This window comes from Marichromatium gracile (assembly GCF_004343155.1).
GTDB lineage: Bacteria > Pseudomonadota > Gammaproteobacteria > Chromatiales > Chromatiaceae > Marichromatium > Marichromatium gracile.
This window is the reverse complement of record NZ_SMDC01000008.1, coordinates 1-57671: the sequence shown is the minus strand read 5'-3', so window position 1 is coordinate 57671 and position 57671 is coordinate 1. Positions and strand designations below refer to the sequence as shown.

Annotated in this window: 43 protein-coding genes (1 of these 43 running past the window's edge); 12 read left to right on the top strand and 31 right to left on the bottom strand. The window is 69.0% G+C overall.

All coding sequences use genetic code 11. From position 1 onward, the window contains the following. The 5 genes from EDC29_RS11950 to rpoE form a co-directional block, all read right to left on the bottom strand. On the bottom strand, window positions 1–127 hold the start of the coding sequence (locus EDC29_RS11950; RefSeq protein WP_123141032.1) for a DegQ family serine endoprotease. It extends 1295 nt beyond the left edge of the window; 127 of the gene's 1422 nt are visible here — the first part of the coding sequence; it begins with the start codon at window positions 125–127; the stop codon falls past the left edge of the window. 87 nt (window positions 128–214) lie between these two features. Further along, window positions 215–685, bottom strand: a complete 471-nt coding sequence (locus EDC29_RS11945) for a SoxR reducing system RseC family protein (protein WP_123141033.1) — start codon at window positions 683–685, stop codon at window positions 215–217. A gap of 3 nt (window positions 686–688) precedes the next feature. Next, window positions 689–1564 (bottom strand): MucB/RseB C-terminal domain-containing protein, encoded by an 876-nt coding sequence (locus tag EDC29_RS11940; RefSeq protein WP_223806149.1) that lies wholly within the window; start codon window positions 1562–1564, stop codon window positions 689–691. 82 nt (window positions 1565–1646) lie between these two features. Then, window positions 1647–2207: a sigma-E factor negative regulatory protein gene (locus EDC29_RS11935; RefSeq protein ID WP_165913505.1), complete on the bottom strand. Its 561-nt coding sequence runs from the start codon at window positions 2205–2207 to the stop codon at window positions 1647–1649. A gap of 132 nt (window positions 2208–2339) precedes the next feature. Beyond that, window positions 2340–2918 (bottom strand): RNA polymerase sigma factor RpoE, encoded by a 579-nt coding sequence (gene rpoE, locus EDC29_RS11930; RefSeq protein WP_062274792.1) that lies wholly within the window; start codon window positions 2916–2918, stop codon window positions 2340–2342. A gap of 356 nt (window positions 2919–3274) precedes the next feature. Here rpoE and nadB point away from each other — a divergent pair, with 356 nt between their 5' ends. The 3 genes from nadB (at window position 3275) to EDC29_RS11915 (ending at window position 12321) form a co-directional block, all read left to right on the top strand. Continuing rightward, complete coding sequence (gene nadB / locus EDC29_RS11925; RefSeq protein WP_123141036.1) at window positions 3275–4903, top strand: L-aspartate oxidase; 1629 nt, start codon at window positions 3275–3277, stop codon at window positions 4901–4903. Window positions 4904–5210: 307 nt separating this feature from the next. After that, the gene (locus tag EDC29_RS11920) at window positions 5211–9413 is read left to right on the top strand and encodes a response regulator (protein ID WP_165913504.1); all 4203 of its coding nucleotides are present in this window, start codon (window positions 5211–5213) and stop codon (window positions 9411–9413) included. After that, the gene (locus EDC29_RS11915) at window positions 9403–12321 is read left to right on the top strand and encodes a hybrid sensor histidine kinase/response regulator (protein ID WP_132230014.1); all 2919 of its coding nucleotides are present in this window, start codon (window positions 9403–9405) and stop codon (window positions 12319–12321) included. Before EDC29_RS11920 ends, EDC29_RS11915 begins: the two co-directional genes overlap by 11 nt. Here EDC29_RS11915 and EDC29_RS11910 read toward each other — a convergent pair. The 11 genes from EDC29_RS11910 to EDC29_RS11860 form a co-directional block, all read right to left on the bottom strand. After that, window positions 12318–14903, bottom strand: a complete 2586-nt coding sequence (locus EDC29_RS11910) for an EAL domain-containing protein (protein ID WP_132230013.1) — start codon at window positions 14901–14903, stop codon at window positions 12318–12320. The two genes, EDC29_RS11915 and EDC29_RS11910, sit on opposite strands and share 4 nt — an antisense overlap. 264 nt (window positions 14904–15167) lie before the next feature. Beyond that, on the bottom strand, window positions 15168–16880 hold the full coding sequence (locus EDC29_RS11905; RefSeq protein WP_132230012.1) for a fused response regulator/phosphatase: 1713 nt from the start codon (window positions 16878–16880) through the stop codon (window positions 15168–15170). A gap of 19 nt (window positions 16881–16899) precedes the next feature. Then, entirely contained in the window at window positions 16900–17205 is a 306-nt protein-coding gene (locus EDC29_RS11900; protein WP_123143157.1) for an STAS domain-containing protein, read from the bottom strand. An 81-nt stretch (window positions 17206–17286) separates the two neighbouring features. Further along, window positions 17287–18363 (bottom strand): protein-glutamate methylesterase/protein-glutamine glutaminase, encoded by a 1077-nt coding sequence (locus EDC29_RS11895; protein WP_132230011.1) that lies wholly within the window; start codon window positions 18361–18363, stop codon window positions 17287–17289. A 22-nt stretch (window positions 18364–18385) separates the two neighbouring features. Further along, the gene (locus EDC29_RS11890; RefSeq protein ID WP_132230010.1) at window positions 18386–19582 is read right to left on the bottom strand and encodes a methyl-accepting chemotaxis protein; all 1197 of its coding nucleotides are present in this window, start codon (window positions 19580–19582) and stop codon (window positions 18386–18388) included. A gap of 88 nt (window positions 19583–19670) precedes the next feature. Next, complete coding sequence (gene cheD / locus EDC29_RS11885) at window positions 19671–20282, bottom strand: chemoreceptor glutamine deamidase CheD (protein ID WP_123141044.1); 612 nt, start codon at window positions 20280–20282, stop codon at window positions 19671–19673. A 2-nt stretch (window positions 20283–20284) separates the two neighbouring features. Further along, window positions 20285–21127 (bottom strand): CheR family methyltransferase, encoded by an 843-nt coding sequence (locus tag EDC29_RS11880; protein WP_123142808.1) that lies wholly within the window; start codon window positions 21125–21127, stop codon window positions 20285–20287. Between the two features lie 145 nt (window positions 21128–21272). After that, on the bottom strand, window positions 21273–23513 hold the full coding sequence (locus EDC29_RS11875; protein WP_123141046.1) for a methyl-accepting chemotaxis protein: 2241 nt from the start codon (window positions 23511–23513) through the stop codon (window positions 21273–21275). Window positions 23514–23570: 57 nt separating this feature from the next. Next, a complete protein-coding gene (locus EDC29_RS11870; RefSeq protein ID WP_123141047.1) occupies window positions 23571–24074 on the bottom strand; it encodes a chemotaxis protein CheW in 504 nt (167 codons plus the stop codon). Between the two features lie 47 nt (window positions 24075–24121). Beyond that, complete coding sequence (locus EDC29_RS11865) at window positions 24122–26296, bottom strand: chemotaxis protein CheW (RefSeq protein ID WP_132230009.1); 2175 nt, start codon at window positions 26294–26296, stop codon at window positions 24122–24124. A gap of 35 nt (window positions 26297–26331) precedes the next feature. Continuing rightward, entirely contained in the window at window positions 26332–26697 is a 366-nt protein-coding gene (locus EDC29_RS11860; protein ID WP_062274831.1) for a response regulator, read from the bottom strand. A gap of 555 nt (window positions 26698–27252) precedes the next feature. Between EDC29_RS11860 and EDC29_RS11855 the strand changes: the two genes are divergently transcribed. After that, window positions 27253–27813, top strand: coding sequence for an Lcl C-terminal domain-containing protein (locus tag EDC29_RS11855; RefSeq protein WP_123141049.1), 561 nt, complete (start codon window positions 27253–27255; stop codon window positions 27811–27813). Window positions 27814–27826: 13 nt separating this feature from the next. On the opposite strand, the gene EDC29_RS11850 is transcribed toward EDC29_RS11855, so the two are convergent. Next, on the bottom strand, window positions 27827–29755 hold the full coding sequence (locus EDC29_RS11850; RefSeq protein ID WP_123142811.1) for a methyl-accepting chemotaxis protein: 1929 nt from the start codon (window positions 29753–29755) through the stop codon (window positions 27827–27829). Between the two features lie 498 nt (window positions 29756–30253). Beyond that, a complete protein-coding gene (locus EDC29_RS11845; RefSeq protein WP_062274840.1) occupies window positions 30254–30589 on the bottom strand; it encodes a hypothetical protein in 336 nt (111 codons plus the stop codon). Window positions 30590–31112: 523 nt separating this feature from the next. Between EDC29_RS11845 and EDC29_RS11840 the strand changes: the two genes are divergently transcribed. Both EDC29_RS11840 and EDC29_RS11835 read left to right on the top strand, forming a co-directional pair. Then, window positions 31113–32393 (top strand): dicarboxylate/amino acid:cation symporter, encoded by a 1281-nt coding sequence (locus tag EDC29_RS11840; protein ID WP_132230008.1) that lies wholly within the window; start codon window positions 31113–31115, stop codon window positions 32391–32393. A gap of 91 nt (window positions 32394–32484) precedes the next feature. Continuing rightward, window positions 32485–35928, top strand: a complete 3444-nt coding sequence (locus tag EDC29_RS11835; protein WP_223806110.1) for a sulfite exporter TauE/SafE family protein — start codon at window positions 32485–32487, stop codon at window positions 35926–35928. A gap of 7 nt (window positions 35929–35935) precedes the next feature. Here the strand turns inward: EDC29_RS11835 and EDC29_RS11830 are convergent, their stop codons facing one another. Continuing rightward, window positions 35936–37471, bottom strand: coding sequence for a GTPase family protein (locus EDC29_RS11830; RefSeq protein ID WP_123142814.1), 1536 nt, complete (start codon window positions 37469–37471; stop codon window positions 35936–35938). Further along, a complete protein-coding gene (locus EDC29_RS11825; protein WP_132230007.1) occupies window positions 37468–38700 on the bottom strand; it encodes a YcjF family protein in 1233 nt (410 codons plus the stop codon). Before EDC29_RS11825 ends, EDC29_RS11830 begins: the two co-directional genes overlap by 4 nt. Before the next feature lie 875 nt (window positions 38701–39575). Here EDC29_RS11825 and trhA point away from each other — a divergent pair. Together trhA and EDC29_RS11810 are read left to right on the top strand one after the other, a co-directional pair. Next, a complete protein-coding gene (gene trhA / locus EDC29_RS11815) occupies window positions 39576–40190 on the top strand; it encodes a PAQR family membrane homeostasis protein TrhA (RefSeq protein ID WP_123141056.1) in 615 nt (204 codons plus the stop codon). Then, window positions 40187–40420 (top strand): SlyX family protein, encoded by a 234-nt coding sequence (locus EDC29_RS11810; RefSeq protein ID WP_123141057.1) that lies wholly within the window; start codon window positions 40187–40189, stop codon window positions 40418–40420. Before trhA ends, EDC29_RS11810 begins: the two co-directional genes overlap by 4 nt. A 9-nt stretch (window positions 40421–40429) precedes the next feature. Here the strand turns inward: EDC29_RS11810 and rluB are convergent, their stop codons facing one another. From rluB to EDC29_RS11775, 7 genes are read right to left on the bottom strand one after another with little or no spacing between them, the layout of a single operon-like run. Then, the gene (gene rluB, locus EDC29_RS11805) at window positions 40430–41260 is read right to left on the bottom strand and encodes a 23S rRNA pseudouridine(2605) synthase RluB (RefSeq protein ID WP_123141058.1); all 831 of its coding nucleotides are present in this window, start codon (window positions 41258–41260) and stop codon (window positions 40430–40432) included. Next, entirely contained in the window at window positions 41250–41882 is a 633-nt protein-coding gene (gene scpB, locus EDC29_RS11800) for an SMC-Scp complex subunit ScpB (protein ID WP_005224190.1), read from the bottom strand. The genes rluB and scpB overlap by 11 nt, the downstream gene beginning before the upstream one ends. Continuing rightward, the gene (locus tag EDC29_RS11795) at window positions 41863–42762 is read right to left on the bottom strand and encodes a segregation and condensation protein A (RefSeq protein ID WP_123141060.1); all 900 of its coding nucleotides are present in this window, start codon (window positions 42760–42762) and stop codon (window positions 41863–41865) included. Before EDC29_RS11795 ends, scpB begins: the two co-directional genes overlap by 20 nt. A 44-nt stretch (window positions 42763–42806) precedes the next feature. Beyond that, the gene (locus tag EDC29_RS11790; protein WP_082806104.1) at window positions 42807–44024 is read right to left on the bottom strand and encodes a tryptophan--tRNA ligase; all 1218 of its coding nucleotides are present in this window, start codon (window positions 44022–44024) and stop codon (window positions 42807–42809) included. 17 nt (window positions 44025–44041) lie between these two features. Then, window positions 44042–44713 carry a site-2 protease family protein gene (locus EDC29_RS11785; protein WP_132230005.1) on the bottom strand — a complete coding sequence of 224 codons (672 nt, stop codon included), beginning with the start codon at window positions 44711–44713 and terminating at the stop codon, window positions 44042–44044. A 10-nt stretch (window positions 44714–44723) separates the two neighbouring features. After that, window positions 44724–45344 (bottom strand): L-threonylcarbamoyladenylate synthase, encoded by a 621-nt coding sequence (locus EDC29_RS11780; protein ID WP_123142818.1) that lies wholly within the window; start codon window positions 45342–45344, stop codon window positions 44724–44726. Window positions 45345–45354: 10 nt separating this feature from the next. Further along, the gene (locus EDC29_RS11775; protein WP_165913512.1) at window positions 45355–46227 is read right to left on the bottom strand and encodes a PHP domain-containing protein; all 873 of its coding nucleotides are present in this window, start codon (window positions 46225–46227) and stop codon (window positions 45355–45357) included. Window positions 46228–46316: 89 nt separating this feature from the next. Between EDC29_RS11775 and EDC29_RS11770 the strand changes: the two genes are divergently transcribed. Together EDC29_RS11770 and EDC29_RS11765 are read left to right on the top strand one after the other, a co-directional pair. Further along, entirely contained in the window at window positions 46317–47060 is a 744-nt protein-coding gene (locus EDC29_RS11770; RefSeq protein ID WP_123142820.1) for a hypothetical protein, read from the top strand. A gap of 96 nt (window positions 47061–47156) precedes the next feature. After that, on the top strand, window positions 47157–47972 hold the full coding sequence (locus EDC29_RS11765) for a DUF3050 domain-containing protein (protein WP_132230003.1): 816 nt from the start codon (window positions 47157–47159) through the stop codon (window positions 47970–47972). Here EDC29_RS11765 and EDC29_RS11760 read toward each other — a convergent pair. After that, entirely contained in the window at window positions 47935–49140 is a 1206-nt protein-coding gene (locus tag EDC29_RS11760) for an ammonium transporter (protein ID WP_123142831.1), read from the bottom strand. The two genes, EDC29_RS11765 and EDC29_RS11760, sit on opposite strands and share 38 nt — an antisense overlap. Before the next feature lie 369 nt (window positions 49141–49509). Here EDC29_RS11760 and EDC29_RS11755 point away from each other — a divergent pair, with 369 nt between their 5' ends. Further along, complete coding sequence (locus tag EDC29_RS11755) at window positions 49510–51186, top strand: methyl-accepting chemotaxis protein (RefSeq protein ID WP_132230001.1); 1677 nt, start codon at window positions 49510–49512, stop codon at window positions 51184–51186. Here the strand turns inward: EDC29_RS11755 and EDC29_RS11750 are convergent. The 3 genes from EDC29_RS11750 to EDC29_RS11740 are packed head-to-tail and all read right to left on the bottom strand — an operon-like array spanning window position 51174 to window position 54683. After that, window positions 51174–51800: a PqiC family protein gene (locus EDC29_RS11750; protein WP_132229999.1), complete on the bottom strand. Its 627-nt coding sequence runs from the start codon at window positions 51798–51800 to the stop codon at window positions 51174–51176. The genes EDC29_RS11755 and EDC29_RS11750 overlap by 13 nt on opposite strands. After that, on the bottom strand, window positions 51797–53464 hold the full coding sequence (locus EDC29_RS11745; protein ID WP_123141068.1) for a PqiB family protein: 1668 nt from the start codon (window positions 53462–53464) through the stop codon (window positions 51797–51799). The genes EDC29_RS11750 and EDC29_RS11745 overlap by 4 nt, the downstream gene beginning before the upstream one ends. Beyond that, window positions 53439–54683 carry a paraquat-inducible protein A gene (locus EDC29_RS11740; RefSeq protein ID WP_123141069.1) on the bottom strand — a complete coding sequence of 415 codons (1245 nt, stop codon included), beginning with the start codon at window positions 54681–54683 and terminating at the stop codon, window positions 53439–53441. Before EDC29_RS11740 ends, EDC29_RS11745 begins: the two co-directional genes overlap by 26 nt. 163 nt (window positions 54684–54846) lie before the next feature. Between EDC29_RS11740 and hrpB the strand changes: the two genes are divergently transcribed. Beyond that, entirely contained in the window at window positions 54847–57366 is a 2520-nt protein-coding gene (gene hrpB, locus EDC29_RS11735) for an ATP-dependent helicase HrpB (RefSeq protein WP_165913503.1), read from the top strand. Window positions 57367–57671: the final 305 nt, after the last annotated feature.

Sequence of the window (57671 nt, the reverse complement as noted above, 5' to 3'; positions counted from 1 at the left end):
CCGAGGGGCCGTTCTCGGCAACCAGGCTGGCGAAGTCCGGCAGGGTACGCCCGACGGCCATCCCCGGCGCCAGGGCGCAGCAGAGCAAGGTGGTCAGAGCGAGCGAGAGACGGGGTTTCGAGCGCATGGTTGCTCCTCAATGATTCATCGGCGCGGCCGGGGCCGCTTGGCTGGCGGGTTCGCGGGCGCCTGGAGCGACGGGCGCAATCAGCCGTCAGGGCTCGAGCAAGGTCACCCGCAGCGGCTCGGCGCCGAGACGACGGATCACCTCCGGCTGGCGTGATGGATCCCGGGCCAGGGCACGACTGTAGCCGCGAAGCCACACCAGTGCGAGAGTAAGACCCAAACCGGCCCCGAGCAACCCCAGCGGATCGGACGCGGCGCCACCGAGTGCGTTTCCCGCCACGGCACCGAGCACCAGCCCCAGGGTCGGCGCCAGATAGGCCGCGAGCGAGAGCCGAAGCACGCCCTGAGCCGAGATCGCCAGGACCACCTCGTCGCCGACCTCGACCCCGATCCGATCACGTGCGCGGACCTCGGCGGCGCGCCGCGAGAACAGCCGCTCGAGCAACGATGTGCCACAGGCGCCACGCGCGGCACAACCGCCACAGACGCTGCGCCGCTGGGTCCGGACGCGAACGTGATCACCGTCGCGGGCGATCACCCGCCCCTGTTCTTCGATCATGGTTCAGTCCTCGGCGTGGCGGCGCACGCCCGCCACCGCCGCTTCCACGGTCGCGACCGGCACCTCGCCGACCGCGGTGATCTGATAACCGGCGCGCCAGGCCCCGGCGGCATGCACGGCACCGATGTTGGTCGCCCCCTCGAGCCCGGGGGTGGCCGTCCGTTCGACATAGATCGAGTAGGCCGAGAGCCGGTCGGTGAACAGGAAGTGCTCGAGCTCGCCGCCGTCGTCCTGTGGGATTCGGTGATGGGTCACCAGCTCGAACCCGGTGGGCTGATCGACGAACCGCCATTGCGGCGGCGGTTCGGTCACCGGCGCCTCGCGCACGCCCTGGGGCGCGGCCTCGGGCTCGGTGCCGTCGTCGGGGTGGAAGGTGACGGTGGCGAACATCAGCTGCTCGAGCGCCTGCTCGGAGCGGTCGATCAGATCGGATTTGAGCGGCAGCGCGGTCGCGCGGTCGATATGGAAGCGATAGCCGTATCTCAGCGCATCGCGCGGGATGATGCCGATCACCTCGGTATCGCGCCCGGCCACCCGCCCCCGCCCCAACCGTTCGACACGATAGTGTTCGCCGAGGCGCTCGGGGTCGATGCCGTTGGTGTCGATCAGGCCGCCACCGCCGCCGGCGCTCCGCACCGAGATGCCGTAGCCGTCACGCATGGTGCAGTTGACCCGCCGGGAGTCGCGCGAGAGCGCCCGCACCGGGCCGCTGAGCGCAACCAGACGCTCCTGGGTGTGACCGGCGGCGACACGATGGATCAGGTGCAGGGTCTCGAGCTGGTTGTCATGGAGATAGACCAGGGTGCCCTCGTAGCTGAGCGCGCGCAGCGCCTCGGACATCCGGTCGAGCAACTCGGCGACCGGCGCATCGGAGCGCATGCGCGCCTGCTCTCCCGACGCCCCGGCCAGGGGCGTGCTCAGACACAGCAGGAGCAGGCAGACCCGACCGGTCGACCGGGGACTAGCGAGGCGATTCATAACCGACGAAGGTCGCATAAGGCAGCATGCCCTTGGCCCCGCTGGCGGAGGCCGTGTCTTGATGAGTGACCAGGAACAGATCGAGCTTGTTGGCGAGATCCGGGCGATCGATGCCCCAGCGCCCGTCGCCGACGGTGACCACCGCAGGCGGCGGTGCCTGATGCTGCGCCGTGGCCGGGAAGCCGCCCTCGAGCCGGTCGCCGCCCTGGAGAAACAGCGGCGGCACCGCGAACACCGCGACGAAGGCCGCGGCGGCGGCCAGCGCCATCCCCGCTGCCGGCGCCAGCGCGCGGCGCGGCTGGAAGCGATGGCGCTGATGGAACACCAGGGCGTCGGCCACCACCTGCTCACGCACCGCATCGGCCACCCCGGCGCACGACGGATCGAGTCGCTCGCCGCGGATGGCGTGACCGATCATCTGGTAGCGCGCCCAGGTCTGGCGCAACGCGTCATCGTGCGCCAGCGTGTCGAGCAGGCGCCCGGCGCTGGCGGAGTCGAGTTCGCCGTCTTGGAGTTCGGAAAGTCGTTGTCTTAGCTCGGTCATTGGTTCACGCCTGCGCTGGGTTCTGTCGCTGTCTCGGCCTTGCACCCGAGGTTCACGCGTCATCGCGCGAGCCGAGCGCTGGGCCACCCAAGGCCCGAACGGACATGCCGCACGGGCGGTTGACGCCCATATTCAGGGCTTGAGCAACGGACGCAATCGCTTGTCGATCGCGTCACGCGCCCGAAAGATGCGCGAGCGCACGGTGCCGATCGGGCACTCCATGGCATTGGCGATCTCCTCATAGCTCATGCCCTCGAACTCCCGCAGCATAATCGCCGTGCGCAGGTCATCGGGCAGGTCGTCGAGCGCGGCCTGGACCGTGCGCGCGATCTCGTCGCCGAGCAGCTCACGCTCGGGCGTGGCGCCATCGCGCAACCGCCCGCCGCCCTCCATCTGCTCGGCCACCTCGGCCTCGACATCGCCACCCGGCGGGCGCCGCCCCTGGGCGACGAGATGATTCTTGACGGTGTTGACGGCGATCCGGTAGAGCCAGGTGTAGAAGGCGCTCTCTCCGCGAAACCCCGGCAAGGCGCGATAGGCCTTGAGGAAGGACTCCTGGGCGACATCCATCACCTCCGCCGGGTCGCGCAGATAGCGCGAGATCAGGTTGGAGATCTTCTGCTGGTACTTCAGCACCAAGAGGTCGAAGGCGCGTTTGTCACCGGCCTGGGCGCGCTCGACCAGCTCCTGATCGGCCTGACGCTCAGACATGGGTCACGACCGCCGGTCCCCCGACCATCGGCTCCGTTGGCATGGACAGCTCCCCGGTTAGGAAGTTCTTCGGACAGGGCCGCAAAAATCCGACCCCGACCGTGCGAATCAAAGCATGCAATCCTGACCGGAATCGCTCGAAGCGGCAAGTCCGTGCAACGCTCACGGCCCCATCGATCGGTCGCCGCCATCGTCACGACACGGCAGTGGCACGGCGTGCGGACTGGATTTCCCGACCCCGGCGGCATAAAAATGAAGGCTGCCCCGCGCCGCAGCGTGGAGACGACTCCGGCCCCGAGCACAACCCGAGACCGGCGTTGAACCATCCCTGTTCCCTATTGCAGCGAGTCCCGACCATGCCAGCAACCGTTCATCGTCATGACGTCCTCATCCTCGGCAGTGGTGCCGCGGGGCTCAGTCTCGCGCTGCGACTCGATCCCGATCTCTCGGTCGCGGTGGTCTCCAAGCGCGAGCTGGTCGAGGGCAGCACCCTCTACGCCCAGGGCGGCATCTCGGCGGTGCTCGACGAGCACGATTCGATCGAGTCGCACGTCCAGGACACCCTCAAGGCCGGCGCCCATCTGTGCGATCGCGAGATGGTGCGAATGGTCGTCGAGCGCGGCCCCGACAACATCCGCTGGCTGCTCGACCAGGGTGTCGAGTTCACCCGCGACGAGGCCTATCAGAGCACCGGCGGCTACCACCTCACCCGCGAGGGCGGGCACTCGCACCGGCGCGTGGTCCACGCCGCCGACGCCACCGGGCGCGCGGTGGCGACCACGCTCGAGGCGCAGGTGCGCGAGCGCGCCAACGTCTCGCTCTACGAGCAGCACATCGCCGTCGACCTGATCACCACCAAACACCTGCCGGGCAGCCGCGATCATCGCTGTCTCGGCGCCTACATCCTCGATCTCGGCAACGGCCAGGTCGAGACCTTCATGGCCCGTTTCGTGGTGCTCGCCACCGGCGGGGCCAACAAGGTCTATCTCTACACCAGCAACCCCGACGTCTCCACCGGCGACGGCATCGCCATGGCCTGGCGCGCCGGGTGTCGGGTGGCGAACATGGAGTTCATGCAGTTCCACCCGACCTGTCTCTATCACCCCGAGGCGCGTTCCTACCTGATCACCGAGGCGCTGCGTGGCGAGGGCGCACGGCTGCTGCTGCCCGACGGCGAGCGCTTCATGCCGCGCTTCGACGAGCGCGCCGAACTCGCCCCGCGCGATATCGTCGCGCGCGCCATCGACCACGAGATGAAGCGTCTCGGCGCGCCCTGCGTCTATCTCGACATCTCCCACCGCCCGGCCGAGTTCATCATCGAGCACTTCCCGACCATCCACGCCCGCTGTCTCGAACTGGGGATCGACATCACCCGCGAGCCCATCCCGGTGGTGCCGGCGGCGCACTACACCTGCGGCGGGGTGATGGTCGACAGTCACGCCCGCACCGATCTGCCCGGGCTCTATGCCAGCGGCGAGACCGCCTACACCGGGCTGCACGGGGCCAACCGCATGGCCAGCAACTCGCTGCTCGAATGCCTGGTCTACTCCGAGCGCGCTGCCGAGGACATCGCCCGCCTGGCACCCAAGGTCGAGTTCGCTCCCGACGCGCCGGAGTGGGACGAGAGCCGGGTGACCGAGCCCGACGAGGAGGTGGTGGTCACCCACAACTGGGAGGAGCTGCGCCGCTTCATGTGGGACTATGTCGGCATCGTGCGCACCACCAAGCGGCTGCGTCGCGCCAAGCGCCGCGCCGACCTGCTCGCCCACGAGGTGATCGAGTACTATGCCAACTTCCGGGTGAGCAACGACCTCATCGAGCTGCGCAACCTGCTCGAGGTCTCCGACCTGATCATCCAGTCGGCGCTGCGCCGGCGCGAGAGCCGCGGGCTGCACTACACCCTCGACTTCCCGCGCCGCGACGCCTCGCAGCGCACCCCCACCATCCTCATCCCCGACCGCTACGTGCCGCGCGCCCGTCACTGAAGGATCCGGCGGGCAACACGCCGACCACAGCCGCAAGGGGTCGACCCGAATGCGCCTCGAATCACAGCGAGGCGCACCCATCGCCCCATATAATTAGGGAGTTAAGCCCACCACCCAGCACCAGGTCGGCACCCTCGCACGCGGTATGCCGACCGCGGCGTATCCTGCCCACCGCCCGGAGTCCAGCGCGCATGTCATCCCCGCACTCAGCCGCTCCCCGCCATCGCATCCGCGCGCCGCGCGGCATGACCGATGGCGAGCGTGGCGATCGAGCAGCAAGCACGCACCGCCTCGGGTGGCGAGCGCGATGAGCTGGACGCCGCGCCCGGCCTCATCGCTGCGTCATCTGCTGCCGCTGTTCGCACTGATCCTGGTGTTGCTGATCGGCGCCTTCTCGGTGCTGCTGTGGTGGATCCAGGAACAACGACTGCGCGAGATCGTCGCCGCCGACATCGACGAGATCGCGACCGTCTTCAACGCCGTCCTCGACGACCAGAGCGACTGGCTCGACGCCCTCGCCACCTCGGTGGCGATGGACACGACCACCCGCGAGGCGCTCGCCGCGCGTGATCCCGAGCGTCTCGATCGGCGCTGGCGTGCCCTGTTCGAGCGTCTGCGCATACGCAATGGACTCACCCACTTCTACTTCATCGGCGTCGATCGGCGCACCCTGCTGCGATTGCACGCCCCCGAACGGGTCGGCGACCGGATCGACCGCTTCACCGCGCGCCAGGCCGAACGCGACGACAGCGACGCTCAAGGGCTCGAACTCGGCCCGCTCGGCACCTTCACCCTGAGGGCGATCACGCCGATCCACGATCGCGGACGCCGCATCGGCTATGTAGAGGTCGGCAAGGAGATCGAGGACATCCTCGCGGCACTGCACACCCCCACCGAGACCCGGCTGGCGGTGATCATCCGCAAGCAGCTGCTCGATCGCGCGCCCTGGGAGCAGGGCATGCGGCTGCTCGGACGCGAGGGCGACTGGGAGCGCCTGACCAACAGCGTCATCACCTACAGCTCACCGGGTGGCATCCCCGCTGGCCTGGATCACGCCATCGAGCAGATCGACCGCCCCGGTCACACGCAGCACGACCCCGGTCGCGAGCTGATGGTCGACGACACCCGCTGGCGGCTGTCGCTGCTGCCGCTGGACGATGTCGCCGGCCGACACGTCGGCGACCTGCTGCTGGCCCACGACCTCACCAGCGAGGCCAGCGCCTTCAGCCATCACATCCGTACCTGGGGACTGGTCACCATGTTGCTGCTGAGCGCGGCACTGAGCGCCAGCGGGCTGCTGGTGCGGGGGGCCAGGCGGCTGATCCGCCGCCAGCAGGCCGAACTGGTCGAGCACCAGGGACTGCTCGCCGCCACCCTGCGCTCACTCGGCGAGGGGGTGATCAGTACCGATGCCGACAAGCGCATCATCGACATCAATCAGACCGGCGAGCAGCTCACCGGCTGGATGGCCACCGAGGCACGCGGACGCCCGCTCGGCGACGTGCTGCTGCTGGTCGACCCCGAGACCCGCGACCCCATCCCGCTGCCCAGCACCGCCACGGTCGAGCGCGCCACCGAGCAGGCGCTGCTGATCACGCGCAGCGGCAACGGTCGTCCGGTGGTCACCAGCAGCGCTCCCATCCGCAACGATCAGGGCCACACCCTGGGCGCGGTGATCGTGTTCCGCGACATGAGCGAGGCACAACGCATCCGGCACGAGCTCGAACTCAGTCGCGAACGCTACATGCTGGCGATCGACTGCAGCAGCGACGGCATCTGGGACTGGGACCTGCGCAACAATCAGGTCTTCATCTCCCCGCGCTGGAAGGAGCAGATCGGCTTTGCCGATGACGAGCTCGACAACGCATTCGAGAGCTTCGAGACACGACTCCACCCCGAAGACAGGCGCCGGATCCTCAATCAGCTCGCCAACTATCTGCAGCAGCCGCAGGACTCTTACGCCCTCGAGTTCCGGCTCAGACACAAGAACGGCAGCTATCGCTGGATCCTCTCGCGCGGACGGGCGCTGTGCAACGCCCAGGGCGAGCCGTATCGAATGAGCGGCTCGCACACCGACATCAGCGCCCGCAAGGAGGCCGAGCGGACCATGGCGATGCTCTCGGCCGCGGTCGAGCACAGCGACGACCTGGTCGCCATTCGCGACCCGGAGCTGCGCGTGATCGCCGCCAACCCGGCCTTCGCCCAGGCCGTCGGCGTGGACTCCACCGGGCATCTGGTCGGGCGCACCGATGCCGAGCTGCTCGGCATCGCCCCCGACGAGGAGCCGGCGCGCTCACTCATGGCCGACGAGCGCCGCGCCCAGTTCCTCCCCGCGGGCGAGCACATCGTGCGCGAGCACGATGCCCGGCTCGCCAGCGGCGAGACCCGTACCCTGCTGACCAAGAAGTACCCGATCTACGACCACGACCAGCGACTGATCGGCACCGGCACGCTGTCGATCGATATCAGCGCCCGCAAGCGCACCGAGGATGCATTGCGCGAGACCAACGCGGCGCTCAAGGCAGCGATCGAACGCGCCAACGCCATGGCCAACCGCGCCAAGATGGCCAGCCGCGCCAAGAGCCGCTTCCTGTCGAACATGAGCCACGAGATCCGCACCCCGATGAACGGGGTCATCGGCATGCTCGGACTGCTGCGCGAGAGCCCGCTCAACGCCGATCAGCAGCGCTATCTCGAGATCGCCCAGCACAGCGGCGAGGGGCTGCTCAAGATCATCAACGACATCCTCGACTTCTCCAAGGTCGAGGCCGGCAAGCTCGAGCTCGAACGCATCGACTTCGACTTCGGCGAACTGCTCGACGACTTTGTCGCGACCATGGCGCTGCACGCCCACGAGAAGGCGTTGGAGCTGACCTGCACGGCGGCGCCGGATATCCCCACGGCGCTGCGCGGCGACCCCGGGCGTGTGTTGCAGATCCTCACCAACCTGGTCGGCAACGCGATCAAGTTCACCGAGCATGGCGAGGTCGCGGTACGCGCCACGCTGCTCGGATGCGATGCGCACCAGGTCAGAGTGCGCCTGGCGGTCCGTGACACCGGTATCGGCATCCCGCACGACAAGCGCAAGCGGCTGTTCCACGGCTTCTCCCAGGTCGATCCGTCGAACACCCGCCGCTACGGCGGCACCGGACTGGGGCTGGCGATCACCAAGCAACTGGTCGAGCTGATGGGCGGCGAGCTCGGCCTCGAGAGCACCTTCGGGCAGGGCTCGATCTTCTGGTGTGACCTGCCCCTGGCGCGCCAGCAGGGGCCGGAGGCGGAGCGCCACCCACCGCAGCCCTCGGCGCGGCTGCGCGACACACGGGTGCTGGTGGTCGACGACAACCGCCACACCCGTGAGTTGATCGCCGCACAGCTCGGCGACTGGGGGCTGGCCAGCGCCGCGGCCGGCGACGGCGACCAGGCGCTGACACAACTCCACCAGGGTGTCGCTCAGGAGCGCCCCTTCGCCATTGCACTCATCGACGTGAACATGCCGGACATGGACGGTATCGCCCTGGGCGAGGCGATCAGGGCCAAGCCGGCGCTGGCCGGAACCGCACTGGTGATGATGACCGCGCTCGGCATCGCCCGCGAGACCGAGCGCTGTACCCGTCATGCCCTCGGCCTTCAGCTGACCAAGCCGGTGCGCCAGCGCGAGTTGCTCGACACGCTGGAGCAGACACTGAGCCGCCCCGCAGATCAGCCACGCCCAGCCGCATCGCCCGCCCGCCGCGAGCGCCATCCGGCGCGACTGTTGCTTGCCGACGACAATCTCACCAACCAGCAGGTGGCACTCGGCATCCTCGGTCACCTCGGCTTCGACGCCGACTGCGTGAGCGACGGTCGCCAGGTCCTCGAGGCGCTCGCCGCGCGTCACTACGACCTGCTGCTGCTCGATGTACAGATGCCGCTGCTCGACGGACTCGAGACCACCAGGCACATTCGCGACCCGGCGCAGGGCTTGCTCAACCGCGACATCCCGATCATCGCCATGACTGCGCATGCGCTCGAAGAGGATCGGGAGCGCTGCCTGCAAGCCGGCATGAACGACTACCTGGCCAAGCCGATCGACCGCAAGGCGCTGGCCGCAGCACTCGAGCGCTGGCTGCCGCGGCAGGCGCTCGCCCCCCCCGGGGCCCCTCCGGTCCTCGACACACCGGCGCTGATGGAGGGGCTGATGGCCGACCGCGCGCTCATCCATCAGGTGATCGAGACCTTCCTCGACGACATCCCCAGACAGCTCGCCTCGCTCGGCCGGCAGCAGCAACGGCGCGATCTCGCCGCCTGCGCCCATCACGCCCAGCACATCGAGAGCGCAGCGGCCAGCCTCGGCGCCAGACAGCTGGCCGAGGCGGCCGCCGAACTCGAGACGGCCTGTCGCTGCGCCAGCGACCCCGCAACGTTCGCCGCATCGCTCGGCGCCGTCGAGACGGCCTTCACCGATCTCCGCGCAGCCCTGACCCGACTCCAAGACACCCTGCTCCAGGAGCATCATCATGTCAGTTGACCCACTTGCGCCTCGCCGTCAGGAGGTCGCGCTGCCACAGGGCCTCGACCAGGCCAGCCGGGACCCGATGCCGCCCTGGAGTCGCGAGCTCTGGACACGAACCTTCGACGCCCTGCCCGACATGATCGCGCTGATCGACCATCAGCGACGTATCCTGCGCGTCAACCGCGCCATGGCCGAACAGCTCGGCTGTACCCCCGAGTCGCTGATCGGTCGCCCCTGCTACGCGGTGGTCCACGACACCGACGCCCCGCCACACGCCTGCCCGCTCAGCCGCACCGAGCAAAGCGGCGAGAGCGCCACCGCCGAACTCTACGAGCCGCGGCTGGGCGGTCATCTCAGCATCACCACCACGCCGCTACACGACGCCGACGGCGAGCTGGTCGGCTATGTCCATGTCGCCCACAACGTCACCGATCGTCAGCTGGTGCGCGAGCAGCTCTATCTCCGCCTCGAGTGGCAGCGGCTGATCATGGACCTGTCGATGCGCTTTCTCACCACCCCGAGCGAGCAGCTCGAGGGGGCGATCCACGACGCCCTGGCCAAGGTCGGCACCTTCATCGGTGCCGATCGCGCCTGTCTCCATGAGCGCGCCCCGGGGGGCGACGAGCCAAGGCGCATCGCCGCCTGGTGCAACCTCGAAGAACGCTCCGCGACACCGACCATGCGCTGGCTCTCCTGGTCGATGATCGAGCCGCTGCTCTGCCAGCGTCACGACGGACCGCGCTTCCTGTTCACCACCCGCGAGGGCCTCGCCGCCGACGACCCGTTGCGCGCACAGCTCCAGGGCCACGGCATCCACACCCTGTTGCTGCTGCCGCTGCGCGACACCCGGGGCTGTCATGGGTTCATCGCCTTCTGCACGGCGCAACCCGACAAGCACTGGGCCGAGGCCGAGATCGACCTGCTGATCCTGCTCACCGAGCTGTTGCTCAACGCGCTGCGGCGCAAGAAACGCGAGGATGACCTGCGTCAGGCCCGCCTCCAGGCCGAGCAGGCCGCTCGCGTCAAGAGCGCCTTCCTGGCCAACATGAGCCACGAGATCCGCACCCCACTCAACGGCATCATGGGCATGAGCGACCTGCTGCTCGACACCCCGCTGACCTTCGAGCAGAAGCGCTATACCGAGATCCTGCGCGCCAGCGGCGAGAGCCTGCTGTCGCTGATCAACGGCGTGCTCGACCTGTCGAAGATCGAGGCCGGCAAGCTCGCGTTGCAGCACGAGCGCTTCGAACCGCGCCCCCTGATCGAGGACATCGCCGAGATGCTCGCCTTCCGCGCGCAGGAGAAGGGGCTGGAGCTGACCTATCACCTCGCCGAGCTCGAGCGGCACGCCTTCCGCGGCGACGCCGACCGGCTGCGCCAGGTGCTCATCAATCTCGTCGGCAACGCCATCAAGTTCACCGACCGCGGCGAGGTACGGATCCACGCCCGTCAGCTCGATGCCGCTGGCGCGATCCGCTTCGAGGTCGCAGACACCGGCATCGGCATCGCCGCCGAGGACCAGCAGGTCCTGTTCGAGGCCTTCACCCAGCGCGACACCTCGCACAGTCGACGTTATGGAGGTACCGGACTGGGACTGGCGATCTCGAAGCAACTGGTGGAGCTGATGGGCGGGCGCATCGGCGTCGACAGCACCCTCGGCGAGGGCGCCTGCTTCTGGTTCGAGCTACCGCTGGAGATCGACGACAGCGCACCGTCTCCGCCGTGCCCCGCGATCGGCGCGCGCCTGCTGATCGTCGACGATCATGCACCCAGTCGCCAGCTCGCCGGCGAGCTGCTCACCCGCTGCGGCTGCCGCCACAGCGCCGCCCATACCGCCGCACAGGCACTCGGTCTGCTGCGCCAGGCGCTACGCGCCGGCGACCCCTACCAGGCGGTGCTGATCGACCTCTCGCTGGCCGCCGAGAGCGACGGCTGCACGCTCGACGAACAGATCGGCGCCGACCCCCTGCTTGCCGATACCGCGCGCGCACTGATGGTGCCGCTCAGTCGTCACGACATCCCGAGCCGTCCCGACTGCCGCTTCGATCACTACTTCACCAAGCCCTTGCGCGCCGAGCACCTGCGCCAGGGACTCGAGCGGATGCTGCACGCCGACGAGACATCGCCGCCGATCCAGCCTCGCGCAGCCGTGCCGCCACGCCCGACGTCGCGCCGGATCCTGCTGGTCGAGGACAACCCCACCAATCAGGTCGTGGCCCGCGGCCTGCTCGCCAGGCTCGGTCATCCCGAGGTCGATCTCGCCCGTGACGGCCATGGCGCGCTCACGGCACTCGCCGGCGCGCACTACGACCTGGTGATCATGGACTGTCAGATGCCGGAGATGGACGGCTTCGAGACCGCCCGACGGATCCGCGACGGCGAGGCCGGGGCCGAGACCGCGCAGATCCCCATCGTGGCGATGACCGCGCTCGCCCAGGAGGGCGATCAGGCGCGCTGTCTGGCCGCCGGGATGAACGCCCATCTGCCCAAGCCGATCCAGCCGCAGACGCTCGCCGCAGTGCTCGAGGCGCAGTTCGCCGAGGCCCCGTCACCGCCCCCCGCAGCCGCCACCGAGGACGAGACGGAGGTGTTCGTCGCCGCCGAGCTGCTCGAACGGATGATGCACGATCGCGAGATCCTGCTGGAGGTCATCCCCCAGTTCCTCAGCGACCTGCCCGAACGCATCACCGAACTCGGTGCCGCACTCGATGCCGGCGACCTCAGTGAGGCGGCGTTCAAGGCGCACAGCATCAAGGGCATGGCCAGCAATCTGTCCGCCCCGGCCCTCGAGCAACAGGCGTTGAGACTCGAGCAACACGCGCGCGGCGATGCGCTGGAGCAGGCACGCGGGGCGTTCGCCGCGCTCGGCGAGGCCTTCGGCGTGCTCGCACAGACGCTCGAGACCTGGATGCAGGGACTCTAGCCCGTCGTCGAACGGGCGGCGAGCGCGGCCAGATAGCGCTCGCACTCGAGCGCAGACAGCGGTCTGGAGAAGAAGAAGCCCTGCGCCAGCCGACACCCGTTCACGCGCAGGAAGTCACGCTGGCGCGCCGTCTCCACCCCCTCGGCGAGGACATCGAGCGAGAGGCTCTCGGCCAGCGCGATGATCGCCTTGGTGATGGCCACGTCGCTGGCGTCCTCGGGCAGCTCGGAGACGAAGGAGCGGTCGATCTTGAGCTTGGTGAAGGGCAGGCGCTTGAGATAGCTCAGCGAGGAGTAGCCGGTGCCGAAGTCATCGAGCGCCACCTTGATACCGAGTGCGCGCAGCCGCTCGAGCTGGGGGATGACCTGATCGGAGGCGCGCATCATCACCGACTCGGTGACTTCGAGTTCGAGCTGCCCGGCGGCGAGTCCGCTCTCGCGCAGACTGCGCTGGATCAACTCGAGCAGCTCATGGTCGGCGAACTGCTTGGTCGAGAGATTGACGCACATCATCGTCTCCGCCGACAACAACCCGGCATCACGCCACTCGGCCATCTGCCGGCATGCCTCGGCCAGCACCCAGCGCCCGAGCGGCACGATCAATCCCGACTCCTCGGCCAGCGGGATGAACTTGCCCGGCGCCACCAGACCGAGTTCCGGGTGCTGCCAGCGCACCAGCGCCTCGAGCCCGTGCAGTCGCTCGCCATTGAGCTCGAGCTGCGGCTGGTAGTGCAGCACGAAGGACTCCTCGGCCAGCGCCTGGCGCAGACTGCCCTCGAGCAGCACCTGCTCGAAGGCGTGCGCGGTCAGCTCCTCGGTATAGAAGTCGAAGGTGCCGCCGCCCCCGGCCTTGGCGCGATAGAGCGCGGCATCGGCGTTGCGGATCAGGTCGTCGCCGCTGGCACCGTGTTCGGGGTAGCGACTGATGCCGATGCTCGCGCCGAGCACCAGATTGTGTCCCTGCAGTTCGAACGGCGTGGAGAAGGCGCCGATGATCCGCTGGGCGACGCCGATGACCTGATCGCTCCCCCGCAACCCGCGCAGGATCACGCCGAACTCGTCGCCGCCCATCCGCGCCAGGGTGTCGCCCGGCGCGAACAGCCCCCGCAACCGGTTGGCGACACGCTTGAGGATACGGTCGCCATCGCTGTGATCGAAGCTGTCGTTGATGTGCTTGAAGCGATCGAGATCGACGATCAGCACCGCCAGCTCGTCGCCCTGCACCCGGGACTGCTCGATGGCAAAGGTCAGACGCTCGGAGAACAGCGCGCGATTGGGCAGCCCGGTGAGCAGGTCATAACGGGTGAGCTGGGTATTGGCCTGATCGCTCGCCTCGAGCCTGGCGAGCAGGTGCAGTCGCTCGGTGATCTCGCGCGAGGCCTCGATGATGCCGACGATATGGCCGTCATCGTCGTAGAGCGGGCTGGCGGCGACCTCGAAGCTGCGCTCCCTGCCGTCCTTGTCGGTGCGGTGATGCACCACCTTGCACGGCGCCCTGGTGTCGAGGATGCGCTGCAGCGGACAGGGGTTGCGGGCATCGCCGCAGGGTTCATCCCTGCCCTGCCACAGCTGGTGGCATCTGAAGGCGTTCGGCGCCAGCCCGATGGTGCGCATCAGCTCACGCGCGCACTGATTCATCCGCAATACCTGGTAGTCGAGCCCGATCACCAGGATCGGTTCGTCGATCCCATCGATCACGTGCTGGAGGAAGGTCCGCTCCTCGCGCAACGCCCGGGCACGGGCCAGGGTCTGTACCGACATCCGATTGAACGCCCGCGCCAGCTCGTCGAGTTCGTCGTGCCCGTCGCAGGGCAGCGGTGCCACCTCGCGCTCCACGGCCAGGGCGTGAGCGGCATGCTCCAGCCGTGTCACCTTGTCGACCACGAAGCGCTGCAGCAGGATGCCGCCGGCGAGCAGCATCAACGGGAAGATCAGCAAGTGGTCGAGTACCGAGCTGAGCCAGGCCGCATCGGTCCGGCGCTCGACCGAGGCGCCCGGGATGCGCACGCTGAGGATGCCGCGCAGCTCGCCCGCGCGATAGCCGAATCCGCCCTGGTAGTGCTCGGCGATGGCGGGCGGGGCGGCGGCACGGTCACCGTGACAGCCGAGACAGGCCGGCTCGACCCAGATCGGCCGCGCATAGTGATAGATGCGCTGGCCATCGGCATCGTTGAGCGCGACCAGACGATCGGCGACCTCGGGCGAGCGCTCGAAGAAGCGGATCGCCTCGATCTCGTCGGCATCGGCCTGATGGGCCGGATTGCGCGCGCGCAGGCTCACGGTGCTGAAACGCAGCGCGCTCGGGACCTGTTCCTGAACCGCCTCGGCCAGACGGTCGATCGCCGGCGTGGGCAGGAAACCGGCTTGCCACGAGGGGTCGCCCGACGGGGTGAGGTAGTGGACCCGGTGGGCCGCCAGCAGCACCGTATGCAGGGTACGGGCATCGTCGCGCACCTGATCGAGCATGAACTGACGCAGCGTACGGTGGTGGTCGAACTGCAGGGCGAGAAAACCGATCAGGACCACGATACCGACCCCCAGCCACAGCTTGAACTGCAGTCGTGACAGGTGAATTCGGCTCATCTCGGTCTCTCAAGCATGGTCTTCTCGTTCTCGACACGGGACACCTTCCGCACTCGCCGCTGCGGGCGCCGAGCCGCGCCCGGCACCAAGACGCCGAGCGGCGCCGACCCCGAATGAATGGGGAACGAGTCATGCAAAGGTATGTCACATCCGGTGAGCGCGACAACCCGCCTGGGTCAGCTGAGCGGTGATTCTGCGACATCCGTCCGTCACCGCCGCCGACAGCACATCGGTGAGCGACCACGACAGGGAGGGAATGGGGCGCTACCAGCGATAGTGTGCCTCGACCCGCGAGCCGCTGGCATCGATGCTGACCGACTCGCACAGTCCGCGCACCAGGGTCAGGCCGCGTCCCCAGGGACAAGCGGCATCCGGAGCGGTGAAGTGCTCGGTATCGAGGGCGAAGCCGGTGCCGCTGTCGGCAACCGAGACCACCACCTCACCACCGCCCTCGACCGGAGTGAAACCGACCTCGACCCGCACCCAGCCGTGACAGCCCTCGGCCAGCCGCGTGGCTCGCTCGCGGTAATACTGCTCGAAGCCATCGGCGGTCCGTTTCATCCGCGACGAGAGTCCCAGTACGCCGTGCTCGAGGGCATTGGCATAGAGTTCGGCGAACACCGTCTCGAGCGCGCCCTCCTGGGCCTCGAGCCCGTCGAGCAGCCCGAGCGGACCGAGCGCGGCGCGCAACGAGGGCGGATTGCCGATCTGGCCGTCGCGCAGCTCCAGCGACCAGCGCCAGCTGCCACTGCTGCCACGTACCAGCTGGCCGTTGGAGACCGGCACGGTGGCGGCATCGAGCGGACACTCGAGCAGGGCGATGTCGTCGAGCTGTTCGGTCTGCTCGCAGTGACGATCGAGCGCCTCGATCAACGCCGGCAGCAGCGACACCCCGGGTTGCCAGCCGTGCAGCAGCTCCATCAGGCCACGCTCGATGAACATCCGCCCCTCGCGATCGAGCGCCTCGAGCAACCCGTCGCTCATCAGCAGCAGACGATCGCCGGGTGAGAGCGCCACCCGGTGGTGCTGCTCGCGCATCGGGAACTCGGCCTGGATCCCCAGCGGCAAGGCGTGCGAGGGAAGTTCGACCAGGGCCTCGTGGGTGCGCAACCAGCCGCTCGGCATGCCGCCGTTCCACCAAAACAGGGTATCGCCTGTGGCCGAGATCGAGATCAGCACCGCGGCCATGAAGCGATCGGCCGGCAACACCTGGTGGAGCTTGCGGTTGATCGCGGCGAGCACCCGGGCGTCATCGGCGCCGCGGCGGGTCATGGTATGGAAGATATCGGCCACCGGCAGGGCGCCGAAGGCGGCGGCCAGACCATGACCGGTGAAGTCGCCGAGCAGGATGCGCAGCCCGCCGTCGGGCAGGCGCTGGGTGAGCACCAGGTCGCCGTTGAACAGTGCCGCCGGGCGTTGCAGCAGCGCCAGGCGTTCGACCTCGACGTTGCGGTTGCCGACGGCATAGCTCAGCACCCGCTCGGCGAGCGCCTGCTCCTCGTGCTCGCGCTCGAGCAGTTCGGCGAGGGCGAGCTTCTGCGCCGCCAGACGCCGGTGCAGATCACGCACCCGCTCCATCGCCCGGATCCGCGACTTGAGCACCCCGAGACTGAAGGGCTTGGAGAGGAAGTCGTCGCCGCCAGCGGCGATGCAGCTGGTCATCGACTCCTCGTCGCTCAAGGCGGTGAGGAAGATCACCGGCACGAAGTCCATCCCCGAGAGCTGCTTGATTCGCGTCGTCGTCTCCAGGCCGCTGAGCCTCGGCATCATCACGTCCATGAAGACGATGTCGGGACGCTCGTCGACGAACAGCTCGAGCGCCACCTCGCCACTGAGCGCCTCGAGCGTCCTGAAGCCCTCGCGCTGCAGCATCCGCGACAACAGACGGCAGTTGGCAAGCTCGTCATCGACGATCAGCGCGGTACCGCGCTGCTCTCGTGGGCTGTCACCGACCGCGCCGGTGGTGGACACATCCATCGCTGCTGCCCCCGGCCCCTCAGTCGAAGGCGAACAGACGATCGAAGTTGGCGATCTTGAGCACTCGCATCACATCGCCCTGGGCGTTGATGATGCGGACCTGGGCACGCTCGCCGCCGGCGTGCTCGCGCAGCAGCAGCAACATCCCCAGTGCCGAGCTGTCGAGATAGCTCGCATCGCCCAGATCGACCACGAAGCGCATGGTGGTCGGCGAGAGATCGCGATAGGCATCGCGAAAGATCTTGTGCAGCGAGAAGTCGAAACGACCCTCGATGCTGATGGTGACCTCGGAGTGGGTTTCATCGACTTGGCGTTTGACAGACATGAGCTTTAGAGCACCTGGGTTGACCGCTGGCGCGCACCGGGCGGTGCCTCCAGCATGAGTGGGAAGGCGGCGCAACGACGGTCAATGTGAGCGCTCCCCCGGCGCCCTCCCCCGTGCGGCCTTGAGCAGCGCGTCGGCGATCGCGTGCAGCGGCAGCACCGCGCTCGCCGCGCCACGCTTGACCGCCTCGCCGGGCATGCCCCAGACCACGCTGGAGGCCTCATCCTGCGCGACAGTATAGACACCGAGCTCGTGCAACCGCTTGAGACCGGCGGCGCCATCGGCGCCCATGCCGGTGAGCAGCGCGGCGCAGGCATTGGTGCCGGCGGCGCGGGCGACCGAGTCGAACAGCACATCGACACTCGGGCGATGGAGGTTGACCGGCGGCTGATCGTTGATCCGGCAGACATAGCGCGCGCCATCGCGGGCGAGCTGCAGGTGGCGATCGCCAGGGGCGATATAGACGTGTCCCGGCATCATCCGATCGCCCTCGGCGGCCTCCTTGACCACCAACCCGGTCTGGCGATTCATCCGCTCGGCGAAGGCGGCGCTGAAGCCGGGCGGAATGTGCTGGACGATGGCAATCCCCGGCGCATCCGGGGGCAACCGCATCAGCACCTCGTGGATCGCCTCGGTGCCGCCGGTCGAGGCGCCGATCGCGATGATCCGGTCGGTGGTGCGGTAATGGCGCAGCACCGGCGGCCGCGGCGGCGCGGCCGCCCCCGTCGCGCCCGGCCCGGGCCGGGCGCGCACGCGCACCCGGGCGGCCACCCGGATCTTGGCGATCAGCTCGTCGGCATAGTTCTGCAGCCGCCCGCTCAGATCGAGCGCGGGCTTGCACACGAAGTCGACGGCGCCGAGCTCGAGCGCCTGGAGGGTGACCTCGGCGCCGCGCTCGGTCAGCGACGAGACCATCACCACCGGCATCGGGTGCAACCGCATGAGATTGCGCAGGAAGGTCAGGCCGTCCATGCGCGGCATCTCGACATCGAGCGTCAGCACATCGGGATCGAGCGCCTTGATGCGCTCGCGCGCGACATAGGGGTCCTGCGCGGTCCCCACCACATCGATGTCGGGGGCGGCCTCGAGCAGCTCGGAGAGCAGCTTGCGCACCAGCGCCGAATCATCGATTACCAGGACACGAATCGGTCTACCCACGAAGAAGCTCCCGTCTCAGCGTTCAGAACAGCTCGATCTCGCCTTCATCCATCGACTGCTGGGTGACCGAGCGATGCGCGGTCTGCTCGAGCTCGCCACGCAGCTGCTCGAGCCGCACGCGCGCCGCGGCCAGCTCGTCCCCGGAACTCGAGGGTTCGATCAGCGGCAACTGGCGCAGCTCGGCGGCGAAACGCTCCATGAAGTCGATGCGCACCTGGGCGCGCATCATCACCTGATGAGCGATGTCCTGGAACTGCAGCAGTCGCACCGCATCGGCGACACTGACCTGGATGCGATCGACGATCGCGGTGAGCTGCTCGAGCCCGGCGGAGACGTTCTGGTTCAGCAGCTGCACCTGCTCGATCATGTCGTCCATCGCGCCCTTGGCGGTGATCGAGGCGTTCATGTCCTGCGAGGCCATGCGCGCGACGATGGCATGGGTATCGGCGAAGAACCCCTGGGTCTGCTCGACCTGACCACGGATCTGCTCGGTGAAGGCCGCCGAATCCATCGACAGCTTGCGCACCTCCTGCGCCACCACCGAGAAGCCGCGCCCGGACTCGCCGGCGCGGGCCGCCTCGATCGCCGCGTTGAGCGCCAGCAGATTGGTCTGACGGGCGATCTTGGTGGCGCCGTCGAGTCCGGTGAAGATGCCGTCGATCTGCGCCGAGAGATCCTCGATCTGGTGGACCACCTGGACGCTGTGCTTGCCCATGTCGATCAGCCGGGCGACGTTCTCCTCGAGCAGCCTGCTGTTCTCCTCGAGAAAGACGTTCATGTCGATGTGCGCCACCTCGCCGGCGGCATCGTCCTCGCCGCCGGACATCCCCTGCACCAGACGCATCACCAGATCCTGCTGGGTCTTGGAGGTATCCGAGAGCCCCTGGAAACTCGCCTGCAGATCGCTCGACGCCTGCTCGACCAGCCCATCGACCTGACCGATGAGCTCGCGCAGCTCGGCCATCTCGGGGACGATCAGCGCATCGATCTCGCGCACCAGCTCCCACAGCTCGCGATCGGCCCGGGCATGCTCCGGCGTCGACTCCTGCCGCGCGGGCGGCTGCCCGGGACGCAGCGTCCACCACAGCGTACCGGCCCACCCCAGCGCCAGGAGCAGCGTGCCCAGCCAGGGCGGGATCAATCCCGGCAGCAGCACCTGTTGCAGCAGCACGACCAGGCCGAGCGCGAGCGGTGGCCAATACGGCTTCAACTTCGACATATCTCCTCCATGCTTGGCCGATGCCCGCTGTCGACGTCTCACGGCGGCCGGATCGAGGGCGCGACGACAGGCGTCGTCGCGCCGGGTTTCAGGAAAACAGCTCCACTTCACCCTCCACCTTGGATTGACGCAGCCGCTGCCGGTAGGTCAGTTCGCGCTCGATGATGGTGTCGTTGTGCAGGCTGCGCAGCCGCTTGACCAAGACCTTGCCGGAGGAGGGAAAGAAATAGATCTTGCGTGGATAGTTGCCGAGCAGGTCGCGTGCGACCAAGGGTATCCCTTCGGTATCGAGATAGTCGATCACGAAGTCCGCGTTGCGCTCCCCGACCATATTGCTCTTGAACCCCGGCAACACGTTGCCCCCCCCGAAGACCTTGGCCTCGAGGTTGTGGCGCCGCGCGCCGAGCTTCAGCAGTTGGTTGATGAGCATCTCCATCGCATAGTCCCCGTAGCGCATCGAGCGCCCGAAACGCTCATCCTCCTCGCGCTTGTCATCGGGCAGCATGAAGTGATTGATCCCGCCGATCCCGCTGGCCCGGTCGCGCACGCAGGCGCCGACACAGGAGCCGAGCACGGTCACCATCAACAGGTCACGATTGGAGACATAGTACTCGCCCGGCAGAATCTTGACGGCATCCATGTCGAAATGCCGGTCGTAGTAGAGATTGGGGGCGAGGACCTCCTCGAAACCGCCATTCATGCTCACCTCGTACGTCCTGATGGTCGCGCAACGGGGATGCACACGGTCTGCCCCCGGGGGCGAAACAGATCAGCCGCGTGCAGCAAGCTCTCCGAGTGACCGACGAACAGCAACCCCTGCGGGTAGAGCAGCGGGTGGAGTCGCTGCATCAGTCGATATTGGGTCGGCTTGTCGAAATAAATCAGCACATTTCGACAGAACACCGCCGCGAAGGGGCCCTGCATCGGCCATTGGGTCTGGAGCAGATTGAACGGCCTGAAGCGCACCAGCGCGCGAACCGCCGGATTCACCCGCACCATCCCGGCGTTGGTGCCGCGCCCGCGCAGGAAGAAGCGTCTCACCAGATCGCGCGGCAGTCGCTCGACCCGCTCGGCCGAGTAAACCCCGGCCTGCGCCTGCTCGAGCACATTGGTGTCGAGATCGGTGGCGAGGATGCGCACCGGGGGCGACCAGCTGCCGAAGGTGTCGATCATGGTCATCGCCATCGAGTAGGGCTCCTCGCCGGTGGAGCAGGCCGCCGACCACAGCTTCAGCGGGCGACGCGTCTGCGCGTGCAGCGTCTGGACATGCTCGGCGAGGATCGGGAAGTGATGCGACTCGCGAAAGAACGAGGTGAGATTGGTGGTCAGCGAATTGACGAAGTGTTGCCACTCCTCGGCATCGCTCACCAGGCGCTCGAGATAGTCCTCGAACGAGCGCAGCCCGGTGGCCCGCAGGCGCCGGGTAATCCGGCTGTAGACCATGTCGGCCTTGCCGGCGTGCAGCGAGATGCCGGCATAGGTGTAGATCAGCTTCCGAATCCGCTCGAAATCATGACTGGTGAAGGGGAACTCGCGCTCGTGCATCGTCTGCGCTCACCGGCAGGCCGCGCCACGGCGCGGTCCCGTCCTTAGGACCACTCGTACCGCCAGCGCGGATGCGCCGGCGGCCCCGGGCGAACGACCCGGTCGCCGGGCGCGGCAAATGCCGCGCGACGACCTCGGGACGGACTCAGAACTCCTCCCAGTCGCCGTCGTCACCGGCAGGCGGCGCGACCATCTTCTTCTGCTTGGTCGGCGCAAGCGGGCGCTTGGCCGCCGGCCGCGCGCTCGGGACGGTGGCGACAGTACGCGGCGCCATGCCCTGCGCGACCAGCCCCTGATCGACCTTGAACACCGAGACCACCTTGGCCAGGGCACGGGCCTGCTCCTCGAGCGACTCGGCCGCGGCCGCGGCCTCCTCGACCAGCGCGGCGTTCTGCTGGGTGACGTCGTCCATCTGGGTGACCGCCTGATTGATCTGCTCGATGCCGGTCGACTGCTCGTCGGAGGCGGCGGAGATCTCGGCCATGATGTCGGTGACGCGCTTGATCGAGGTGACGATCTCATCCATGCGCTCGCCGGCCTCGTTGACCTGGGCGGTACCCGAGTCGACCTTCTCGACGCTGTCGGTGATCAGGGTCTTGATCTCCTTGGCGGCGTTGGCCGAGCGCTGGGCGAGGTTGCGCACCTCGGCGGCGACCACCGCGAAGCCGCGGCCCTGCTCGCCGGCGCGGGCGGCCTCGACCGCGGCATTGAGCGCGAGGATATTGGTCTGGAAGGCGATGCCGTCGATCACCCCGATGATGTCGGCGATCTTCTTGCTGGCCTCGGAGATCGCCGCCATGGTCTCGACCGAGGCCTGCACCACGGCGCCGCCCTTGACCGCGACCTCGGAGGAGGTCACCGAGAGCTGGTTGGCCTGACGGGCGTTGTCGGCATTCTGCTTGACCGTGCTGGTGAGCTCCTCCATCGAGCTGGCGGTCTCCTCCAGCGAGCTGGCCTGCTCCTCGGTGCGCTGGCTGAGGTCCTGGTTGCCGGTGGCGATCTCGTTGGAGGCGGTGCTGATGGTGTCGACCGACTCCTTGATGCGCAGCACCAGCTGCTGCAGATTGGCCACCGTGGTGTTGACCCCGTCCTTGGTCTCGCCGAACAGCCCGGGATAGTCCTTGTTGATGCTCTGGGTCAGATCACCCTCGGCGAGCGCCTTGGAGACCCGCATCACGTCCTTGAGCCCGACCTCGGTGGTGTCGGAGAGCTGATTGAGCATCTGCCCGATCTCACGCGCGAAGCCCTGCTTGGAGGAGAGGTCGAGGCGCACGCTGAAGTCGCCCTGGGTGGCCGCATCGACGATGCTGCGGATCTCGTTGACGACATTGGTCATCGAGGTCACCGAGCCGTTGACCCCGGCCTTGGTGCGACCGAACAGTCCCGGATAGTCGCGGGTGATCGACTGCGACAGATCGCCGGCGGCAAGCGCATCGGCCACTCGGGTAATGTCGTTGAGACCGGTCTCGGTGGTATCGGAGAGCTGGTTGATGTTGACGCCGACGTCCTTGCCGAAGCCCTGCTTGTCGGTGAGATCGATCCGCTTGGAGAAGTCACCCATGGCGGCCGCCTCGACCACCTGGGCGATCTCGCCGACCAGGCTCTTCAGCGTCTCCTGCATACGCTGCAGCGAGTACAGCAAGCTGCTGTTGTCATCGGGCTTGGTATGGATGGTCTGGGAGAGATCGCCGGCGGCGATCACCCGAACCATGGAGGCGGCGTAGTCGGGCTCGCCGCCGAGCTGGCGCATCAGCCCGCGCACGATCCAGAAGCCGACGGCAATGCCCACCACCAGCGCGATCACGCACAGCAGCAGCACCTGGGTGGTGGCCGAGTCGACGTTCTGCTGCGCATCCTCGCCGGCCGCGCGCATCAGATCGGTCTGGAAGGTGATCAGCGCCGCGATCGCGTGCAGATAGTCCTCCTGGGCGTCCTCGACCTCGGTCTCGAGCAGCGCCTTGGCCGCCTCGCGCTGACCGTCGCGCAGCAGCCCCATCAGTCGCGACTGGGCGTCGAGATAGGCCGCGCGGGTCTCGCGAGTCGCCTCCAGGCGACGCACCCCTTCCTGTGACGTGATCGTCGACTCGAGCTGATCGAGGTTCTTGGTGATCTCGCGCCCGCGCTGCTCGATCGCATCCATCTCGCGCTGCATCTTCAGCCGATCGTTGTCGATCAGGATGTTGCGTACCGAGCGGGCCACCGCATTGACACTATCGATGACGTTGTTGGCATAGACCGTTTTCGGGAACAGGTCCTGGGTGATGGTGTCGATGTTGCGATTGATGCCGTAGATCTTGCTGATGCCAATGAACCCGACCACACCCAGCAGCACCAGCACGATGCCGAAACCCAAGCCCAAGCGTGTCGCGACCTTCAAATTCCCCATGTCGGCTCTCCCGTCATGCTCTCGATTACCGACGCCACCGCGCACGCGGCGACGCGCTCACTCGGCACTCGCGCGTGCCTGATCGACCAGCCCCATCTCCTCGCTGTTCATCAGCCGCTCGATGTTGACCATGATCACCATGCGCTCCTCGAGCGTGGCCAGACCATCGATATAGGCGGTATCGAGCACGGCCCCGAACTCGGGCGCCGAACGGATCTGCTCGTGGTGCAGCGCGATGACGTCGGAGACGCCGTCGACGACCATGCCGACCACGCGCCCGGTGATGTTGAGGATGATCACCACGGTGAACTGGTTGTACTCGACCTCGCCGAGTTCGAACTTCAGGCGCATGTCGATGATCGGCACGATCACCCCGCGCATGTTGATCACGCCCTTGATGAAGTGCGGCGAGTTGGCGATCTTGGTGACGGTGTCGTAGCCGCGGATCTCCTGCACGTTGAGGATATCGATGCCATATTCCTCGTCGCCCAGGGTAAAGGTGAGATACTCGCGCGAGTCCTCGCTGTTGACGGTCGTCGAATCCTGAGAGTCTTCGTTCATCGGTTCCTCCACGGGACCCTACTCCTCCGATGCGGTGTGGATGATGGTCAGGGCGTCTTGCGACTGAGCCGGACCAGGGCGTCGACGTCGAGAATCATGGCGACCCGCCCATCGCCCATGATGGTCGCCCCGGAGATCCCCTCGACCTTGCGATAGTTGGTCTCCAGGCTCTTGATCACGACCTGGTGCTGGGCGAGCAGCTCGTCGACCTGCAGCGCGGCGCGCCCCTCGTTGGACTCGATGATCACCAGGATGGTCTCCTCGGCGGCGACCTGCTGACGGCTCAGTCCGAAGATCTGGTGCAGGGCGACGAGCGGTAGATATTCCTCGCCGACGTGCACCACCTTGCCCTTTCCGGCCAGGGTCTTGCATTGTCCCGCCTGCGGCCGGATCGACTCGCGGATCACCGTCAGCGGGAGGATGAAGGTCTCGTTGCAGACCCGCACCGACATGCCATCGAGGATCGCCAGGGTCAGCGGCAGGCGGATGGTGATGCGCGTGCCGCGCCCCGGCTCGGAGTCGATCTCGACGCGACCGTTCATCGCCTCGATGTTACGGCGCACCACATCCATCCCGACACCGCGCCCGGAGATGTCGGTGACCGCCTTCGCCGTCGAGAACCCGGGGGCGAAGATCAGCTGCCAGACCTCCTTGTCGGTGGGGTTGTCGGGGAGCGCCACGCCACGTTCGGCGGCCTTGGCGAGCAGTCGCTCGCGATCGAGCCCGGCGCCGTCGTCGCTGACCTCGACGACCACATTGCCGCCGCGATGACTGGCCGCGAGCACGATCTCGCCGGTCTCGGGCTTGCCCTGCTCGATGCGCTGCTGGGCGGTCTCGATGCCGTGATCGATGCTGTTGCGAACCAGGTGGTTGAGGGGGTCGGCAAGACGCTCGATCAGCCCCTTGTCGAGCTCGGTGTCCTCGCCGATGAGCTTCAGCGTGACCTTCTTCCCGAGTGCCGAGGCGGTGTCGCGCACCACCCGGGGGAAGCGATTGAAGACGAAGCTGATCGGCATCATGCGGATCGACATCACCGCCTGCTGCAGGTCGCGCGAGTTGCGCTCGAGGTTGGCCAGACCGTCGAAGATCCGTTCCTGGGCGACCGGATCGAGCGCGGTGGCCGACTCGGCGAGCATCGCGTGGGTGATGACCAGCTCGCCGACCAGGTTGATCAGCTGGTCGACCTTCTCGACGCTGACCCGGATCGAGGACTCGCCCTGGGGCTGGCGGCCCGGGGCCGGTTGCGGCTGGCGACGGCCACCCGCCGGTGGCCTGCTCCCCGCCCCACCCTCGGCCGCGGGCGGTGAGCGGGGCGTGGCGGGTTCCTCGACGGGGGGGGCGGCCTCGGGGGCGCCGGGCGCGGTCTCGAAGAAGCCGAACCCCTGTTGCTGCTCGTCGCGCTCGCGCTCGGCGGTCTCGGCGACCTGATCCATGCCCGGGCTGCCGCCGAACAGACCGAAACCGTCGAGCTCCTGATTGGCGCCGCGATCGCTGCCCGGCGCCCCCTCGAAGAACCCGAAGCCATCCTCCTCCTCGCCCCCGCCGGTCTGCTCCTCGCGGGTGATCTCGACCTCCTCGGGATCGCAGAGAAAATCGAAGATCTCGACGATGGCCTCACGCTCGACCTCGGTGCACAATCGCCAGGCCAGGCGATCGGACGGGACGTCGGCGGAGACATTGCGCTCGAGTTCGCCGAGTTCGGCGAGCGCCGCGGCCAGCCCGGCCTCGCGCTCATCTCCACTCGCGCCGAGCAGGTCGGCGGCAAACACCAGGCGCCAGCAGGCGCACGGATCAGCGGGGCCAGCGGGCGGCTCGGGGACGGTCTCGAGCGCGCCGCCCTGGGACAGCTGCTCGAGCCGGGCGCAGACCTCGGCGATCTGCGGATCCTCGAATTCCTCGCCACGCTGATGGGCGGCGAGCTGGGCCTTGAGCAGGTCCCCGGCCTGGAGGGTGGCGTCGATCATCTCCACCGTCGGCGCCAGCTCGTGCTTGCGCAGACGGTCGAGCAGGGTCTCGAGGATGTGCGTCACCCGGGCGACGTCGTGAAAGCCGAAGGTGCCCGCCCCGCCCTTGATCGAGTGGGCGGCCCGGAAGATGGCATTGAGCACCTCCGGATCGGGGGCCTCGATATCCAGCTCCAGCAGCAAGGTCTCCATCTCGGCCAGATGCTCGCCGGCCTCGTCGAAGAAGACCTGATAGAAACGGGTCATATCGATGGTCATGTCCGCCCCTTAATCCTTGTCGCCCGGGAGACGTGTCAGCCGATCACCTTGCGCACGACCTCCAGAAGCTTCTTCGGGTCGAAGGGCTTGACCAGCCAGCCGGTCGCACCAGCGGCCCGCCCCTGGCTCTTCATCGCATCGCCCGATTCGGTGGTCAGCATCAGGATCGGGACCGATCGATAGTTCGGCAAGGCACGCAGCTGCTTGATCAGTGTCACCCCGTCCATCCGCGGCATGTTCTGATCGGTGAAGATCAGGTCGAAGCGACTCGCGCGCGCCTTGTCGAGACCGTCTTGGCCATCGACCGCCTCGGTCACACTGTAGCCGGCCTCCTTGAGGGTGAAGGAGACCATCTGGCGGATGGAGGCGGAATCGTCCACGGTGAGAATCGTCTTAGCCATCGAGAGAATATTCCAATTCGATTGTCTCTGTGTCCCCCATCTGGGGACACGTCATACGTACAAAAGCACGCAACAACCTCTCGTCGGAATCCCGTCGCGCACGCGACGCGCCCGAGCTCAAGCCGGAACCTTGCGATGTGCTGGGTCGGCGCCCGGCATCATCTCGTGGATGCCGGACGGATGGACACCTCCGTGTGTCGAGGACAGGATCAAAGGGGACGCTCCTGCCAAGAGCCAAGGGACTGCGGGATACGCCGACGCCGGCGGCGAGCAGCGGATAGGATGAAACGAAAGGGACCCTTGAGTCGGGCCTGAGGGCGACATGGCACATGATGAAGGACGGTCTGTTCGTCAGGGCTCCTTGTTTCGCGGCACGTGCGCCAGCGCGGCGCTAACGGCCAATCCGCCTCTTTTGAAAAGAGGACCGGATCGAACACGGCGACTCGACTCAGGTCGTTCCCGTGTCCGGCGACGAATGACCGCATCCACATTCGCGCCTCCATAGTATAGTCATCACGGACGCAAGACCACCGTTCAGCCGTACCCTCTCGAACCATGACCCACAGTACCCGGCTCCTCCCTCTCGTCACGACCCTGGCCCTGACCTCGCCACTCCAGGCCCAACCGCCGCAACCCGCCGAGATCCCCGACGCCGCCGGGATCTGCCTGCCCAACCGGGCGCAGACCACGCCATCGGCCGATTTCACCCCGATCGAGGACGGCCAGGCGGTGCGCCATCAGCCCACCGGGCTCGACTGGCAGCGCTGCGCGCTCGGCCAGCGCTGGGACGGGCGCGACTGCGTCGGTCGGCCCGGCAGCTGGTCGTGGCGCGCGGCCGAGGCGCTGGCCGCCCGACGCGACGACGGCTGGCGCCTGCCGCGCGCCGATGAGCTCACCACCATCGTCGAGCGCTGTCACCCCGGACCGGCGGTCAACCCGCAGGTCTTCCCCAACACCCCGGGGATCATCTTCTGGACCAGTTCGGGGGACACCGGCGGGCTCGACCGCGCCTGGGCGGTGAGCTTCTTCGCCGGCAGCCGTTATCGCATGAGCAAGGAGCAGGAAGGCGCGATCCGGCTGGTGCGCGAGACCCCGGACGGGGCCGCCGCGCCCTGAGCCGGATCGGTGACTACAGACTGAAGCGCTTGACCAGCGCCTCCAGGCGCTGAGCGCGCTCGACCAGGGTGGCGTTGACCTGCTGACCGTGCTCCATCGCCTGGGTACTCTCCTCGGCGAGTTGGTGGATCCGCGCCATGCTCGCGCTGATGCTCTCGGTCACCTCGCGCTGCTCACGCGTGGCCGCGGCGATCTGCAGCCCCATCTCGTTGACCCCACCGACACCGGAGCGGATCTCCTCGAGCGCCACGCCGGCGCGGCCGGCCAGGGTGGCGCAGTCCTGGGCCTGGCCATTGCTGTGCTGGATCGCCTCGGCGACCTGGTGGGCGGCGCGCTGCAGCTCCTCGACGATGGCCGCGATCTCGCGGGTCGACTCCTGGGTGCGGTTGGAGAGGTTGCGGACCTCGTCGGCGACCACCGCAAAACCGCGCCCGGCCTCGCCGGCACGCGCCGCCTCGATCGCGGCGTTGAGCGCGAGCAGATTGGTCTGCTCGGCGATCGCCGCGATCGCCTCGATCACCTGCCCGATCCCGGCGCTACCGCGCTCGAGACGTTCGACCACCGGCTGCATCTCATGCATCTGCGTGGCCAGTTGGTCGATCGCGGCGGTGGTGCGGCGCACCTCCTCGCCGCCCTCGGCGGTGTGGCGTTCGGCGGCCTCGGCCGCGGCGCGGGTATCATCGGCATGCTGCGAGACCGAGCGCGCCGAGGCGGCCATCTCGGTGCTCGCCGAGGCGACATGATCGGTCTCCTGCTGCTGCTCGCGCGCCAGCGCGATGGTCTGATCACCGGCGGCGAGCAACTGCTGCGCCGATTCGTCGAGCTCGGTGGCGGTCCCTGCCACCTCCTGAATGATCCGGTGCAGCGTCTCGGTGTGGCGGTTGAGCGCGCCGAACAGGGTACCGATCTCGTCATCGCTGGTGATGTCGAGACGCAACGTCAGGTCTGCCTCCATCAGCGCGAGCTGATCGACGGCGCCCTTGATCGGACGCGCGACATAGCGCTGCACCGCCCAGGTGATGGCCCCGGCCAGCCCGAGCAGCAGCACCAGCAACATACCGTTGAGCAACCAGGCCAAGAGGGTGGTGCTCGCCACCCGCTGCTCGAGTCGCGTCCGCGGCTCGCCGATCAGGTGCACCCCGATACGGGTGCCGTTGGCATCGAGCACCGGCGTGGCGACCACGAACCAGTCCGGGGTGACCCATTCGGACTGATGCGGCAGGAGGCCATCGGCATCGATCAGGCTGCGCGCAAAGCCCAGTGCCTCGGCATTGAACCAGCGATCGTTGGCCAGCACCCAGTCGCCCACCGCGGTATTGCTGCGCAGCGCGGGCAAGGCGCGGGCACGATCGGCATCGATCAGCAGGACATACTGCAGCGCATCGGCCTGGAAGTTGCGGCTGACGCTGCCGACACCCTGGATCATCTCCAGACTGCCCAGATAGCGCTCGTCGTCGAACACCGGTGCGAAGGCATGGATGTTGACGCCGAGCTCACCGACCTCGAGCCCGGCCCACGGCTTGCGATCGGCGAGCGCGCGCACCGCCGCCGGCGCGTCCGTACCCTTCGGGGTCCAGCTGCGCGCCAGCACCCGCCCCTGGGGATCACGCAGGTTGAAACGCAGGTTGTGATACTTGGTCTCGGCGCGATAGAGCGCCGAGATCCGCGCGAGCCCGTCTGTACCCAGCGACGGATCGCTCAGGATGGCGGCAACCCGAGGATCCTGGGCCAGGGCGAACACCGCCCCCACCCCGAAATCCTGCTTGGCGCGCAACCGCTCGTCGAGCACCAGCCGCAGGGTTTCGGCACGCTCGGCCACCACGCCGTCGGTCAAGCGCTGCTTGACCCACTGCAGCGAGCCGAAGCCGATGACCAGGAACAGGGTGCCGGACAGGGCGATGATCAGGAGTAGACGTTTCTTCAGCGAGAGGGATCGGAACATCACAGGGACCTAGGAAGGGGATGGAGACTCTCGAAGACGGGTGGTCACGGGGCAACAGCGCACCACGCCGCCATACCGGACAGCGGATGCCATCTGATCGATGGCACGGAGGTCCACAAGTACGCAGCAATGCCGCGCATGGTCTCAACGCCATACACAGAGCACCCGCGCATGGGGGTGACGGCAGTGCCTGGACCTGACTGGGGGAGTCTGGAGGGGACGCGACCGATATGGGCGAGGGGGTACGACACAGCGCAATACCACATGCCTGCCGGATGTACATCGAGCAGATCGCGGCGGTCACGGGCAGACCGAGTGCACGCCGCCGTCATCCTTTATGCTCTACCGGCGCATCGTCCTTGTCGAGCAGGGGTGACGGCCTCAGTCCAGGCTATCTTAGCGACCACCGGACAGGGGCGGCAAGCGCGGTCCCACCATGGGCGCCGACATCGCCCGCCGCGTATGGCGGGCGATGTCGCGCCGGATGATGAACCCAGCTCACCAGGGGCGGTACTCGAGCCCCGGAATGGCCGCGCGGTCGAAGACCTGCGGCAGGCACTGCATCAGCTCCTCGAGCTCCTCGAGCGCCATGTGGCGGCCGTAGGAGGCCTTGGCGGCATCGATCGGCAGCTCGACCCAGTAACGCGATGCGGCGGGCTCGAAGAGGATCTGCAGCACGTTCTCGTCGGTATCGATGATCCCCAGATAGTCGTCCTCACTCTGCAGTCGCGGTAGCAGCTGCTCGCGAATCGCCCGCGCGCTCATCTCCACCGCGCTGGCCGAGGAGACGGCCTCACCCGCCCGTTCGAACAGATAAAAGACTCGGTAGTGCATGGTCGACAGTCATCGCTCCAGTGTGAACGCCGCGGATGACATATCCATCCCGCGGCCAGATGTTTCCATACGGCACCGCCACGGCCGGGACCATTGACGAAGCCATGCTATGATCCCGCACGCAGACGATCTCCCCCGGTGGCGGCCAACGGCGATCCACTGGCCATCACCGGGATGCTGATCGATTCCCGAGACGGAATCAATCGGACGCTCGCCGCCGCGTACCCGCTCGCTGGGCGCGCTCCAGGGAGCGGCTCCGCCGCGGACTCGGGCGTCCAACCCCCGAACATACCGCGACTCGCACCGTCAGTGCGCGATCGATTGTTGGGACGATGATCGACGCGCCACCGCACGGGGACTGCGAAACGACCCACCCGTCCCCTCGGGACCGCTCGCGCGCGACCGCCCGAAACGCAAGAAAAACAACGCCTGATCAAGGACCTAATCACTAGAACAGCGATCGGGATGCGGTGCCCCGCAGGTGACGCACCGGCAGGCAACCCGATCGACGCCGGAGGCATCGATGGCCTTTTTCAAACTCAAGCTCCACTGGCAGATCCTCATCGCCCTCGTCCTGGCCATCGCGGCCGGCCTGCTGGCCGGTCGCGAAGCCACCCTGCTCGGGGTCAGCGTCTATTCGATCTTCGACTTCATCGGGCAATTGTTCCTAAATGCCCTGAAGATGCTGATTGTACCCCTGGTGGTCTCCTCCATCATCGTCGGCGTCTCGGGCATCGGCGGCTCGCGCAATCTCGGGCGTCTGGGGGCCAAGACCATCGGCTACTACGTGCTCACCACCCTGCTGGCGGTGCTTGCCGGGTTGTTCGTGGTCAACCTGCTGCAACCCGGGGTGGTCGAGGGCTCGGCCCAGGAGGTCTTCGGCTTGAGCGCCGAGCGCGCCGGGTTCGAGGCGCAGTTCGCCGACAAGGACGCCGGCGACATCGTCGAGGTCTTCCTGCGCATGATCCCGACCAACGTGGTCGCCGCCGCCAGTGCCGGCCAGATGCTCGGGCTGATCTTCTTCAGCCTGCTCTACGGCTACTATCTCACCCGCATCGAAGGCGATCACGCCAAGGTCCAATCCGACTTCTGGAGCGGCATGTTCGCGATCATGATGCGGATCACCGACCTCATCATGCGCTTCGCCCCGCTCGGGGTCTTCGCCCTGGTGGCCAAGACCGTCGCCGACTCGGGGATCGAGGTCTTCGGCCCGCTGGCGCTGTTCTTCCTCACCGTGGTCGCCGCGCTCGGCATCCACTTCTTCATCACCCTGCCGCTGTTGTTGCTGCTCGCCGGCTTCAACCCGTTGCGTCACTATCAGGCGATGAGCGCCGCGCTGCTCACCGCTTTCTCCACCGCCTCTTCCTCGGCCACCCTGCCGCTGACCATGGAATCGCTGGAGAAGAACGCCGGGGTGTCCAACCGCACCACCAGCTTCGTGCTGCCGCTCGGCGCCACCGTCAACATGGACGGCACCGCGCTCTACGAGTGCGTGGCGGTCATCTTCATCGCCCAGGCCTACGGCATCGAACTCGGGCTCGCCACCCAGATCACCGTGGTACTGCTGGCGCTGACCACCTCGATCGGGGTGGCCGGGATCCCGGCGGCGAGCCTGGTGGCGATCTCGATCATCCTCGCCGCCGTCGGCCTGCCGCTCGAGGGCATCGGTCTGATCCTCGCCGTCGACCGCATCCTCGACATGATGCGCACCTCGGTGAACGTCTTCGGCGACTCCTGCGGCGCGGTGCTGATCGCCAAGAGCGAGGGCGAACAGGGCATCCTCCAGGGACCGGCGCGAGGCTGATCGGCGTCCCGGCGCGAACCATCGGAACGGCGGCCGGTCGAATCCGGCGCCGTTCCCGTCAACATTCCACCCCGAGCGCATGACCTCAACCGTGTCGCAACCCACCGACGACGACGGCACCGCCCGCGCCTTCCGCTCCCGCGTCCTCCGCCCCACCGAAGGCGTGTTCCTCTTCCACCCCCGCGCCATCGAGCGGCTGGTGGCCAAGCAGCTCGGTCCCCATGGCTACGAAGGCTCCATCCCCGAGCCGATCTATGCGCTGATGCCCTGCGCCGACTTCCTCCACGGGCTCGAGACCGAGAACCCCGAGGCGCTGGCGGTGATCGAGGGCCTCGACCTGCCCGCCGAGGTGATCCTGCTGCCGATCCCGCCCGAGCAGCGATTCGACCGTGCCGGGTTCGTGCGGCTGCTGCGCGACTACTGGGGCCGGCGCTTCGAGGCCGAGGTGGCGCGCGCCTGGCAGCTCGCCGGCGAGCAGGTGCCGACCCGCGCCACCGCCACGCTCATCGAGCTGATCGGCGCCGGCGCCTTCGCCGAGATCCGCGAGGTGCTGGGGCGCGACGGGCTGATCCCCCAGGGCATCGCCGACCCGCTCGTCTGCCGCGCCTTCGTCGCCCTGCTCGTCCGGCTCCACCGCTTCGCCCCGGGGACGCGCGGCTTCCTGTTCCCGGCGATCGCCGACTGGGCGGCGCTCGATGCCTGGCTCGCGACCCTCGATCTCGACCCCGACGGCGACCGGCTCACGGCGCTGCTCGCGCGCACCCGCCCCGATCGCGCCTGTGGCGAGGCGCCGCGCCAACTGCCACTGCCCACCGCCCTGCCCTATGGCACCGGCGACCCGGGGCTGAGGGTATGCGCCCCGCTGCCACCGCCCGCGCCGCGGACCCCGGCGACACCGGCCAGCGCGCCGCCCGCGCGCACCGCCACCTTGCACTCGGCCTGCCTGGCCGCGCTCCATCAGGGCTCGCAGCTGCCCCGACAGCGCTGGAACCAGCGCCTGCGCGACTGGCTGCTCAACGCCCTGGGTCCACTGCTCGCCGCGCTGCTCGCCCTCGGGCTGCGTCTCGAGCGGCGCACCCGCGGGCTGCCGGCGGTGCTGATGGCGCCCTACCTGATGCTGTTCCGTCATGCCATCCGCATGGCCCAGCGCGCCGAACTCAACGACCGCTATGCGCTGACCCTGTGGCAACTGGTCAACGCCGAGCGGCTGTTCCAGCGCATGGGCCAGCCCTGCGCGCCCGATGCCGAGCAGATCGCCCGGATCATCGCGCGCCGCATCGATCGCGCCCGCCAGGCACTCGGCGACCTCATCGCGGTGCGCTGGAAGCTGCCGCCGGGCGAGGCCCAGGCGCTGCGCGCGCTGATCGCCCGGCTGATCGAGGAGGACCGCCACGGTGCCAGCTGCCGCGCCGCCCGGGCACAGCTGCGGATGCTCGAGCAGGTGCTGCACGAGGGCCGCGCCACCTACTATCGACTGCGGCCCTTGCGCTGGATATTGAGCGGCGGACGCCAGCCCTTGCGCCAGATCCTCCCCTTCCAGTCGACGCTGAAGGCGTTGCACGCGCTCGACACCGGGCTGGCGAGACTCGACGGCATCGGCTGGACGGTGGCCGAGGTCGAGCGCTGCGCCGCGCCGCTGCGCACCCTCTCGGCGCGTCACAGCGAGCGATTGCAGACCCAGTTGCGCCCCCATCTCGTGCGGATCCTCGACGAGGCCGGCTTCACCCCCGACGACCACCGTCAGCGGGTCGCCGCGCACAAGCTCCTCTGCGAGCTGCTCGATGTCATCGAGCACCGCCGCCACCTGCGTTTCACCGATGTGCGCGACATCGTCGCGCGCAACACCCTGCGCCTGCCCGACCCCGGTCCTCGCGAGTTGCTCGGCGGCGATCGTCTGGCGCGCTTCGACCGCGCCGCCGCCCGCGCCCTGCCCGGCCTCTACAAGCCCGGCGAACTCTATATCAAGGGCCTGCAACAGCTCAGTGCGCCGCTCTTCGGCACCCCCGGCGGACGCCTGGCGATGCGCCACCTGCTGCTGCCCTTCGGGCTGGCCTTCCTCGGTCTCAAGACCCTCGACCTGCTCGTCGGCCTGCTCGTCCCGCCCGAGAGCCACCCCGAGCTGGCACCGCTGTGGCTGGTCGCCCTGGTGGCACTGATGGTCAACCTCGGCGTCTACACCCGCATTGGCCGGCGGTTCTTCATCGCCCTCTGGCAGGGGCTCGGCACCCTGCTGCGACTGTTGCTGTTCGACGGGGTGCGACGGCTGCTGCGCTGGCGCCCGATGGCCAACCTGCTCGCCACCCGCGCCATCCGCGCGCTCGACCACAACCTGCTGCGCCCGCTGCTCACCGGCACCCTGGCGCTGCTGCCGCTGATCGGGCTGGCCGGCCTGGTCGAGGGGCTCGCCATCGAGCCCGGCGCACCCTTGTTCGGGCTGGCCTTCACCCTCGGCATCCTGATCAACAACACCCCGCTCGGGCGGCGGCTGGTCGATCAGACGGTGAGCGCGCTCGGCGGCTTTCTGCGCCGCGTCAACCAGACCCTGGTGATCGGGCTGGTCAAGGCCCTGCTCGACTTCTTCAAGGAGTTCACCCGGCGCTTCCAGCAGGGGCTGCATCGCATCGAGGAACTGCTCAGCCACCATCTCGCCGAGTCGCTGCCCGAGCTGCTGCTCAAGTCGCTGCTGGCGCCGCTGTGGAACCTGATGCAGTCACTGATCCAGTTCTACGTCACCGTGCTGGTCGAGCCCCAGGTCAACCCGATCAAGCACTTCCCGCTGGTCACCATCGCCCACAAGCTGCTGCTACCCTTCCTGCCGGCGATCACCGGGGTGCTGGTGGCGCTCACCGAGTCGGTGCTGCCGAAGCTCATCGCCTACCCCTTCGCCACCCTCACCGTGCTGCTGCTGCCGGGGCTGGCCGGCTTCCTGGTCTGGGAGCTGAAGGAGAACTGGAAGATCTATGCCGCCAACCACCCGCGCTCGGGGCCGGCCCTGCGCCCGGGGATCGAGCCGGCGGTGATCGGCGAGCACGGCGAGAACATGCGCGCGATGCTGCGTCGGGGGATCCACAGCGGCACCCAGCCCAAGGCCTTCGACCGGCTGCGTCGGGTGCTGCGCGAGCAACTCCGCGACGAGCGCGCGGCACCCTGGCGGGTACACGAGGCCCAGCGTCGGGTGCACGGGATCGAGCGGGCGATGCAGCGTTTCTGCGAGCGCGAACTCGCCCACGCGCTACGCCTGCGCAGCGCCGAGCCCGGCTGCCGCCTGGCACAGGTCGAGACCCTGGCGCCACGGCTGGCGACCAATGCCTGCGCGCTCAGACTCGCGCTCAGACCGGCGAGGGCCCCCGCCGCCGCGGTGCAGCTCGGCATCGACATCACGCTGCGCGACGGGCGGTTGCACTACCGCGCCACCGCCACCGGCCCGCTCGCGCGGATCGAGCCGGAGTGCTGGCGTGCCATCGCCGAGGACATTGAGTTCTTCGCCGGGCGGGCCGGGGCCGAACGGGTGGAGATCCTGCTGCCGCCGGGCTGAGGCCGACTCAGTCGCGCCCGCCACCCGGCCAGCGCAACAGGATGCGCCCGGCGTTGGCGAGCTGGCGGCGCAGCAGGCGCCAATCCTCCCCGCCCTGGCGCGCGCCGCGCACCCGCAGCAGCCGCGCGCGGCTGGCGCGATCGAGCCGCCCGAGCAGGGCCGACCACAGTGCGTCATCGACGTTGTAGGCCGTCTCGGGCAGCAGCGCCACCGGGACGGCATCGGGCAGCGGCACGGCGAGATCGGTGCTCGCGTGCTCGAGCGCGGCGCGGATGTTGGCCGCCTTGGGACGAGCGGCGCTGTTGAGATCATAAGGCGGCGCCCACTCGCGCACCGGGCGCAACCGATCGATGTGCGAGAGCACCAGCAGCAGCGGCGGCGCCGGACGCTCGGGACGCGCGGCGAGATGGGCGCGCAGGGCATCGAGTCGCGCGCGTTCGGTGGCGCGATCGGGGCGGTGCGCCGGGCTCACCCACAGCAGCATGTCGGCGGTGTCGGCCGCGGCGTGCAGCGCCGCGTCGTCGAGCTGCTCCAGCCCCGGGGTGTCGAGCACCAACCCCAGCGCCAGACCGTCGCGTTCGAGACGCAGCGGGGTCGGCTCCCGGGTGGTGCCGGGCAAGGCGTCAGTGGCCAGACGCAGGCTGCCGAAGAGCGCATTGATCAGGCTCGACTTGCCGGCGTTGGCGCGCCCGAGCACCAGGATGCGCAGCGGCTCGTCGGCCTCGGACTCGCGCTCGGACCGGTCGAGGTCGCGCGCCGATTCATCGAGGCGCGGCGGCGCCGCACCCGGCGTCTCGTCGAGCGAGAGCCGACCGCTGTAGAGGGCGATGGCGTAATAGCCGACCTTGCGCACGTACTCGCGCAGCACCCAGGCATAGAGCTCGTCGCGCGCCAGCGCATAGCCGCGGCTGCGTAGCCGCGACAGCGCCTCGGCGAGCAACGCGCTGGTCGGACTGGCCACCCAGCGCCCGGCGCGATAGAGCCCGTAGAGACGCTCGGCGAAGCCCTTCCAGCGATAGAGCCGCGCCAGCATGCCGAGGGTGAGGGTGTGGCTGAAGGGGATCTGCTCGGTCACGCTGAGACGCAGGTCGTGGCTGGCGCGCTCGATCACCAACAGGGCATGCGGCAGGGTCAGCTCGAGCAGCGGCTGCTCGACCTCGGGATGGAAGTGACGGGCGACCCGCTCCAGGGTCTGCTGGCCGAGCAGCCCCAGACGCATCCCCTCGCCCAGCGGCCAGTCCTCCGGGCGCAGCTCGGCGAGCTGCTGCTCGACCACCGCCCAGGCGTCGACTCCGCCCGGGGTCCAGTCGGGGTCGGGCCCGGTGTGGGCCGCGTCCAGACAGGCGCGCTCGCGCCGCGCCGCGAGCAGCATCAGCCCGTGCCCGAGCAGCACGCAGAGCGCCCCGCCGAGCAGCCAGTAGAACACCATGCCCTGCTGATAGAGCCACCAGCCACCGGCGAGCAGCAACGCCAGCGGCGGCAGCGCCCAGAACGCCAGCGCCAGCGCGCGCCAGCGCCCCACCCAGCGCAACAGCGGATTCATCGCCGCCCCCGACCGACCAGCGCCCGTCCGCGCTCGAGCTCGGCGGCGAAGCGCGCGCGCAGCGCCCGCGCCTGGGTCTCGACGCCGTGACGACGATCGTTGAAATAGGCCCCGGCGGCCTTGCCCAGGGCATAGGTGGTGGCGCCGCTCGCGCTCGCCCCCCACAGCGCGCCGAGCGTCTGGCCGAGCCCGGGCACCAGCTTGACCAGGGCGCGCCCGGCGGCATGGGTGGCATAGGCCGCGCCCACGCCGATGCCGAGCAGGCCGAGGAATTCGCTGATCTCGCGCCGCGACCAGGGCTGGCCGTAGAGCGCAGCGAGGCTCTGCAACAGCTTGGCCTGGATCGCCGGCACCCCGACCAGATCGACCGCCGGCAACGCGCCGATCCCGGCTGCGGCCAGAGCATAGCCAACGATGTGCGGATGGGCGCTGCGCGCGAACAGGTCGCGCACCTCGGGATCGGCCCGCAGCAGCTCGGTCAGACGCAGGCTGGAGACCCCGTCGAGTGCCGACCACAGCGCCTCGATACCGTAGTCCGGTGGCGCGAAGCCGTCCTCCGGCAGGGTCAGATCGATCGCCACCCAACGCACCTCGGCCGTCCCCGGCAGCTCGCCGAGCGCGTCGCGCTGGGCGCGCAGCGCCCGGACCAGATCGTTCGGCAGGTCCATCGGCCAGGGGTCGTGGTCGAACCGATAGGGTGTCGGGTGCGGATCGGTGACCCGCGCATAGAGTTCGTGCAACCCGGTCTGGGCGACCACCACCGGCCACTCGGGGTGGCGCCGACGGACCTCACGCAACACCGCGTGCACCGCCTGCTGATCGGGATCGGCGACCTTCATCACCGCCAGCAGCAGATGCGACTGCGACTCGCAGAAGCGGATGTCCTCGGCCGGGTCGTAGTCGATCTCGCCGAGCCCGCGGGTGTCGAGGAAGCGCACCAGCGGCAGCTCGGCGGGGAAGTCGTAGAGCCGCGCGGTCCTGGTGCAGGGACGGAAGCCGTCGCCGACCTCGGCGGCGCTGCTCGCGGTGAGCGTGCGCACGATCGAGCTCTTGCCCGACTGGGTCTTGCCCACCAGCCACACCACCGGCGGCGGATGGCGCTCGCGCGCCGCGGCCAGGGTGCGCTCGAGCGCCGCCTCGTCGACCCGGGGGTCGAGCAACACCTCGCGCACACGCCGCCAGCGCGCGCGCCAGCCCTCGCCGTCCTGTTGATCCGATGACTCGGTCATGACCACCTCGTTACCGCTACCAGCTACCAGCTACCAGCTACCAGCTACCAGCTACCAGCTACCAGCTACCAGGGGGATTGAACCGCGAAGGCGCGAAGGACGCAAAGGGATTCGATGTTGCGCGGTGTCGAAGAGCGCCTACCGGAAGCTGGTGGCTCTTCCAGCTTCCAGCCACCAGCCACCAGCCACCAGCCACCAGCCACCAGCCGACAGCCGACAGCCGACAGCCGACAGCCGACAGTGGGGAGGGTTGGCGCGGATGATGGCGGCAGCGGCTGGTGTCCTGCGGCGACGGCGGGAAGAAGAACGCCCACTGGTGGCTGGGGACTAGCCACTGCTGGGGCTCTTTCAGCGTCCAGCCACCAGCCGACAGCCACCAGTGGGGAGGGTCGGCGTCGATGATGGCGGCGCGGTTGATGTCCAGCGGCGACGGCGGGAGGAAGAACGTCCACTGGGAGCTGGGAGCTGGCCACTGCTGGGGCCCTCTCCGCGTCCAGTCGCCAGTGGGGGGGGGAATGACATCCATGATGGCGGCAGCGGCTGGTGTCCTGCGGCGACGGCGGGAAGAAGAACGCCCACTGGTGGCTGGCGGCTGGACGCTGTTAGCTTTCCCTTCGCGTCCTTCGCGGCTTCGCGGTTCAATCCCTCCCGGCTGGCGGCTGGCGGCTGGCGGCTGGTAGCTAACCGCTGGCGGCTGCCCGCACGGTCTGGCATCCGCGGCCGGCTGTGTAATAATGCAGTCGCACTCAGCCACTCCCTCCTCGGCCCGTCACACTCCACGTCCAGGCGCGGCCGCGGGGGTGGTGTCGAACCATGTCTCATCGCAACGACCACGCATCTCGCGAGGTCATCAGCGCCACAGTTAAGGGTGAATCGTGTACGCAGGAGAACGCTTCAACAGCATCACACATCTGGTGGGCGCGGTGCTCGCCCTGATCGGGGTCACCGTGATGATCACCCTCGCCAGCACCGAGGGCGGCGCGGTACGGATCTCGAGCCTGACCATCTATGGGGTCACGCTGTTCCTGCTCTATCTGTTCTCGACCCTCTACCACAGCCTGCGCGGACGCGCCAAGCAGATCTTCCGCATGCTCGATCATCATGCGATCTATCTGCTGATCGCGGGGACCTATACGCCCTTCACCCTGCTCGCACTGCAGGGCAGCGTCGGTTGGTGGCTGTTCAGCGCGGTCTGGGGGCTGGCGGTGATCGGCATGATCCTCGAATCGCTGCCGCGCAAGGGCGCACGGGTGCTGCCGATCCTGATCTATCTGGCGATGGGCTGGCTGGTGGTGTTCGCGCTCGACCCGCTGATCGCGGCGCTACCGGCGGCCGGTTTCTGGTGGCTGCTCGCCGGGGGGCTCTTCTATACCGTGGGCGTGATCTTCTACGTCCTCGACGATCGCTTCCCCTGGTGCCACGGCATCTGGCACCTGTTCGTGCTCGCCGGCAGCATCAGTCACTACTTCACCATCCTGCTCTACCTATGACCGAGATCACACCCCAGGACGAGGCCATCACCGAGCTGCAGCTGCGCCTGACCTACCAGGAAGACGACCTCAAGCAGCTCAACGCGGTGGTCACCCGTCAGCAGACCGAGATCGACGCGTTGCGCGAGGAACTCGCCAAGGTCCGCGCCTGGATCAGCTCCGCGCTCAGCGCGCGCGATGATCAGACGGGCGGCGCACCCTCCGACGAGCCGCCACCGCCGCACTACTGAGCGGCGCGTTCAGCCCCGACGCCGTGGTCCGCCACCCGGACCGCGGCGCGGCGGGCGCGACGGCGCCATGCCGACGAGGGTCAGCAGACCGTTGAGTTCCTGCTCGTCGAGCGGTCGCCAGTTCCCCGGGAACAGCCGCCGACCGAGTTCGATGTTGCCGTAGCGCACCCGGATCAACCGGCTGACGGTCAACCCCGCCGCCTCCCACAGCCGCCGCACCTCGCGGTTGCGCCCCTCGTGCAACACCACGTGATACCAGCGGTTGGCGCCGCTGCCGCCGCGCGACTCGATATGGTCGAAGCGCGCCGGACCGTCCTCGAGCTCGATGCCCTGGGTGAGCTGGGCCAGCGTCTCCGGGCTCGGCTCGCCGAGGATACGCGTCGCGTACTCGCGCTCGAGCTCGCGCGAGGGGTGCATCAGCCGGTTGGCCAGCTCGCCATCGGTGGTGAACAGGATCAGCCCGGAGGTGTTGATGTCGAGCCGCCCGACGGCGATCCAGCGCCCCTGCTTGGGACGTGGCAGCCGACGGAACACCGTGGCGCGCTCCTCGGGGTCGCGCCGGGTGACCACCTCGCCCTCGGGCTTGTGGTAGACGATCACCTGGCGCTCGATGTCGCGCTGACGTTGCAGCCGCACGTCGCGGCCGTCGACGCGGATACGGTCGGCGCGGGTGGCGCGATCGCCGAGCGTGGCCAGCTCGCCGTTGACGCGCACCCGCCCGGCAGTGATCCAGCCCTCGATCTCGCGGCGCGAACCGAGACCGGCCTCGGCGAGCAGCTTCTGCAGCCGCACCGGCTCTTCCTGTGGCACCCGAGGACCCGGGCGTCGGTCATTCTTCATCGTTGTGTTGCTCCGGGACCGCACGCGCGGTCTCCTGGGACGTGGAATGGGGTTGGGGCGGCGCCTCGAGCGCCAACTCCTCGTTGAACAATAGCTCCGGTTCGCGGATCTCGGCCAAGGGCGGCAGCTCGTTGAGCGAGCGCAGCCCGAAGTAGTCGAGAAAGCGTCGGGTGGTGGCATAGAGCGCCGGCCGACCGGGGACGTCGCGATGCCCCACCACCCGCACCCACTCGCGCTCGAGCAGGGTGCGAATGATGTTGGTGCTGACCGAGACGCCGCGGATCTCCTCGATCTCGCCCCGGGTGATCGGCTGACGATAGACGATCAGCGCCAGGGTCTCGAGCAGCGCGCGCGAGTAACGCGGCGCACGCTCCTCCCACAGCCGCCCGACCCAGGGGGCGAGTTCGGCGCGCACCTGCACGCGCCAGCCGCTGGCGACCTCGACCAGGGCGATGCCGCGCTCGGCATAGTCCTCGGCAAGCTCGACCAGGACGCGATCGAGCGCCCCGCGCGCGGGGCGCTCGTGGTCCTCGAACAGCTGCAGCAGCCGCTCGCTGCTCACCGGGGCGTCGGCGGCGAACAGCGCCGCCTCGACGATCTGTTTAAGCCGCTGTGGCGTCATCGTGTTCCTGGCTCTCGTCGGCGCCGCTGTCGCGCAGCCGGACGTGGATCGGGGCGAAGGGTTCGGGCTGGACCAGCTCCAGGGTCGCGCTCTTGACCAGCTCGAGCACCGCGAGGAAGGTCACCACCGCGCCGGCGCGGCCCTCGGTGAGGTCGAACAGCTCGGTGAAGCGGCGGAAACCGCCGCCACCGAGCCGCTCGAGCACCATCGACATGCGCTCGCGCAGCGACAGCGACTCGCGCTCGACCCGGTGACTGACATAGAGATCGGCCCGCGCCAGCACCGCGCGCAGCGCGCCGATCAGCTCGTCGAGTTCGACCGGCGGCGGCAGCCGACGGATCTCGGTCGGCGGCAGCTCGGCGGCGACCGGGAAGAGGTCGCGTTCGAGTCGCGGCAGGGCGTCGATCGTCTGCGCGGCGCGCTTGAAGCGCTCGTACTCGAGCAACCGGCGCACCAGTTCGGCGCGCGGGTCGAGATCGCTCTCCTCGTCCTCGGCAGCTGCCGGGCGCGGCAGCAGCATGCGCGACTTGATCTCGGCGAGCATCGCGGCCATCAGCAGATACTCGGCGGCGAGCTCGAGGCGCAGCTCGCTCATCAGCTCGACATACTCCATGTACTGCGCGGTGATGTCGGCGATGGGGATGTCGAGGATGTCGAGGTTCTGACGCTTGATCAGATAGAGCAGCAGGTCGAGCGGTCCCTCGAAGGTCTCGAGAAAGACCTCCAGCGCATCGGGCGGGATGTAGAGATCCTGCGGCAGCGTCAAGACCGGCGTCCCCCGGATCAGGGCGAGAGGCGCGCCCGCCTCCCCGCCACCCTCAGCGGGCAGCGGGGCGGACGCGTCGCCCGTACGCACACGGGCCTCCCCGGCTCGATCCATGGACATCCGATCGACGTGCGCGCCGGCGCGTGACCGGGGGCGGCTCAGACCATCACCAGCGACATCGCGTGACGGACCTCTTCGAGGGTCTCGCGGGCGACGTCACGGGCCTTCTCGCAGCCCTCGTTGAGGATGCTGCGCACCAGCTCGGGCTGGGCGGCGAACTCCTCGGCACGGGCCTGGATCGGCTTCAATTCGGCACAGACGGCATCGATGACCGGCTGCTTGCACTCGAGGCAACCGATCCCGGCCGAACGGCAGCCCTGTTGCACCCAGTCGCACACCGCCGGGTCGGAATAGACCTGGTGGAACTGCCACACCGGGCACTTCTCCGGGTCGCCCGGATCGGTACGGCGCACCCGCGCCGGGTCGGTGGGCATGGTGCGCATCGCCTTCTCGACCTCTTCGGGACGGTCGCGCAGCGAGATGGTGTTGCCATAGGACTTGGACATCTTCTGGCCATCCAGCCCGGGCATCCGCGAGGCCTTGGTCAGCAGCGGCTGGGGCTCGGGGAGGATCTCGCGACCACCGCCCTCGAGATAGCCGAACAGCCGCTCGCGATCGGCCATGGTGATGTTGGCCTGGCCCTCGAGCAGCGCGCGCGCCACCTCCAGCGCCTCCTGATCACCCTGCTCCTGATAGGCGCGGCGGAGCTTGTCGAACAGCTTGCCGTTCTTCTTGCCCATCTTGCGCCGCGCCGCCTCGGCCTTCTCCTCGAAGTCGGGCTCGCGACCATAGATGTGGTTGAAGCGGCGTGCCACCTCACGGGTGAGTTCGACGTGGGCGATCTGGTCCTCACCGACCGGGATCTGGCCGGCCTTGTAGATGAGGATGTCGGCGCTCTGCAGCAGCGGGTAGCCGAGGAAACCGTAGGTGGCCAGGTCGAGTTCCTTGAGCCGCTCCTGCTGGTCTTTGTAGGTCGGCACCCGCTCGAGCCAGCCCAGCGGGGTGATCATCGACAGCAGCAGATGCAGCTCGGCGTGCTCGGGCACCCGTGACTGCACGAACAGGGTCGCGGCGCCGGGATTGACACCGGCGGCCAGCCAGTCGATCGCCATCTCCCAGATGTTGGCCGGGATCGCGGTGGGATCCTCGTAGGCCGTGGTCAGCGCGTGCCAGTCGGCGATGAAGAAGTAGCAATCGTACTCGTGCTGGAGTTCGACCCAGTTCTTGAGCACGCCGTGATAATGACCGAGATGGAGTCGGCCGGTCGGGCGCATCCCGGAGAGGACGCGCGAGTGTTGTGCGGAGACGGAATTCAAGGATTAACGGCCTCGCGTCAGACGAAAAACAGTTCCATGACGACCCTCGCGCCCGGTAGCAGGGCGACGGTGTCGGCGACCAGTGGCAGCAGGATCGCGCCGAGCACGCCGGTGACCAGGAGGACCAGCAGGATGATCAGACCAAAGGGTTCGAGTCGAGCAAACCACTGCGCCAGGGACGGCGGCAGCAGCGCATTCAGTACACGCCCACCGTCCAAGGGTAACAGCGGGAACAGGTTGAGCACCATGAGGAAGACATTGATCAGCACCCCGGCCGCGCCCATGTAGACCAGCGGCAACGCCGCCCAGGCCGTCTCTGGCCCCAGCCACAGCCCGAACTCGATCACCAGCCCCCAGCCCAGCGCCATCAACAGGTTGGCGCCGGGGCCGGCGAGCGCGACCAGGGCCATGTCGCGACGCGGCCGGCGCAGGTTGCGATAGACCACCGGCACCGGCTTGGCCCAGCCGAAGAGGAAGCCGACCAGCACGAAGGTGAGCGCCGGCACCAGCAGGGTGCCGATGGGGTCGATGTGGCGCAGCGGGTTGAAGGTCACCCGCCCCAGCATCCACGCCGTGCGATCCCCGAGCCGGCTGGCCATCCAGCCGTGGGCGGCCTCGTGCACGGTGATCGCGAACAGCACCGGAAGGGCCAGCACCGCCAGCCACTGGAGATGATTGAGCGTTTCCATGATCGCGGACTCAGTTCAGCGGCGCGGCTTCGCCCTTGCCCTGGCGCACGACCTCGGGGGGCTCGGCGGTCATGTCGATCACCGTGGTCGGCTCGAGGCCGCAGAAATCGCCGTCGATGACCAGGTCGACATGCTTGTCGAGCAGCTCGCGCATGTCGTAGGGGTCGGTCAGCGGGTGCTCGTCATCGGGCATGATCAGCGTCGAGCTGAGGATCGGCTGATCGAGCTCGCCGAGCAGCGCGCGACAGATCTCGTTGTCCGGTACGCGGATGCCGATCGCCTTGCGTTTGGGATGGAGCAGTCGGCGCGGCACCTGTTTGGTGGCGTGGTGGATGAAGGTATAGGGTCCGGGGGTCAGCGACTTGAGCAGACGGAAGGCCTGGTTGTCGATCTTGGCATAGGTGGTGATCTCGGAGAGATCGCGACAGACCAGGGTGAAGTTGTGCTTGTCGTCGAGTCGGCGGATGCGCCGGATGCGCTCCATCGCCGACTTCTCGCCGAGCTGGCAGCCGAGCGCGTAGGAGGAGTCGGTGGGATAGACGATCACCCCGCCCTCGAGCAGGATCTCCACCGCGCGACGGATCAGCCGCGGTTGCGGGTTGACCGGATGAATCTGGAAGAACTGCGCCATCTCTGTGTCCTTAACAGGTCGCGCGCGCGGCGCCGGCGGGGACGGCGCACGACGACCAATCACGCCAGATCGGGATGCACCCGTCGGGCAGCGGTGGCAACCGCCCGAGCATCAGCCAGGGCTGCTCGGGACCGTGATAATCCGAACCCGCCGAGGCCAGCAGGCGTTGCTCGCGGGCATGACGGGCGAAGGTGAAGATCTCGTCGCGGCTGTGACTGCTGGTCACCACCTCGATACCGCAACCGCCGTGCTCGCGGAACTCGCCGATCAGCTGCAGCAGCTTGGTGCGGGTGAGCCGGTAGCGCGCGGGGTGGGCGATCACCGCCTGACCGCCGGCGGCGCGGATCCAGCCCACCGCCGCCTCCAGGCTCGCCCAGTCGCCGGCGACGTGCCCCGGCTTGCCGGTGGTGAGAAAGCGCTTGAACACGTCTCCGGTGTCGGCGGCCAGACGCTGCTCGACGAGAAAACGGGCGAAGTGGGTGCGCCCGATCAGGTTGCCCCCGGCGTACGCCCGCGCGCCCTCGTAGGCGCCCTGGATGCCGTGCCTGGCCAGCCGCCGGCCGATCTCCTCGGCGCGCCAGTCACGAAACGCGCGCAATCGCGCCAGCCCCTCTGCAAGCTCGGGGTTGACAGGGTCGACGTTGAGCCCTACCACATGGATGGTACGGGCGTTCCAGGTGACCGAGACCTCGACCCCGGGGACCAGCGTCAACCCGTGGCCGGCGGCCGCGGCGGCGGCCTCCCCGACCCCGGCGGTGGTATCGTGATCGGTCAGCGCCAAGGTCGTCAGGCCGGCGCGTACCGCGCGCTCGACCAACGCGCCTGGGGTCAGGGTTCCATCGGAGGCGGTCGAATGGGTGTGCAGATCGGGAATCGGGGTCATCATGCTAGTCTACCGCAAGGCGGGCGCGGAGGTGGCGTCGGCTTGGCGACACCATCATCCCGACTCATCCGCGCGAGGATCATCCCAGCATGCTAGCCCCGGTCGACCTGTCCCGCATCGCCCAGTGCCTCACCGAGATCGGCGACGAGATCCGTGACGCCTTCGAGCGCGCGACCAACCCGCCCGAGAACGATCCCGACGTGCCGCTCGAGGCGCTCGACCGGCTGCTCGTCACCCTCGAGACCTCCGCGCTGGAGCCGGCGCGAGACGGCGAATTCGGTCTCTGCGCCCGCGAGCGCGCGCTCACCCAGCGACTCGTTCACGGGCTCGACCTGCTCGCCGAGCTCGCCGCAATCGCCCGCGCACTGCAACTGCCGACGCTGGCCCGTCGCGTCAGCACCCTGGCGCTGCCACTGAGTTGCTGGGTGCTGCGCCACGGCGGCGAACTGCTGCGCCCCGCACCACTGGTCGACGCCGCCGCCGGACTGGCCAACACCACCGCCGACCCCGATGAACTGGTGGCCCTGCACCGGCTGATCTCCGAGATCCTCGACGGCATCGGCACCGAGCGCCTCCAGGACCCGGCCGGCCCCGAGGCCGCGCGCGCCTGGCGGGTGCTGCTCTACAACCGCGCCATCGTCGCCACCCGCACCCAGCAGCCGCCCCTGATGCACGAGGCCTTCGAGGCGCTCATCGAGCTGGCCCCGGAGCTCGCGCCGGGGTTCTTCCGCGAGGGCATGGAGCAGATGGAGACGCACGACTACCCCGAGCCGGTCAGGGCGCTGATGCAGGCCTACTACAGTCGCTGGGCCCAGGAGACCCGCTTGCACTAGCGCCCTGCCCTGCCGCCCGCCGCGAGCCGATCGCGCGCACTCGCCTATAGTGATGTCTCGGGACCCAAGGAATCATTCGATCACGAGGACAGGCGCATGGCATCACCCGATCTCGACCATCTCCGTCCGCTGCGCCAGCAGCTCGAGCAGCACCCCGTCTATGCCGCCATCGATGACCTCGGGCGGCTGCGCACCTTCATGCAGCACCACGTGTACTCGGTGTGGGACTTCATGTCGCTGATCAAGTACCTGCAGCGCCAGCTCGCCCCGACCGACCTGCCGTGGCAGCCACAGGGCGACCCGGCGCTGCGCTACTTCATCAACCAGCTGGTCCTCGAGGAGGAGTCCGACGTCCTCGAATCCACCGCCGCCGCGCCCCTCTATGCCAGCCACTTCGAACTCTATTGCCGCGCCATGACCGAGGTCGGCGCCGACCCCGAGCCCGCCCGTCGCTTCGTCGCGCGACTCGCCCGCGAGCCGCTCGACGCGCTGCTCTACGACCCCGAGCTGGTGCCGCTGCCGGCGCGCTACTTCACCGAGACCACCTTCGGCTTCATCCGCGAGGGCAAGCCGCACCTGGCCGCCGCCGCCCTCGCCCATGGCCGCGAGACGCTGATCCCGATGCTGTTCCGCCGATTGCTCGAGGACATGGCGATCACCCCGGAACAGGCACCGATCTTCCACGCCTATCTGCAACGCCACATCGAACTCGACAGCGACTTCCACGGCCCGCTGTCGATACGCCTGCTCGAGGTGCTGTGCGATGACGACCCGCGCCGCATCGAGGAGGCCGAGACCGCCGCCGAGGAGGCGCTGTGCGCCCGTATCCGTCTCTGGGACGGGGTCTACGAGGCGCTCGGCGCGACACCGCCGCTCAGACCTCGCCGCGATTGTAGTCAGGCTGCGCGGTGATGCGGTGGATGCTGAGGTCGGCGCCGAGATACTCCTCCTCGTCGCTCAGCCGGATGCCGAACAGCCCCTTGGCCATACCGTAGACCAGCGCGCCGCCGACGAAGGCGAACAGCGCCCCGGCGAGACTGCCGATGGCCTGTGAGGCGAGGCTCACCCCGCCCAGGCCACCGAGCAGCGGCAGACCGAAGATCCCCGCCGCGAGTCCGCCCCAGAGGCCGCAGAGCCCGTGCAGCGGCCACACCCCGAGCACATCGTCGATGCGCCAGCGGTTCTGCGCCAGGGTGAAGGTGTAGACGAAGATCGCCCCGGCCACGGCGCCGGTTGCCAGGGCGCCGAGCGGGTGCATCAGGTCGGAGCCCGCGCACACCGCCACCAGCCCGGCGAGCGGCCCGTTGTGGAGAAAGCCCGGATCCTTGCGCCCGGCCAGCAGCGCCGCGAGGATGCCGCCGACCATCGCCATCAGCGAGTTGACCGCCACCAGCCCGCTCACCGCCTCGACGCTCTGCGCCGACATCACGTTGAAGCCGAACCAGCCGACGGTGAGGGTCCAGGCGCCGAGCGAAAGGAAGGGGATCGAGGACGGCGGGTGCGCCAGCATGGTGCCGTCGCGACGATAGCGCCCCTGACGCGCCCCGAGCAGCAACACCGCAGCCAGGGCGAGCCAGCCGCCGAAACCGTGCACCACCACGGAGCCGGCGAAGTCGTGGAAGGGCGCGCCGAGGTGCGTCTCGAGCCACGCCTGCACCCCGAACGCACCATTCCAGACCACGCCCTCGAAGCTCGGATAGAGCAAGCCGACGACGAGAAAGGAGGCGAGCAGCTGCGGATAGAAGCGGGCGCGCTCGGCGATGCCGCCGGAGACGATCGCCGGGATCGCCGCAGCGAAGGTCAACAGGAAGAAGAAGCGCATCAGCTCGTAGCCGTTCTTCTCCTGCAACGCCTCGGCGCCGCTGAAGAAGTCGATGCCATAGGCGAGGCTGTAGCCGATGAAGAAATAGGCGATGGTCGAGACCGCGAAATCGGCCATGATCTTGGCCAGCGCATTGACCTGGTTCTTGGCACGGACGGTCCCGACCTCGAGAAAGGCGAAGCCGGCGTGCATGGCCAGCACCATCACGGCGCCGACGAGTAGAAAGAGCACATCCGTGCCCGCCTGGGAAGGCTGCATCATGTCGAGGAAACCCCTTGGATCAATTCAGCGGGGGGCCATTAAGCACGATCCAGACCAGCACCCTTTCGACCTCCCGCGGAGAGGACGCCAAACCGCTGATGCACCAATCCATTACAGCCCGCATCCTCGCGGTGCGGCAGTCCCATCAACCGCCAGCGCACCAACCGACACCGCACCATGATGGAGCAATGCGACCAACCTCGCACTCTAAGTGGGCATTCGTGTTTAAGCGACGACAGGGGTACACGAAGCATCCACGGATACCGCTAGAATGACCGCCTGAGAAGGACGTCAAGGCAGGAGCGGCGTCTACGCCACCACAACGAAAGACCGCGTACCAAGCGCGGCAGCATGAGACCACTCGATATGCGATTCTGGATGATCGGCATGACCCTGGGCGTCCTGTCCGGGCTTGGTGGATGCGCGCTCGCGCTGGCGAGCGGCGCCCTATCGATGACCGTCCTCGGTGGACAACTGGTGCTCGCGCTCCTGCTCGGCGCGACCGCCTGGCTGATCCTCGAACGCACCCTCGGCGCCGAACTCAGGGGCTTTGCCGATCTGCTCGCGCGCACCCGCGCCGACGGCGACCTCGCCCGCCGCGCCACGGTCTCGAGCAGCCCCGCCGGTCACTGCGCCCGCCACTACAACGCCCTGATCGAGAGCTTCCAGGGGATCATCGGCAAGGTCCTCTACGACGCCCAGCGTCTCGCCGAGGCGGCCGACACCCTCGCCGCCAACGCCCGCGCCCTGGCCGACGACTCGGCCGCGCAGGGCGAGGCCTCGGCGCGCATGGCACAGGCCATCGGCGAGATGAGCGCCGGGGTCGAGGTGGTGGCCGAGCACGCCCGCGACTCGGCCAGCGACGCCGAGGAGGCGCGCACGCTGTCGCAACACGGCAGCCGCATCGTCTCCGAGGCCGCCGCCGAGATCGCCCGCATCGCCGACTCGGTCGGGCGCTCGGCGCAGCTGATCGCTGCGCTCGGCAAGCGCTCCGAGGAGATCGGCGGGATCGTGCGCACCATCCGCGAGATCGCCGACCAGACCAACCTGCTCGCGCTCAACGCCGCGATCGAGGCGGCGCGCGCCGGCGAGGCCGGGCGCGGCTTCGCGGTGGTCGCCGACGAGGTGCGCAAGCTCGCCGAGCGCACCGCCACCGCCACCACCGAGATCGGCGAGGTGATCACCACCATCCAGACCGAGACCCGCGAGGCGGTCGCGGCAATCGGCGCCGGCAGTGACCAGGCCCAGTCCGGGGCCGACCTCGCCAGCCAGGCCGCCGCCGCGCTCACCGGGATCGACCAGGGCGCGGCGCGGACCCTCGAGCGCATCAACGGCATCGCCGTCGAGATCGCCCAACAGGGCAACGAGGCCCAGCGCGTCAGCAGTCATGTGCAGGAGATCAGCGAGATGGCCGAGCGCAACGCCCAGGGCGCCGCGACGACGTTGCAGGAGGTCCAGGCCCTTGAGGGGCTGGCCACCAACCTGCACGAGATCAGCAAGGTCTTCCAGCTCGGCGCCGCCGGCGAGCAGGCCACCCGGACCCATCAGCAGATGCCCGAGCTGGTGCAGCGACTCGCGCGCGCGATCGGCGACCAGCTCGAACGCGCGCTGGAGAACGGCGAGGTCAGCGAGCGCAACCTGTTCGAGAGCGACTACCAGCCGATCCCGGACACCGAGCCGAAGAAATTCACCACCGGCTTCGACCGGCTCACCGACCGGCTCTTCCCGCCACTGCAGGAGCCGGTGCTCAAGAGCAACGCCCATGTCGCCTATGCCATCGGCTGTGACCGCAACGGCTATGTGCCGACCCACAACCAGTGCTTCTCCCAGCCGCTGACCGGCGATCGCGACCACGATCTGCTGCACAACCGCACCAAGCGCATCTTCGAGGACCCGGTCGGGCGCCAGTGCGGCGCCCACGAGCTGCCCTTCCTGATCCAGACCTATCGCCGCGACACCGGCGAGATCATGCACGACATCTCCGCGCCGGTGTACGTGCGCGGACGCCACTGGGGCGGTTTCCGTATCGGCTACCGCGCCTGAGCGGCGGTCTCGGGCGGGGTCGGCGGCAGCGCGGCGAGCGCGCCGGCGACCTCGGCACTGAAGCGCGCGAGCAACTCATCGAGGGCGGCGACCAGGGCGCGGCTGTCGCCGGGCGCGGACAGCGGCTGACGATCGTCGCTCTCGCGCACCAGCAGGGTGTGTCGGCCGGTGCCGTCGCGCACCGCCCAGCGCACCTTGAGCCGGGCGCTGCTGTCATCGTTCCCCTCGAAGGCGAGCAGCTCGGCGCCGACCCGCAGATCGACCCCATAGCGCAGCTCGCCCTCGAGCAGCCGCACCCGCTCGCTACCGAGCGCGCGCGCCAGGTTCTCGCTCCACACCCGCAGGAAGTCGTCGCGCAGCGAGCCGCCCCAGCGCTCGAACTCGTCGATACGCAGCCGGTTGCCCGACTCGCGGGTGACGAGCTGGGGGCGATCGAGATACTCCGGCAGCACCAGCGGGCCGACCCCGACGGCGAGCCCCGGGGCGCGCGCCTCGGGGGGTGCCACCCCCACCGCGCTCAGCGCATAGAACCGTGCCGGCGGCGAGCTGGCGCACCCCGCACTCACCGCCGCCACCAGCGCGACCGCCGCCAATCGCCATCGGCGCTCCGTCATCGTAGACCTCCCTTGCCCTGGATCAGGGCCTCCGGATGCCGCTCCAGATAATCGGCCAGGTCGCGCACCGCGCGCGCCGCCTCGGCCGTCTCCCGCAGCATGGTTCTGAACTCGCGTGTCGTCGCCGCCTCGGGGTCGAGCATCGCCCCGGCATGAGCGAAGGTCGCACGCGCCTCCTCCAGGGTAGCGCGCAGCGCCGGGGCGACCTCGCCGTCGAGCTGCTCGGCGAGCCCGCGCAGACTCGCCAGGGTGTCCTCCAGGTCTTCGCCGAGCTGGCTCAGCACCCCGCTGTCGACCACCTCGCGCACCCGCCCCAGGGTCTGGCCGAGATCGGCGCCGATCTGCTCGAAAGGCACCTGCTCGAGCCGCGAGAGGATACGCTCGAGCTTGCCGGTGAGCGCCTCGAGCGGCGTCGGCCGGCTGGGGATGACCACATAGTCGCCATAGCGTCCGAGGCCCGCGGCGGGCGCCTCGGGGTCGATGTCGAGCTCGACGTAGAGCTGACCGGTGATCAGGCTGGCGAGCTTGAGCTGGGCGCGCAGACCGAGTTCGACCAGGCGCTCGAGCATGTGCGCATGATCCGGCGCGTGCGCGGCGTTGCGCAAGGCGATGCGCTCGGGTTCGACCTCGATCAGCACCGGGATGCGGAAGATCTCGGCCTCGGGATCGAACTGCAACTGGATGTCGAGCACCTGACCGATCTCGATACCGCGCAGCATCACCGGCGCGCCGATGCTCAACCCGCGCACCGAGCCCTCGAACAGCAGCAGATAGTGCGACTTGGCGGCATAGGTCCTGGCGTGCGCCGCCTCGCGGTTGGGATAGAGCGGGAAGACCTCGAGCGGCTGAGCGGGGGCGCCGCTACCGGCAATGGTGTCGGGGGTGTCGAAGGCGACCCCGCCGAGCAACACCGAGACCAGCGACTGGGTGTCGAGGCTGATCCCCGCGCCGCTGAGCGAGATGTCGACGCCGCTGGCGTTCCAGAAGCGGGTCTCGGCACTGACCAGGGCATCGTGCGGGGCGGGGATGAAGAGCTCGATGCGCACCGCGCTGGCGTCGTCCTCGAGCCCGAACCCGACCACCTGCCCGACCTGGATCTGGCGATAGTAGACCGGCGAGCCGATATTGAGCGAGCCCAGGGTCGCGGCACGCAGCACGAAGCGGGTGCCGGGGGCGTCGGTGGTGAACAGCGGCGGCTCATCGAGGCCGACGAAGTCGCGCTGCGAGGCGCCGCTGCTGCCCGGATCGAGAGCGATGAAGGCCCCCGAGAGCAGCGTCTCGAGCCCCGAGACCCGGCTCGCGCTCACCCGTGGGCGCTCGACCCAGAAGCGGGTCTCGGCGTTGAGCAGATGGGCGCTGCCGTGCTTGAGCTCGGCGGTGACGATCACCGAGTCGAGGTCCTGGCTGACGTCGATCGCCGTCACCTGGCCGACCTCGACGTCCTTGAACTTGACCTTGGTCTTGCCCGCCTGCAGCCCGGCGGCGCTGGGGAAGCGGACGGTGATGGTCGGTCCCTGCTCGCTGAGCGTCTTCAGCGCCAGCCAGGCGCCGATGGCCAGCGCCAGCAGCGGGATCAGCCACACCAGCGAGGGCGCACCACGCACCCGCACCTCGGCCTCCGGCAGGGCGGGCGCGCCGTCACGGCGCTCGGCGGTCTCTGACATGCTGCTGCTCCAAGCGGTCCCAGATCAACCTGGGGTCGAATGACATCGCCGCGATCATGGTCAGCACCACCACCGCGCAGAAGAAGATGGCGCCGGCCTCGGCCTCGACGCTGGCGAGATTGCCCAGGCGCACCAGCGCCACCAGGATGGTCACCACATAGACATCGACCATCGACCAGCGCCCGATCGCCTCGGTCAGGCGGTAGAGCCGGGTACGCTCGCGCGGTCGCCAGCGCGTTCGCGTGTGCACCGAGAGCAGCAACCCGACGAGGATCAACAGCTTGAGCAGCGGCACGAATACGCTGGCGACGAACACCACCAGCCCCAGCGGCCACATGCCGTGGCTGAAGAGGAAGACCACGCCGCTGAAGATGGTATCCGATTGGCTGCGCCCGAGCGACGTGACGGTCATGATCGGCAACAGATTCGCCGGCACGTAGCAGATCAGCGCCGCCAGCACCAGCGCCCAGGTGCGCTGCAGGCTCTCGGGCTTGCGTCGGTGCAACGCCGCGCCGCAGCGCGGGCAGCGCCCGTCGCGCGCCCCACCCGGCGCCGTCACCAGCGCACACACCTCGCAGGTGCGGTGCGCGTCACCGGGACGCGGGGCTGGCGCCGGCGCCAGCGCCACCCGCGACCACACCAGGTCGGGGTCGAGGCTCGCCTGGGCGGCGGCGAGCACCAGGATCAGCGCCGCGAAGGCGAACAGCGAGGTGCCGGGGACGATGGTGGCCATATCGGCGAGCTTGACCACCGCCACCAGGATGCCGAGCATGAACACATCCATCATCCCCCAGGGCGCAAGGGTCCGCATCCAGCGAAACAGCCGCGGCAACCAGCGCGGCACGCGCGCCAGACGCAAGGGCGCGAGCACCGCGAGCAGCAACAAGAGCTGCAGCCCCGGCGCCAGCACGCTGGTGAAGAGCACCACCAGGGCGATCTCCCACTGCCCGCCGCGATAGAGTTCGGCCACCCCGGTCAGCAGCGTGGTCTCGGTGACCTGCCCCTGCATGCGAAAGGCGAGGAAGGGGAAGGCGTTGGCGATCACGAACAGCACCAGCCCGGCGAGGGTGAGCGCCAGGGTGCGCTCGAGGCTGTCGGGGCGGTGACGGCGCAGCACGCTGCCACAGCGCACGCAGCGCGCGGCGCCACCGCGCGGCAACGGCGGGCAGCGCTGCAGCAGACCGCACTCGAGACACTCACTCTGGGTTGGTTGCGACATCGTTGCAGATTCGGCAGCGGGAGACCTCGCCCCTGGCCAAGCGCGGCCGGAGGCATGACAATGCGCCGCGCGATCGCGCCATCCCCGATCCCGGGCGCGACACCATTGTTCCACCGCCCCGGCGTCGATGCACCCCCGGGGCTCAGCCGTCCCCACCGCTCGCATGTCACAGCACACGCCCAAACCCGCTCCACTACCGATCGAGACCAGCCTGCCGGCGCTGATCGAGGCCCTGCGCCACGGCCACGCCCTGCTCCAGGCCCCCACCGGCTCGGGCAAGTCGACCCGCGCGCCGCTCGCCCTGCTCGAGGCCGAGGGGCTGATCGGCGGGCGCATCCTGATGCTCGAACCGCGCCGCCCGGCAGCGCGCATGACCGCCGCGCGGATGGCCGCGCTGTGCAACGAGCCGCTCGGCGAGACGGTCGGCTACCAGGTGCGCTTCGAGCGCCGGATCGGCCCGGCGACCCGCATCGAGGTACTCACCGAGGGCATCCTCACCCGCCGGTTGCAGCACGACCCCGAGCTCAGCGGGGTCGATCTGGTGATCTTCGACGAGTTCCACGAGCGCAGCCTGCACGCCGACCTGGGACTGGCGCTGGTGCTCGACGTGGTCGCCAACCTGCGCCCCGAGCTGCGGGTGCTGGTGATGTCGGCGACCATCGAGGCCGAGCCGGTGGCCAGACTGCTCGGCGGCGCGGAGACGATCAGTGCCGCCGGGCGCACCTATCCGGTCACGGTGCACCATGCCGAGCGCCCGGTCGAGCAGCCGGCGGGCCTGGTCGGCGCGGTGGTGCACGCGCTCGCCGCGCACGACGACGACATCCTCGCCTTCCTCCCCGGGGTGCGCGAGATCGAGCGCTGTCGCGCAGCACTCGCCCCCCGGTTCGGCCCCGAGACCGACCTGCTCGCCCTCCACGGCAGTCTGCCCACCGCCGAGCAGGCGCGCGCCCTCGCCCCGCCCACGCCCGGGCGGCGGCGGGTGATCCTCGCTACCGACATCGCCGAGACCAGCCTCACCATCGAGGGCGTCGGCGTGGTGATCGACGGCGGGCTCACCCGCAAGCCGCGCTTCGACCCCAACACCGGGCTCACCCGCTTGGTCACCGAGCCGGTCTCGCTCGCCTCGGCCGAGCAGCGTGCCGGACGCGCCGGGCGGCTCGGGCCCGGTCACTGCTACCGGCTGTGGACCCGCGAGCAGGCGCGCGGGCGCGCCGCACAGCGCGACCCCGAGATCCTCCAGGCCGACCTCGCGCCGCTGGCCCTCGAACTCGCGCTCTGGAGGGTGAACGACCCCGCCGAGCTGGCCTGGCTCGACCCGCCGCCGCAACCGGCCTGGGCACAGGGCCGCGCCCTCCTCCAGACGCTCGGCGCGCTCGATGCGCGCGGCGCCATCACCGCGCTCGGGCGCGCGCTCGCCCAGCTGCCGCTCCACCCCCGGCTCGGGGTGATGCTGCTCGGCGCCGCACCCGAGGCGCGCGCGCTCGCCGCCGATCTCGGCGCCCTGCTCAGCGAGCGCGACCCGGCGCTCGACCCGCGCGCGCTCAGCTCACCGGCCGACCTCGGCGCCCGGCTGCAGGCACTGGCGCAACGGCGGGCGCGCCGTCCGACGCCCGGCTTCGATCCGCGCCGACTCGACGCCGTGGCACGCGCCGCGCGTCAGCTCGGCGAGCGGGTCGCGCGCGCCAGCCACCCGCCGGGCACGGCCCGTACCCCGGGCGCGCTGCTCGCCCTCGCCTACCCCGAGCGCATCGCCCAGCGGCGCGACGCCCGCGGCGAGCGCTATCTGCTCGCCGCCGGCAACGGCGCGCGGCTCGACCCGGCCGATGCGCTCACCGCCAGCCCCTATCTGGTCGTCGCCGAGCTCGACGCCCAGGGTCGCGACGGGCGCATCCGTCACGCCCTGGCGATCGACGCCGACACCCTGCACGCGGTCTGCGCGCAGCGCATCCACACCGAGACCCGCTGCGACTGGGACGCCGAGCACGAGGCGGTGCGCGCGCGCGCCCTCACCCGGCTCGATGCCCTCACCCTCGAGGCGCGCCCGCTGCCGCTCCCCGACGACCCGGCGGTGCTCGAACTGCTGCGTGAACAGGTGCTCGCCGACCCCGAGCGGGCGCTGCGCTGGGACGATGACGCCACGCAGTTGCGCGCCCGCATCGCCCTGCTGCGCGCCCACGACCCCCAGGGCGGCTGGCCCGATCCCGGCCCCGAGGGACTGCACGCGCGCGCCGCCGACTGGCTCGATCCCTGGCTGATCGGCAAGTCGCGACTGAGCGAGACCCGGCGCCTGGAGGCGGCCGAGCTGCTGCTCGGCCTGCTCGACTGGGACCAACGCCAGCGGCTCGACCGGGCCGCACCGCCCCATCTGCGCACCCCGGCGGGCAACCAGCGCCGTCTCGACTACGCCAGCGACGGACCACCGGTGCTCGCCGTGCCGCTGCAGGAGCTGTTCGGGCTGTGCGAGACCCCGCGGGTGTGCGACGGCCGGGTGGCGGTGCTGCTCCATCTGCTCTCCCCGGCGCGACGCCCGATCCAGGTCACCCAGGACCTCGCGAGCTTCTGGGCCCAGGGCTATACGGACGTGCGCAAGGAGTTGCGCGGGCGCTACCCCAAGCACCACTGGCCCGAGGACCCCGCCGCCGCCGACGCCGTCACCGGCGGACTGCAGCGCCGGCGGCGGTAGCGGGCACGGCGGACCAGCGACCAGCCCTCGGGCACCAGCATCGTAGGTTGGGTAGCTGCCGCCCACGCGGACCTTCCTCGGGGATCGGCGTCAATCCCGAGACCTTGGCGCAGCTGTCGGGTTGCCGCGCAGCGGCAGCCCAACCGACGGGGCTGGAAGCGCGTTATCCCTTTGGGTCTTTGCACTCCGACAATCCCCGGCGATCATCTCGCTGGAGGCTGGAGGCTGGAGGCTGGAGGCTGGAGGCTGGAGGCTGGAGGCTGGAGGCTGGAGGCTGGAGGCTGGAGGCTGGAGGCTGGAGGCTG

What these genes read in the sequence shown, in the direction of transcription:
- EDC29_RS11945 (WP_123141033.1), bottom strand. Translation starts at nt 685, where the DNA reads ATGATCGAAGAACAGGGGCGGGTGATCGCCCGCGACGGTGATCACGTT.
- EDC29_RS11940 (WP_223806149.1), bottom strand. Translation starts at nt 1,564, where the DNA reads ATGCGCTCCGATGCGCCGGTCGCCGAGTTGCTCGACCGGATGTCCGAG.
- EDC29_RS11935 (WP_165913505.1), bottom strand. Translation starts at nt 2,207, where the DNA reads ATGACCGAGCTAAGACAACGACTTTCCGAACTCCAAGACGGCGAACTC.
- rpoE (WP_062274792.1), bottom strand. Translation starts at nt 2,918, where the DNA reads ATGTCTGAGCGTCAGGCCGATCAGGAGCTGGTCGAGCGCGCCCAGGCC.
- nadB (WP_123141036.1), top strand. Translation starts at nt 3,275, where the DNA reads ATGCCAGCAACCGTTCATCGTCATGACGTCCTCATCCTCGGCAGTGGT.
- EDC29_RS11920 (WP_165913504.1), top strand. Translation starts at nt 5,211, where the DNA reads ATGAGCTGGACGCCGCGCCCGGCCTCATCGCTGCGTCATCTGCTGCCG.
- EDC29_RS11915 (WP_132230014.1), top strand. Translation starts at nt 9,403, where the DNA reads ATGTCAGTTGACCCACTTGCGCCTCGCCGTCAGGAGGTCGCGCTGCCA.
- EDC29_RS11910 (WP_132230013.1), bottom strand. Translation starts at nt 14,903, where the DNA reads ATGAGCCGAATTCACCTGTCACGACTGCAGTTCAAGCTGTGGCTGGGG.
- EDC29_RS11905 (WP_132230012.1), bottom strand. Translation starts at nt 16,880, where the DNA reads ATGGATGTGTCCACCACCGGCGCGGTCGGTGACAGCCCACGAGAGCAG.
- EDC29_RS11900 (WP_123143157.1), bottom strand. Translation starts at nt 17,205, where the DNA reads ATGTCTGTCAAACGCCAAGTCGATGAAACCCACTCCGAGGTCACCATC.
- EDC29_RS11890 (WP_132230010.1), bottom strand. Translation starts at nt 19,582, where the DNA reads ATGTCGAAGTTGAAGCCGTATTGGCCACCGCTCGCGCTCGGCCTGGTC.
- cheD (WP_123141044.1), bottom strand. Translation starts at nt 20,282, where the DNA reads ATGAATGGCGGTTTCGAGGAGGTCCTCGCCCCCAATCTCTACTACGAC.
- EDC29_RS11880 (WP_123142808.1), bottom strand. Translation starts at nt 21,127, where the DNA reads ATGCACGAGCGCGAGTTCCCCTTCACCAGTCATGATTTCGAGCGGATT.
- EDC29_RS11875 (WP_123141046.1), bottom strand. Translation starts at nt 23,513, where the DNA reads ATGGGGAATTTGAAGGTCGCGACACGCTTGGGCTTGGGTTTCGGCATC.
- EDC29_RS11870 (WP_123141047.1), bottom strand. Translation starts at nt 24,074, where the DNA reads ATGAACGAAGACTCTCAGGATTCGACGACCGTCAACAGCGAGGACTCG.
- EDC29_RS11865 (WP_132230009.1), bottom strand. Translation starts at nt 26,296, where the DNA reads ATGACCATCGATATGACCCGTTTCTATCAGGTCTTCTTCGACGAGGCC.
- EDC29_RS11860 (WP_062274831.1), bottom strand. Translation starts at nt 26,697, where the DNA reads ATGGCTAAGACGATTCTCACCGTGGACGATTCCGCCTCCATCCGCCAG.
- EDC29_RS11855 (WP_123141049.1), top strand. Translation starts at nt 27,253, where the DNA reads ATGACCCACAGTACCCGGCTCCTCCCTCTCGTCACGACCCTGGCCCTG.
- EDC29_RS11850 (WP_123142811.1), bottom strand. Translation starts at nt 29,755, where the DNA reads ATGTTCCGATCCCTCTCGCTGAAGAAACGTCTACTCCTGATCATCGCC.
- EDC29_RS11845 (WP_062274840.1), bottom strand. Translation starts at nt 30,589, where the DNA reads ATGCACTACCGAGTCTTTTATCTGTTCGAACGGGCGGGTGAGGCCGTC.
- EDC29_RS11840 (WP_132230008.1), top strand. Translation starts at nt 31,113, where the DNA reads ATGGCCTTTTTCAAACTCAAGCTCCACTGGCAGATCCTCATCGCCCTC.
- EDC29_RS11830 (WP_123142814.1), bottom strand. Translation starts at nt 37,471, where the DNA reads ATGAATCCGCTGTTGCGCTGGGTGGGGCGCTGGCGCGCGCTGGCGCTG.
- EDC29_RS11825 (WP_132230007.1), bottom strand. Translation starts at nt 38,700, where the DNA reads ATGACCGAGTCATCGGATCAACAGGACGGCGAGGGCTGGCGCGCGCGC.
- EDC29_RS11810 (WP_123141057.1), top strand. Translation starts at nt 40,187, where the DNA reads ATGACCGAGATCACACCCCAGGACGAGGCCATCACCGAGCTGCAGCTG.
- rluB (WP_123141058.1), bottom strand. Translation starts at nt 41,260, where the DNA reads ATGAAGAATGACCGACGCCCGGGTCCTCGGGTGCCACAGGAAGAGCCG.
- scpB (WP_005224190.1), bottom strand. Translation starts at nt 41,882, where the DNA reads ATGACGCCACAGCGGCTTAAACAGATCGTCGAGGCGGCGCTGTTCGCC.
- EDC29_RS11795 (WP_123141060.1), bottom strand. Translation starts at nt 42,762, where the DNA reads ATGGATCGAGCCGGGGAGGCCCGTGTGCGTACGGGCGACGCGTCCGCC.
- EDC29_RS11785 (WP_132230005.1), bottom strand. Translation starts at nt 44,713, where the DNA reads ATGGAAACGCTCAATCATCTCCAGTGGCTGGCGGTGCTGGCCCTTCCG.
- EDC29_RS11780 (WP_123142818.1), bottom strand. Translation starts at nt 45,344, where the DNA reads ATGGCGCAGTTCTTCCAGATTCATCCGGTCAACCCGCAACCGCGGCTG.
- EDC29_RS11775 (WP_165913512.1), bottom strand. Translation starts at nt 46,227, where the DNA reads ATGACCCCGATTCCCGATCTGCACACCCATTCGACCGCCTCCGATGGA.
- EDC29_RS11770 (WP_123142820.1), top strand. Translation starts at nt 46,317, where the DNA reads ATGCTAGCCCCGGTCGACCTGTCCCGCATCGCCCAGTGCCTCACCGAG.
- EDC29_RS11765 (WP_132230003.1), top strand. Translation starts at nt 47,157, where the DNA reads ATGGCATCACCCGATCTCGACCATCTCCGTCCGCTGCGCCAGCAGCTC.
- EDC29_RS11760 (WP_123142831.1), bottom strand. Translation starts at nt 49,140, where the DNA reads ATGCAGCCTTCCCAGGCGGGCACGGATGTGCTCTTTCTACTCGTCGGC.
- EDC29_RS11755 (WP_132230001.1), top strand. Translation starts at nt 49,510, where the DNA reads ATGCGATTCTGGATGATCGGCATGACCCTGGGCGTCCTGTCCGGGCTT.
- EDC29_RS11750 (WP_132229999.1), bottom strand. Translation starts at nt 51,800, where the DNA reads ATGACGGAGCGCCGATGGCGATTGGCGGCGGTCGCGCTGGTGGCGGCG.
- EDC29_RS11745 (WP_123141068.1), bottom strand. Translation starts at nt 53,464, where the DNA reads ATGTCAGAGACCGCCGAGCGCCGTGACGGCGCGCCCGCCCTGCCGGAG.
- EDC29_RS11740 (WP_123141069.1), bottom strand. Translation starts at nt 54,683, where the DNA reads ATGTCGCAACCAACCCAGAGTGAGTGTCTCGAGTGCGGTCTGCTGCAG.
- hrpB (WP_165913503.1), top strand. Translation starts at nt 54,847, where the DNA reads ATGTCACAGCACACGCCCAAACCCGCTCCACTACCGATCGAGACCAGC.